General features: G+C 41.5%; 44 protein-coding genes and 4 pseudogenes (1 of these 48 running past the window's edge). 27 read left to right on the forward strand and 21 right to left on the reverse strand.

Going from position 1 to position 57,671, the window contains the following annotated elements:
• Positions 1 to 33: 33 nt before the first annotated feature.
• The 9 genes and pseudogenes from ACKTT2_RS32770 to purE form a co-directional block, all read right to left on the reverse strand.
• Positions 34 to 273: pseudogene (locus tag ACKTT2_RS32770) on the reverse strand (hypothetical protein).
• Between the two features lie 163 nt (positions 274 to 436).
• Positions 437 to 664 (reverse strand): annotated as a pseudogene (locus tag ACKTT2_RS32775) (hypothetical protein); the annotation flags it as partial.
• A 139-nt stretch (positions 665 to 803) separates the two neighbouring features.
• On the reverse strand, positions 804 to 6,224 hold the full coding sequence (locus ACKTT2_RS32780) for a trifunctional serine/threonine-protein kinase/ATP-binding protein/sensor histidine kinase (protein WP_407894645.1): 5,421 nt from the start codon (positions 6,222 to 6,224) through the stop codon (positions 804 to 806).
• A gap of 241 nt (positions 6,225 to 6,465) precedes the next feature.
• Positions 6,466 to 7,353 (reverse strand): SDR family oxidoreductase, encoded by an 888-nt coding sequence (locus ACKTT2_RS32785; RefSeq protein WP_407894647.1) that lies wholly within the window; start codon positions 7,351 to 7,353, stop codon positions 6,466 to 6,468.
• A 499-nt stretch (positions 7,354 to 7,852) separates the two neighbouring features.
• Positions 7,853 to 9,061 carry a 4-hydroxy-3-methylbut-2-enyl diphosphate reductase gene (locus tag ACKTT2_RS32790; protein WP_407894649.1) on the reverse strand — a complete coding sequence of 403 codons (1,209 nt, stop codon included), beginning with the start codon at positions 9,059 to 9,061 and terminating at the stop codon, positions 7,853 to 7,855.
• A 200-nt stretch (positions 9,062 to 9,261) separates the two neighbouring features.
• Positions 9,262 to 10,119 carry an SGNH/GDSL hydrolase family protein gene (locus ACKTT2_RS32795; RefSeq protein WP_407894795.1) on the reverse strand — a complete coding sequence of 286 codons (858 nt, stop codon included), beginning with the start codon at positions 10,117 to 10,119 and terminating at the stop codon, positions 9,262 to 9,264.
• Positions 10,120 to 10,251: 132 nt separating this feature from the next.
• On the reverse strand, positions 10,252 to 11,610 hold the full coding sequence (locus ACKTT2_RS32800; RefSeq protein ID WP_407894797.1) for an ammonium transporter: 1,359 nt from the start codon (positions 11,608 to 11,610) through the stop codon (positions 10,252 to 10,254).
• A 418-nt stretch (positions 11,611 to 12,028) separates the two neighbouring features.
• A complete protein-coding gene (locus tag ACKTT2_RS32805) occupies positions 12,029 to 13,639 on the reverse strand; it encodes an ammonium transporter (protein ID WP_407894799.1) in 1,611 nt (536 codons plus the stop codon).
• A gap of 607 nt (positions 13,640 to 14,246) precedes the next feature.
• Positions 14,247 to 14,810 (reverse strand): 5-(carboxyamino)imidazole ribonucleotide mutase, encoded by a 564-nt coding sequence (gene purE, locus ACKTT2_RS32810; RefSeq protein ID WP_407894651.1) that lies wholly within the window; start codon positions 14,808 to 14,810, stop codon positions 14,247 to 14,249.
• Between the two features lie 234 nt (positions 14,811 to 15,044).
• Between purE and nagA the strand changes: the two genes are divergently transcribed.
• The 3 genes from nagA to ACKTT2_RS32825 all read left to right on the forward strand — a co-directional run bounded on the left by nagA (position 15,045) and on the right by ACKTT2_RS32825 (position 17,618).
• Entirely contained in the window at positions 15,045 to 16,274 is a 1,230-nt protein-coding gene (nagA, locus tag ACKTT2_RS32815; RefSeq protein ID WP_407894653.1) for an N-acetylglucosamine-6-phosphate deacetylase, read from the forward strand.
• Between the two features lie 46 nt (positions 16,275 to 16,320).
• Positions 16,321 to 17,007 (forward strand): magnesium protoporphyrin IX methyltransferase, encoded by a 687-nt coding sequence (gene bchM, locus ACKTT2_RS32820; protein WP_407894655.1) that lies wholly within the window; start codon positions 16,321 to 16,323, stop codon positions 17,005 to 17,007.
• A gap of 125 nt (positions 17,008 to 17,132) precedes the next feature.
• Entirely contained in the window at positions 17,133 to 17,618 is a 486-nt protein-coding gene (locus ACKTT2_RS32825; RefSeq protein ID WP_407894657.1) for a hypothetical protein, read from the forward strand.
• Positions 17,619 to 17,769: 151 nt separating this feature from the next.
• Here ACKTT2_RS32825 and ACKTT2_RS32830 read toward each other — a convergent pair whose 3' ends face one another.
• The 3 genes from ACKTT2_RS32830 to ACKTT2_RS32840 form a co-directional block, all read right to left on the reverse strand.
• Positions 17,770 to 18,210, reverse strand: a complete 441-nt coding sequence (locus ACKTT2_RS32830; protein WP_407894659.1) for a universal stress protein — start codon at positions 18,208 to 18,210, stop codon at positions 17,770 to 17,772.
• A gap of 140 nt (positions 18,211 to 18,350) precedes the next feature.
• Positions 18,351 to 19,667, reverse strand: a complete 1,317-nt coding sequence (gene hisD / locus ACKTT2_RS32835; RefSeq protein ID WP_407894661.1) for a histidinol dehydrogenase — start codon at positions 19,665 to 19,667, stop codon at positions 18,351 to 18,353.
• A gap of 100 nt (positions 19,668 to 19,767) precedes the next feature.
• Entirely contained in the window at positions 19,768 to 19,938 is a 171-nt protein-coding gene (locus tag ACKTT2_RS32840) for a hypothetical protein (protein ID WP_407894663.1), read from the reverse strand.
• Positions 19,939 to 20,601: 663 nt separating this feature from the next.
• On the opposite strand from ACKTT2_RS32840, the gene ACKTT2_RS32845 reads away from it, so the two are divergent.
• The 6 genes from ACKTT2_RS32845 to ACKTT2_RS32870 all read left to right on the forward strand — a co-directional run bounded on the left by ACKTT2_RS32845 (position 20,602) and on the right by ACKTT2_RS32870 (position 27,946).
• On the forward strand, positions 20,602 to 21,465 hold the full coding sequence (locus ACKTT2_RS32845) for an STAS domain-containing protein (protein WP_407894665.1): 864 nt from the start codon (positions 20,602 to 20,604) through the stop codon (positions 21,463 to 21,465).
• 12 nt (positions 21,466 to 21,477) lie between these two features.
• Positions 21,478 to 21,873 (forward strand): STAS domain-containing protein, encoded by a 396-nt coding sequence (locus ACKTT2_RS32850; RefSeq protein ID WP_407894667.1) that lies wholly within the window; start codon positions 21,478 to 21,480, stop codon positions 21,871 to 21,873.
• Positions 21,860 to 22,258 (forward strand): anti-sigma regulatory factor, encoded by a 399-nt coding sequence (locus ACKTT2_RS32855; RefSeq protein WP_407894669.1) that lies wholly within the window; start codon positions 21,860 to 21,862, stop codon positions 22,256 to 22,258. The genes ACKTT2_RS32850 and ACKTT2_RS32855 overlap by 14 nt, the downstream gene beginning before the upstream one ends.
• A gap of 7 nt (positions 22,259 to 22,265) precedes the next feature.
• Positions 22,266 to 23,270: a SpoIIE family protein phosphatase gene (locus ACKTT2_RS32860; RefSeq protein WP_407894671.1), complete on the forward strand. Its 1,005-nt coding sequence runs from the start codon at positions 22,266 to 22,268 to the stop codon at positions 23,268 to 23,270.
• A gap of 181 nt (positions 23,271 to 23,451) precedes the next feature.
• A complete protein-coding gene (locus tag ACKTT2_RS32865; RefSeq protein ID WP_407894673.1) occupies positions 23,452 to 25,629 on the forward strand; it encodes an ATP-binding protein in 2,178 nt (725 codons plus the stop codon).
• A complete protein-coding gene (locus ACKTT2_RS32870) occupies positions 25,622 to 27,946 on the forward strand; it encodes a hybrid sensor histidine kinase/response regulator (protein ID WP_407894675.1) in 2,325 nt (774 codons plus the stop codon). The genes ACKTT2_RS32865 and ACKTT2_RS32870 overlap by 8 nt, the downstream gene beginning before the upstream one ends.
• A gap of 274 nt (positions 27,947 to 28,220) precedes the next feature.
• On the opposite strand, the gene ACKTT2_RS32875 is transcribed toward ACKTT2_RS32870, so the two are convergent.
• The 3 genes from ACKTT2_RS32875 to cysS all read right to left on the reverse strand — a co-directional run bounded on the left by ACKTT2_RS32875 (position 28,221) and on the right by cysS (position 32,766).
• Positions 28,221 to 29,567 (reverse strand): TldD/PmbA family protein, encoded by a 1,347-nt coding sequence (locus ACKTT2_RS32875; RefSeq protein WP_407894801.1) that lies wholly within the window; start codon positions 29,565 to 29,567, stop codon positions 28,221 to 28,223.
• Between the two features lie 71 nt (positions 29,568 to 29,638).
• A complete protein-coding gene (locus ACKTT2_RS32880) occupies positions 29,639 to 31,081 on the reverse strand; it encodes a TldD/PmbA family protein (protein WP_407894677.1) in 1,443 nt (480 codons plus the stop codon).
• Positions 31,082 to 31,254: 173 nt separating this feature from the next.
• On the reverse strand, positions 31,255 to 32,766 hold the full coding sequence (gene cysS / locus ACKTT2_RS32885; protein WP_407894680.1) for a cysteine--tRNA ligase: 1,512 nt from the start codon (positions 32,764 to 32,766) through the stop codon (positions 31,255 to 31,257).
• 127 nt (positions 32,767 to 32,893) lie between these two features.
• Here cysS and ACKTT2_RS32890 point away from each other — a divergent pair, with 127 nt between their 5' ends.
• Positions 32,894 to 34,042, forward strand: coding sequence for a CobW family GTP-binding protein (locus tag ACKTT2_RS32890; RefSeq protein WP_407894682.1), 1,149 nt, complete (start codon positions 32,894 to 32,896; stop codon positions 34,040 to 34,042).
• A 96-nt stretch (positions 34,043 to 34,138) separates the two neighbouring features.
• On the opposite strand, the gene ACKTT2_RS32895 is transcribed toward ACKTT2_RS32890, so the two are convergent.
• Positions 34,139 to 34,921, reverse strand: a complete 783-nt coding sequence (locus ACKTT2_RS32895) for an Rpn family recombination-promoting nuclease/putative transposase (RefSeq protein WP_407894684.1) — start codon at positions 34,919 to 34,921, stop codon at positions 34,139 to 34,141.
• Positions 34,922 to 35,018: 97 nt separating this feature from the next.
• Between ACKTT2_RS32895 and dtd the strand changes: the two genes are divergently transcribed.
• From dtd to ACKTT2_RS32910, 3 genes are all read left to right on the forward strand, one after another.
• The gene (gene dtd, locus ACKTT2_RS32900) at positions 35,019 to 35,480 is read left to right on the forward strand and encodes a D-aminoacyl-tRNA deacylase (RefSeq protein WP_407894686.1); all 462 of its coding nucleotides are present in this window, start codon (positions 35,019 to 35,021) and stop codon (positions 35,478 to 35,480) included.
• Positions 35,481 to 35,569: 89 nt separating this feature from the next.
• The gene (gene psb28 / locus ACKTT2_RS32905) at positions 35,570 to 35,905 is read left to right on the forward strand and encodes a photosystem II reaction center protein Psb28 (protein WP_407894688.1); all 336 of its coding nucleotides are present in this window, start codon (positions 35,570 to 35,572) and stop codon (positions 35,903 to 35,905) included.
• A gap of 107 nt (positions 35,906 to 36,012) precedes the next feature.
• Positions 36,013 to 36,519, forward strand: a complete 507-nt coding sequence (locus ACKTT2_RS32910) for a MogA/MoaB family molybdenum cofactor biosynthesis protein (RefSeq protein ID WP_407894690.1) — start codon at positions 36,013 to 36,015, stop codon at positions 36,517 to 36,519.
• A 275-nt stretch (positions 36,520 to 36,794) separates the two neighbouring features.
• Here the strand turns inward: ACKTT2_RS32910 and mraY are convergent, their stop codons facing one another.
• Together mraY and ACKTT2_RS32920 are read right to left on the reverse strand one after the other, a co-directional pair.
• Positions 36,795 to 37,898 carry a phospho-N-acetylmuramoyl-pentapeptide-transferase gene (gene mraY, locus ACKTT2_RS32915; protein WP_407894692.1) on the reverse strand — a complete coding sequence of 368 codons (1,104 nt, stop codon included), beginning with the start codon at positions 37,896 to 37,898 and terminating at the stop codon, positions 36,795 to 36,797.
• An 80-nt stretch (positions 37,899 to 37,978) separates the two neighbouring features.
• Positions 37,979 to 38,218 carry a DUF3134 domain-containing protein gene (locus ACKTT2_RS32920; RefSeq protein ID WP_407894694.1) on the reverse strand — a complete coding sequence of 80 codons (240 nt, stop codon included), beginning with the start codon at positions 38,216 to 38,218 and terminating at the stop codon, positions 37,979 to 37,981.
• A gap of 216 nt (positions 38,219 to 38,434) precedes the next feature.
• Between ACKTT2_RS32920 and ACKTT2_RS32925 the strand changes: the two genes are divergently transcribed.
• The 6 genes and pseudogenes from ACKTT2_RS32925 to ACKTT2_RS32950 form a co-directional block, all read left to right on the forward strand.
• Positions 38,435 to 39,019 (forward strand): PAP/fibrillin family protein, encoded by a 585-nt coding sequence (locus ACKTT2_RS32925; RefSeq protein ID WP_407894696.1) that lies wholly within the window; start codon positions 38,435 to 38,437, stop codon positions 39,017 to 39,019.
• Positions 39,020 to 39,745: 726 nt separating this feature from the next.
• Positions 39,746 to 39,958, forward strand: coding sequence for a photosystem I reaction center subunit IV (locus ACKTT2_RS32930; RefSeq protein WP_407894698.1), 213 nt, complete (start codon positions 39,746 to 39,748; stop codon positions 39,956 to 39,958).
• A gap of 186 nt (positions 39,959 to 40,144) precedes the next feature.
• Positions 40,145 to 41,032 (forward strand): DNA-formamidopyrimidine glycosylase, encoded by an 888-nt coding sequence (locus ACKTT2_RS32935; RefSeq protein WP_407894700.1) that lies wholly within the window; start codon positions 40,145 to 40,147, stop codon positions 41,030 to 41,032.
• A 411-nt stretch (positions 41,033 to 41,443) separates the two neighbouring features.
• On the forward strand, positions 41,444 to 41,659 hold the full coding sequence (locus ACKTT2_RS32940) for an NAD(P)H-quinone oxidoreductase subunit O (RefSeq protein WP_407894702.1): 216 nt from the start codon (positions 41,444 to 41,446) through the stop codon (positions 41,657 to 41,659).
• A 91-nt stretch (positions 41,660 to 41,750) separates the two neighbouring features.
• Positions 41,751 to 42,731, forward strand: a complete 981-nt coding sequence (gene mdh / locus ACKTT2_RS32945) for a malate dehydrogenase (RefSeq protein ID WP_407894804.1) — start codon at positions 41,751 to 41,753, stop codon at positions 42,729 to 42,731.
• Positions 42,732 to 42,898: 167 nt separating this feature from the next.
• Positions 42,899 to 45,477, forward strand: a pseudogene (locus tag ACKTT2_RS32950) (ATP-binding protein); the annotation flags it as partial.
• A gap of 2 nt (positions 45,478 to 45,479) precedes the next feature.
• On the opposite strand, the gene ACKTT2_RS32955 reads toward ACKTT2_RS32950, so the two are convergent.
• Complete coding sequence (locus ACKTT2_RS32955) at positions 45,480 to 45,959, reverse strand: transposase (RefSeq protein ID WP_407894704.1); 480 nt, start codon at positions 45,957 to 45,959, stop codon at positions 45,480 to 45,482.
• Between the two features lie 95 nt (positions 45,960 to 46,054).
• The gene (locus ACKTT2_RS32960; protein ID WP_407894706.1) at positions 46,055 to 46,435 is read right to left on the reverse strand and encodes a helix-turn-helix domain-containing protein; all 381 of its coding nucleotides are present in this window, start codon (positions 46,433 to 46,435) and stop codon (positions 46,055 to 46,057) included.
• Positions 46,436 to 46,550: 115 nt separating this feature from the next.
• On the opposite strand from ACKTT2_RS32960, the gene ACKTT2_RS32965 reads away from it, so the two are divergent.
• The 3 genes from ACKTT2_RS32965 (at position 46,551) to ACKTT2_RS32975 (ending at position 51,833) form a co-directional block, all read left to right on the forward strand.
• Complete coding sequence (locus tag ACKTT2_RS32965) at positions 46,551 to 49,466, forward strand: ATP-binding protein (RefSeq protein WP_407894708.1); 2,916 nt, start codon at positions 46,551 to 46,553, stop codon at positions 49,464 to 49,466.
• A gap of 110 nt (positions 49,467 to 49,576) precedes the next feature.
• On the forward strand, positions 49,577 to 51,106 hold the full coding sequence (locus tag ACKTT2_RS32970) for an ABC transporter permease subunit (RefSeq protein WP_500691409.1): 1,530 nt from the start codon (positions 49,577 to 49,579) through the stop codon (positions 51,104 to 51,106).
• Positions 51,099 to 51,833, forward strand: coding sequence for an amino acid ABC transporter ATP-binding protein (locus tag ACKTT2_RS32975; RefSeq protein WP_407894711.1), 735 nt, complete (start codon positions 51,099 to 51,101; stop codon positions 51,831 to 51,833). The genes ACKTT2_RS32970 and ACKTT2_RS32975 overlap by 8 nt, the downstream gene beginning before the upstream one ends.
• A gap of 667 nt (positions 51,834 to 52,500) precedes the next feature.
• Here the strand turns inward: ACKTT2_RS32975 and ACKTT2_RS32980 are convergent.
• Positions 52,501 to 53,409, reverse strand: a complete 909-nt coding sequence (locus ACKTT2_RS32980; protein WP_407894713.1) for a LysR substrate-binding domain-containing protein — start codon at positions 53,407 to 53,409, stop codon at positions 52,501 to 52,503.
• Between the two features lie 261 nt (positions 53,410 to 53,670).
• Between ACKTT2_RS32980 and trpB the strand changes: the two genes are divergently transcribed.
• The 5 genes and pseudogenes from trpB to ACKTT2_RS33005 form a co-directional block, all read left to right on the forward strand.
• Complete coding sequence (gene trpB / locus ACKTT2_RS32985) at positions 53,671 to 54,936, forward strand: tryptophan synthase subunit beta (RefSeq protein ID WP_407894715.1); 1,266 nt, start codon at positions 53,671 to 53,673, stop codon at positions 54,934 to 54,936.
• Positions 54,937 to 54,973: 37 nt separating this feature from the next.
• Positions 54,974 to 55,801, forward strand: coding sequence for a tryptophan synthase subunit alpha (trpA, locus tag ACKTT2_RS32990; protein ID WP_407894717.1), 828 nt, complete (start codon positions 54,974 to 54,976; stop codon positions 55,799 to 55,801).
• A 282-nt stretch (positions 55,802 to 56,083) separates the two neighbouring features.
• Positions 56,084 to 57,250 (forward strand): cysteine desulfurase family protein, encoded by a 1,167-nt coding sequence (locus ACKTT2_RS32995; RefSeq protein WP_407894719.1) that lies wholly within the window; start codon positions 56,084 to 56,086, stop codon positions 57,248 to 57,250.
• A 74-nt stretch (positions 57,251 to 57,324) separates the two neighbouring features.
• Complete coding sequence (locus tag ACKTT2_RS33000) at positions 57,325 to 57,639, forward strand: nucleotidyltransferase family protein (RefSeq protein WP_407894721.1); 315 nt, start codon at positions 57,325 to 57,327, stop codon at positions 57,637 to 57,639.
• Positions 57,626 to 57,671, forward strand: a pseudogene (locus ACKTT2_RS33005) (HepT-like ribonuclease domain-containing protein); it runs 308 nt beyond the window's last position. Before ACKTT2_RS33000 ends, ACKTT2_RS33005 begins: the two are co-directional and overlap by 14 nt.

A 57,671-nucleotide genomic window follows, 5' to 3' on the forward strand; every position in this document is an offset into this window, starting at 1 on the left:
CCCACCAAACCCAAATATGTGTATCAAGTACAATCATTGCAAAACTTCCCAATCTTCCAAAGCGACAGGTTCTGTTGGGTCATCATAACGGACTACTTTCCCACGCATTGGATAAAGATTTGTTTCTGGTTGACTAGATGGTGTCACATTCTGCTGTGGGGTTTTAGCTTCAAGAATAATTACCTCTACAGCATCCCCTGCATGAAAAGGTAAACCCTACAGCATCAAAGTTCCATTTTCAGTTAAAACTACTTCTACTTTATGAGCATTCATCTTGCAACTCAATCCTTTTTAAACAAGCACAACATTTTCCAAAATTAAATAGGATTGGCATATAGATATTCGTATGGTAAACTTCAATAACACTTTGTGAGAAGATCTGCACCCAAAGAAATGTATTACTGTTGGATAAACCACTGTATAAGCTTGATAGCATGAAATAATCTTTTAAGGAAATTCCTCCAAAATCTTCCATCACCAAAGCATAACCATTTTGATATGATTCCAAGCTATAAACTTGGACAATCAAGGGTGAGTTGAGATTTTTGGCAATGGTGTACTGATTGCGAAATTGTACTAGTTTCGAGAAACTGGGATAAGGATTTTTCAATAGTTTAATGACTACAGGTTTGTCGTCCATCTCTCGATATCCACGATAAACCATAGTTTTAGAACCGTTCTAGAGTTCTTCGCTTACTTTGTATCCAGGAATCCTAAACATATCACTAAATCCTTGAGACTTTCTGATTAGTTTTCCCATTTTTATGAGTTCTCAATCATCAAAAGGCACTGTTCGGCAAAATTTACAGAGGAATTTCCATAATAAATTCTGTTCCTTCACCTAAAACAGATTTGCAACTCAATTTTCCGCTATGGGTTTCTTCAACTATTTGCCGTGCGATCGCCAAACCCAAACCCGTCCCTTTTCCCACAGCTTTCGTAGTAAATAAATGAGCGAAGATTTTTTGTTGAATTTCTGCACTCATTCCCTTACCATTATCAGTAATAGCAATTTTAACTCGATGATTTTCCATTGAAGTTTTAATGATAATTCGGTTGGAATTGGCTTGGACTTCTTCAAAACGGCGTCCATGATTTGCTTCTTCTAAAGCATCAATAGCGTTGGCGAGAATATTCATAAATACCTGATTTAATTGTCCTAAAAAACATTCGATTTGAGGTAAATTACCGTAGTTACTCACTACTTCAATCGCCGGATGTTGTTCATTGGCTTTGAGACGATGTTTGAGAATTAAAACTGTACTGTCAATTCCTTCATGAATATTACAAGGTACTTTGTAATCTTTATCGGCACGGGAGAAGGTGCGTAAACTGGTACTAATATTTTTGAGCCTGTCGCACGCCATCGTCATAGAATCAAGCATTTTTGGTAAATCTTCTAAACTATATTCCAAGTCGATTGCTGCTGCATGGTCAAGAATTGCTGTACTCTGATTTGGGAAAGTTTCTTGATATAATTTCAGGTGTTCGGTAAGAGCGGCAAAAGTTGGTTTAGCTTGTTTGAGACTGGCTGCAATAAAGCCGAGGGGATTATTCATTTCGTGAGCAACACCAGCAACTAAATTACCTAATGCCGACATTTTCTCACTTTGAACAATTTGTAACTGTGCGTTTTGTAAGTTGTGTAATGCTTGCTCTAACTGTTGGGCATATTGTTGCGAAAGCGAGTACAAGAGAGCATTTTCTAAGGAAATTGCGGCTTGAGCGCAGAGTAAATTGAGGAGTTCAACGCGATCGCTCGTAAACACCTCCGTTACTAAATTATTTTCCAGATATAAAATGCCCATCAATTTACCTTGATGCAAAATGGGACTACACAATAGACTTTTTGGCTGCTGACTTATAATGTATGGGTCGTTGGCTAAGGTGAGATCGCCTGTCGCATCCCGCAGGACAACAGTCTGTCTGTTGTGCTTGACTTTATAAATTAGCTTCAGGGGAATATCCTGACTCTCCTCAACGGGAAGACTCTGCAACAAAACTGGTTCTGTCCCCAGGGTCATTGAGCCTTTAATGAGCAGGCGACTATCTTGCAACAGCATTAGCACGCATTTATCAGCTCCGGCATTTTCGATAACAATTTTCAGCAAGGATGAAAGCAATTTTTCCAGTTCGATTTCACTTGAGATAGTTTGGGAGGCTTTGAAAATGGCAGCTAAATCTAAAGCTACAGAAACACTACTACTGGAAGTCCGGGAACTGGTGGAGGTGACAGTCCCTAAGGCAAAGACAGTTTCGTCAGTGGAAATCGAACGAGTTTGCTGTAATATGGGGGCAAGTAGTTGGGGATAGCGGGTTGTCAAATCTTCAACTTTGGCTTTGGCTCCCCATTTGGCGTAACAATAGTAGGCTTCTTGCATATAGCTGGCGGCAACTTTTTCTTTACCCCAGTTGAGGTAGAATTTAGCTGCCAGCTCATTGCTAAGTGCTTCTTCGTTGAGATATTCGTTTTCTTTGGCTCCAGAGATGGCGCGATCGTACCAATCGCCAGCTTCATAATTCTTGCCTAAAACGCGGCATTTTTCCGCTTCTACTAAGTCAACTTTATGTTGGTGATTCATGGGAGCATGGTACGCCCACTGAGCCAGAGTATTTTGATGGGTTTCCACCAGGGCGAGTAGAGACGTTGTATGTAACGTCTCTACTCGCTCGATTTCTGATTGCGTCGAGCATAATGCCAAGTGGGTTAATGCGGCATAGAAATGGAAAACTGGAGTATGAATTATGCCTGTTGCTGCCATTAAATATCGGTTAGCTTGGGCAATGTAATTTAGGGCATTGATGTAGCTGCCAAAAAGATAGGCAAGCAGCAGCTTGTAGATATAAACGAAAGCCAGCGCACTCAACTCATTATCTTGATGATGCTTGGGAAACATTACTGTTTCATCATAGGCAGATCCAATTAATAAATCCGGTTGATTAACAATTTCTTTCAATTGATGCACCATTTGTTGTTGCATCCTCACGTAAGCCAGAGGAGAATCTTGCTTTAAATTTACTAAAACAATACAGTAATTTTTAAATTCTGTTTCCCAATCCTCCAGGCACACTCCAGCAAAAAAATTTTCATATAAATAATTATTTATATGGTAGCCAGCATATAGGAAGCTACCTGTTTCCATTCCATTTCGATAACCCTCTTTACTCGTTAGAATTGTTGCTCTCAGTGCTTCTTTACAATGCTGAAGAAAACCAGCAAACAAAATTAAAGTTAAAGGCTTAAATTCTCGCACATTCAACTGATTGAGTAAGTTTAGTGCCAGTTGCCCAAAACAATAACCTTTTTCTACCTCTCCCAAAAAGGAAGACAGCACCATGCCATAACTTGCATACCCAATGGTTGATGCGGGTGCATTACCAAATTGAAGTGATAGACTTACCATTGTGGAGCAAAGCAGAGGCAGCAAAGCAGGATTTCCTAGAAAAATGGGCGGAAACAACATGGCTAACAGTCGCATCGCTGCAATGGTAAGACGATCGCTCATCACAGGAAGGTTAATGAGTTCCTCAATCTGTTTGCCCTGGAGTTGACTGGCAAGGCTTTGCAGTGCCATGCTTGTCAACACTTCGTCAGGTTCAGATGAAAACTCAACTCCCAATTGTGTTAGGGCATTTTGCCCTACAGCGATCGCGTCTAACATCCGACTTTGGGCTGTCAGTGCATTGATTTGAATCTCGTAAATTTTTACTTTGTCTAGTATGGTTTGGGCTGATTGCAAAACTTCTGTTGCCATTGCTTCCATGCCTGCAAAATCGGCATTTAAGTAAGCAGTTTCAGCCGCATTTACATATAGATTGAGGGTTAATTCATACTGAGTTTGCCAACAGTTTGCGGTGAGCAAATCAATCCCGGTTTGAACAAAACTTCTGGCAGCTGCATAGGCTGTAGAATTTTTGGCTTTCTGTGCGGCTGCTAAGTTAAGTTGAGCTAAGGCTTCCCGGTTTTCCGATTGAGTAATTAAATCCTGACCTAAATTCAAATGCCCGACAATATCAAACAGCTTTTCTTCTTTTTCTATTTCTGATAAGTTTTGTTGGAGCAATCGTCCGATTTTGAGATGAGTTGCCTGTTTTTGCTCTTCTGCAATGAGGGAATAGGCAGCTTGTTGAACGCGATCGTGCAAAAACCGATACGGTACTGAAATTTCCCCAGTCGAAACGGCATCACCAGACTGGAAGAATTTGTAAGTTTCACTAATCGGCAGAATCAACCCTTCTTGCAACGCTTTCCACAAATCCGCAGCCGCATCAACAAGCGATTTTTCCGACACGATCGCCAACGTTGTCAAATCGAAAGAGTTGCCAATGCAAGCGGCTAACTTTAGCATTTTCTGAGTTTGGTCAGGCAATTTTTGCAACTGCGCTGCCATAAATTCTACTACATCATCGGTGAGCGCGGCGGCTTTCACCTGCGCTAGATCGCATTCCCAGTGTTGTTGTTGCTGGTTGAAGGTAATCATGCGATCGCTATACAACGCCTTCAAAAACTGCGTGGCAAAAAACGGGTTACCTTTGGTTTTCTGATAAATTAAATCGGTTAATGGTTGCGCTAATTCTTGTGAGCAAAAGAGCGTATCTGCTACCAACTGATTAATATCTACCTGAGAAAGTGGTGTTAAGGTAATTGTGTTAATCGTTGCTTTTTCTTTTTTGATTTCCTCCAGCGTCAGCATCAGCGGATGTGCTGGAAACACTTCATTATCTCGATAAGCACCCAGGACTAGCAAATATCCAGTTTCCGTTTCCCTCAACAACAGTGAGAGCAAAGAAAGCGATGCCGAATCTGCCCACTGCAAGTCATCCAAAAACATCACTAAGGGATGTTCAATGCTAGTAAAAACTTGCACGAATTTCTGCATCAGCAGATTAAAGCGATTTTGAGCCGCCGTTCCTGATAGTTCTGTAGCTCTTGGTTGAGTACCAATAATCCATTCTAATTCGGGAATTACATCAATCAAAACTTGTCCGCTGTCGCCAACTGCTGCCATAATCTTGATTTTCCAGTTTTGCAGTTGAGCATCGGATTCTGATAGTAATTGTCCCATTAAATCTCGTCCGGCTTGGACAAAAGCGCTGAAGGGAATATTACGTTGAAATTGGTCGTATTTGCCTTTAATAAAATAGCCGCGTTGCCGTACAATTGGCTTGTGGACTTCGTTGACAACGGCGGTTTTACCGATGCCTGAGAAACCCGCTACTAACATCATCTCTGCTGTTCCAGCACTCACGCGCTCGAAGGCTTTCACTAAGGTTTGAACCTCGGTTTCTCGTCCGTAGAGTTTTTCTCTAATCATGAAGCGCTCGCACACATCTCTAGTTGCAATCTCAAATCTCTCAATTGAACCATTTACTTGGAGTTGAGCTAAACAATTCTCTAGATCGGATTTCAATCCCCAGACACTTTGATATCTGTCTTCAGCATTTTTTGCCATCAATTTCATTACAATATCTGACAGCACCTGTGGAATCTCTTCCCCATTCCCGATTCCCCATTCCCGATTCCCCAATACCGCAGGCATTTTAGCAAGGTGACAATGCACTAATTCCATGGGGTCATTTGACGCAAAAGGTAATTCTCCTGTCAGTAATTCATAGAAAGTTACACCAGTTGAATAAAAATCCGTGCGATAGTCTATCCCCCGATTCATTCTCCCCGTTTGTTCTGGGGAGATATAAGCTAGTGTGCCTTCTAATACATTGGGATTCACTAGGGTTGGGGTTTCTCTTGGGAGTAATGATGCAATACTAAAGTCAATTAATTTCACTTGTTTGGTTTGGGGATTAATTAATATATTGCTGGGTTTAATATCTTTATGAATGATGCGTTCTCGATACAATATATCTAAGGTGTTGCACAGAGCGAGCGCTATTTGTAAAAATTCCTGACCAGACGTTACATGTAATGTCTCTGGTGAGGTGAAATAATCTTTGAGGGAAATTCCCCCAAAATCTTCCATCACCAACGCATAGCCATTTTGATAGGGTTCTAGGCTATAAGTTTGAACAATTAGGGGTGAGTTGAGATTTTTCGCAATGGTGTATTGATTGCGAAACTGCACCAATTCACTGAAACTGGGATAAGGATTTTTCAGTAGTTTAATTACCACTGGTAATGAGTCAGTTTCTCGAACTGCTCGATAAACTAGGGTTCTCGAACCATTGTAGAGTTGTTCATGGATACGATATCCGGGAAGATTCAACATTGCACTAAATCCTCAAGACTTCAGGTTTAGTGTTCCCAGATAGAGCAATCCTCAATCATGAAAAAACAGCAAGCTCTCCGACTTCGTAGAAGTTGCCCTTGGAGCTGAGAGCATCAAATTTAGGGAATTGCGATCGTGAATTGCGTACCTGCACCTAGAACCGAGTGACAACTCAATTTTCCGCCGTGGGTTTCTTCCACAATTTTACGGGCTTAACGGCTTTAGCCGTCAAGCCTCCGGCTTATCGCCAACCCCAAACCCGTCGTGTTGCTATAGCTAATTCTTCTCGTAAACATAAAGGTTCATACCCCAATGCAAAAGCTTTAGAACTATCCAAAGAAACATCAGAAGGTCTTGGGGCTGCCATTTTCACATCTTGCTGTCGGCTAGCTTTAATCTGACTGCTTGAAAGTTGAAACACCTCCGCCATCAATAGACCAAAATCATATCGCGAAATCCGCTCTTTCCCTCCTAAATGAATATATCCCTGCACTTTATCTAATGCCAATAACAACCCTTTCGCCGCAGTTTTTGCACTCACTGGAGTCCGAAATTCATCTATAAATAAATTTAAATCTTTTCCTTCTTTGAGAGTTTGAATAAAGGGCTGTATAAAACTTATGGCTGTGGGTGTTGCCATCCCAAACATCAATGGCATTCGGCAAACAGCTGTCATTGGATAACGCTCTAACATACCTTTTTCTGCCATAACTTTATGTTCTCCATAAATGTTGACAGGAGAAACTGAGTCGGTTTCTCGATAAGGAGCATTTAACCCATCAAAAACTAGGTCTGTTGAGGTAAAAACACAAGGAATAGAAGCATCTGCACAAAGCCCGGAAATATTGCATGAGGCTTCTACATTAATTGCATGGGATTCATGAGGATGCATTTGGCAAAAATTTGGTTGGGATAGTGCTGCAGTATGAATCACTGCGGTTGGTTTGATATCGCTCAAAACTTGTTTCAGATCCTGAAAATCTGTCAAGTTAGCTTTTATGGTGGTTGTACCTGGGATTTGTACAGAGTGGGAGAAGTAGGTTCCGTATACATCATATTCTTGTTTAGCTAACTGGCAAAGATGCCAACCTAAAAAGCCACTCGCCCCTGTAATTAACAGTTTTTTCATATTTTATAAAATTTTCCTCAACATGGCTTTTTTAAGAAGAATTGTAGGTTGGGTTGAGCGGTAGCGAAACCCAACACAATCGTGTATTTGTTGGGTTTCGTTCCTCAACCCAACCTACGTTGTTTTATGATAAACCACGAAGGTAATACCAATTTGACCAAAAATTAGACAGATATTTGGGGGAAATTAAGTACAGACAAGGCTTTCTCAATCCAAAATCCACGTATCTAAAATCCCAAATAATATAAATTTGAATGAACCTTAGTTAAATTTTTAGCAAAGTTCTTTGAGAAAAATTCCAAAAGACTAATTTCCGATATACCTTATGTTAAGTAGGTCAACCAAAACAAGTTCAACAACCATTAAACCCGGTATTTGTACACCACCGGGTTTTTTATTAATTAAAGGGGACTGGTGATTGGCGACTGGGGATTGGGAAAGAGATATTTTTGTGTTTTGTTGTGTGATTTTCTCGTGAAGCCCAATTCCCAATACCCAATTACACAACAACGGCTGTCGCTTTAAATTCAAAAATCTTTTCAATTACGTCTTCTACAACTTTATCCGGTGTAGATGCACCAGAGGTGATTCCTACTACTATTTTCCCATCAGGTAACCAATTTTCCGCGATCGCTAATTCCCCACTAAGTTCTCTATGTTCTATTTTGTTACCCGATAAAAGCCGCGCCACACTATCAATATGATAAGAGACGATTCCTCTTTGAACAGCTATTTGTTGTAATTGTGTGGTGTTAGATGAATTAAACCCACCAATCACTATCATTAAATCCAGTTTTTGCTCAACTAACTCCAACATGGCATCTTGACGTTCTTGAGTAGCATCACAAATGGTGTTGAAGCTTTGGTAGTGATTATCTAACTCAATAGGTCCATATTTTTTCATCATGGTATGCTCAAACAGTTTTCCAATTTGCTCGGTTTCACTTTTGAGCATGGTAGTTTGATTAGCAATACCCACCCGTTCTAAGTCTGTATCGGGGTCAAAACCAGGAGAACACGCTTTACTAAATTTGGCTAGAAATTCCTCGCGATTGCCACCATGAAGAATGTAGTTAGCCACATACTCCGCTTCCCCCATGTTCAGCACTATCAGATACTTACCAGCAAAAGAACTGGTTGCAACTGTTTCTTCGTGCTTGTATTTACCGTGAATAATTGAAGTGTGCTCGCCTTTTTTATGCTTTTCAACAGTATTCCAAACTTTTGATACCCAAGGACACGTAGTATCTACTATTTTACAACCCTTGTCGTTAAGTATCTGCATCTCTTGAACACTTGCCCCAAAAGCTGGAAGAATGACGACATCCCCAGACCCGATAACAGAAAAATCTTTTTTGCTTCCTTCTACAGGAATAAAATTGACATCCATTTCCAGCATACGTTGATTCACCGAGGGATTGTGAATAATCTCATTCGTGATCCAAATACGTTCTGTGGGAAAATGGGTGCGAGTTTCATAAGCCATTGCTACAGCACGTTCTACACCCCAACAAAAACCAAAAGCTTGTGCTAGGTAGATGGTGACATCTCCACGTGTGAGGGTATAGTTACTGTTGCGAATCTCCTGAATCAACTGGCTTTGATACTCTGACTGTAACTGCGTGGCGACTTCTGCTTGGTGACCAAATCCTTTACGATGGTAGTTTTCTGAATGTTGTAGAGAACGTTTAAAAGCTTTGGTATCCATTGTTTTTCTTTTAAATTGTCATTTTTTATTTTCCCTTGCAAAGAGGTGAATTGAACGTACCGCGCTAAATCTTGAGATTTAAAGCAGTCCCAATAAAAATCCCTCTTCCCCAGGTTTTCACGTGTTGCAGATCCCCCCACCCCCCTTAAAAAGGGGGGCTATGCGTAATTCCTGTTCCCCTACTCCCTACCCCCTACCCTCTACCCCCTAACCCCTATCAATAATTCCATTTCACTATATAACCGTATAGCAGAACTCCAAACCAAATATCCTTGCTGACTCAGGTGTAACCCATCAGTACTGAGTTCGGGACGCAAATTGCCTTGGCTGTTAGCAAATAAGGGGTATAAATCTAAATACTTTACGCCTTCTGTTTTGGCTATGTCTTCTAGTTGTTGATTTAATTGGCGAATGCGACTGTTAGGAATCGCTAGCAGTTTTTCTTTGCCTTCCCATGTGACTCGTTCGACTTCATGGGGTAAAATTGACTGGACTACAATTTGCGCTGTTGGATGGTTCTTCCGCAAGTAACGAACAATTTGCTGCTGATTGTCTAAAATTGTCTCATCGCTGACCCCTCGAATGAGGTCATTAATACCAATCATGACAAAAATTGTCTCTGGGTTGGTAGAGTTAAATAAATCTAATCTATTTAATAATCCTGTGGTTTTTTCTCCGGAAATTCCCTGATTTAGCCAATTTCTGTCTTTGGGTAATAACTCGGAAGGAAACCACAGACTTAGAGAATCCCCTGCTAGTATTGTCAAACGAGGTGGGTTCTTTTGGGCAACAACTTTGGCTTCTTGTTTGAGAATATCTACCCATTGCCAGTAACTCAGTTTGTGACGTTGCCCTAATTTAGGCACTACAGGTAGGGCGGCGGCTTGAGCTTTGGATTGACTGTTCGGGTGAATTGTACTGGGATTGGGAATTAGTCCGAAAAATGCTGTCAAGTTCTGCTGTCGGGCAATCAACAGAGCGATCGCGAAGATTAAAATGAAGTTGGTTGCCAGGGATAGACGCGCCCAGATAGGAAAGGTTTTTGCAGGAGTGTTCACGACTAACTGAATACAGTAAATTTTTGACTCAGATTTTAACTGAATTCCAAAAATTAGCCTACCTCCTCTAAAAGGATAAAGTATGAAGGATAAAGGATAAAATTTCATACTTCATCCTTCATGCTTTATACTTCATCCTTTATGAGAGACGTTAATCTGGTCTCCAAACTCTTCGTTGTAACCTTCTTCGCCGTGTTCGTTAATATCCAAACCTTGGAATTCTTCTTCTTCTTTGACTCGCAAACCAACTGTGGCATCTAAAATTTTCAAAATAATCCAAGTACCAACACCAGCCACAACATACGCAACTATAATTGCTACTATTTCTATCAGTAATTCTCCGGGATTACCATATAATAGACCGTTTTTTCCTCCCGCGTTGACGGTTGTGGTTGCAAATACACCTGTCAAAAGTGCTCCCACTGTCCCACCGACTCCATGCACGGGATAGGTATCCAAAGCATCATCAACTTGAGCTTTGTGTTTGAAGCTAATAGCATAAAAGCAGACAAAGGCGGTAATGCTACCAATTAAGATTGATGCTAGAGGTGTGACAAATCCAGCGGCTGGTGTGATGCCTACTAATCCTGCAACTGCTCCTGAGGCTGCTCCGACTGCTGTTGGTTTACCACGCAATGATTTTTCTAAAATCAACCAAGTTAAAGTGGCAGCAGCGGCGCTTGTATTGGTGTTGACAAATGCTGCTACTGCTAAATTATTTGCCTCTAAAGCACTACCTGCATTAAAGCCAAACCAGCCAAACCACAACAAACCAGCCCCTAACAAGATAAAGGGAACGTTGTGAGGGGGGCTGAGGCGATCTGGATAAGTTTTCCGAGGTTTGAGGACAATCGCTGCAACGAGGGCAGAAACTCCAGAACTGATATGCACAACAGTTCCACCAGCAAAGTCAAGAGCACCTATACCACCTAATAACCCCAAAAATCCTCCTTTACCCCATACCATGTGGGCAAGCGGACTGTAAATAAATGTTGACCACAACAAGACGAACAAAGAGTATGCTGTGAAGTTCATTCGCTCGGCGATCGCGCCTGAAATCAATGCTGGGGTAATAATGGCAAACATGGCTTGGTAAATCATGAATGCTTGATGGGGTATTTTTGCTGCATAGTCGGTTGTCTCAAAACCAACCCCATTTAAACCCAGCCACTGAAATCCACCAATAAATTTTCCTAGGAATGATTCATTAGGTGCAAATGAGAGGCTATACCCCCACAAGATCCACGTCACACCTACAATTGCCATGAGCACAAAGCTCATCATCAGAGTGTTGAGGACGTTACGCGATCGCACAAACCCCCCATAGAAAAAAGCTAGCCCTGGTGTCATCAATAACACCAATGCTGCCGAAATTAGCATAAAAGCTGTAGACCCTGTATCGGCAGGAGGTGGAGTTGTGGTTCCTTGAGCAACTGCATCAGCCATCAACGGTCCACCCAGAAACAGTAGGGACATAGCCCCAATCGTCATCATTTTTTTCAACACTTATTTTTGTTCCCGCGCACCAACATTTTTTGTGTGAGCCATCTTTATTTCAGTAACTTTTGATACATAAAACAGTAGCAAGAGTTACAAATTCCTGATATTTTAGCAAGATTTATAGATCTAATACTTCTTATTGCAGTTGTCAAGCTCTCATAAATTGTGAGATTATATAAAGTTATCCCATTTTAGCTAGTTTCTCGGCGTTACTTACGCGATTTCTCATTTTACATCTAGTTTTCTTCTACACAACAAACTAGAAGCCTATTCCATAAAACAGGTAAGAGTTCTTACCCACTTAAAATTCTCCAATAATCCCTAAGTATACGCAAAATTGATAGGCTGTAGGGTGGGCATTGCTTTAGTGTTTACTCAAAAACCCAATGCCCAATGCCTGATGCCCATCTTACAGAATATTAGGTATATCCCCCGAACGAGAGACTCCAGATGAATGGATACCTGCTTCTGTAAATCCAGTTGCACCAGCTTCTTTGACGAAGCCGTTATAAGCTTCCATACCGTGTTCGCCAATATCCAAGCCTTCGATTTCTTCTTCTCTAGAAACTCTAATCCCCAAAGTGGCTTTCAGTGCAAGCCAGAAGATTGTGCTCAGAAGAACGGTTATACCACCAACAGTCAGGACACCTAGTAACTGAACGCCGAATTGTCCCAAGCCACCACCAGCAAACAAACCTTTAGCAGGACCGAGACCATCTGTGTACCAGGGGAAGGCTGGATTACCAGTACCTACAGCAAATAAACCTACTGCTAGAGTTCCCCATACACCACATACAAGGTGAACGGAGGTTGCTCCTACAGGGTCATCAATACCGATTTTGTCAAAGAAGGTAACGGCAAAAACAACTAAAACTCCCGCTATAAGACCAATGATAATCGAACTTGGAATGGTGATGAAAGCACAAGATGCTGTCACAGCAACCAAACCAGCCAAAATACCATTAATAATCATAGACAGATCTGGTTTGCCTAAGTACAGCCAAGCTGTGATTGTTGCCGCAATTCCACCAACAGCACCTGCCATGTTGGTTGTCAAAGCAATGTGAGTGATGGCATTGGGATCTGCAGCCATTACGGAACCAGGGTTAAAACCAAACCAGCCCAACCACAGAATTAAACAGCCCAAGGTAGCGATACTCATATTGTGACCGGGTAAGGCAACAATTTGCCCATCTTGATATTTGCCAATACGCGGTCCGAGTAATGCAGCCCCCATCAATGCTGCCCATCCACCAACAGAGTGAACGACCGTGGAACCTGCAAAATCGAAGAAACCTTTTTTGTAAAGCCAGCCACCGCCCCAAATCCAATGTCCAGTGATTGCGTAGGCAATCCCTACAAGTAAAAGGCTAAAAATTAGGAAGTCGATAAATTTAATCCGTTCGGCAACAGCACCTGAGACAATCGTTGCTGCTGTTCCTGCAAACACGAGTTGGAATAAAAATTTGGCTGCTAAAGGCACTCCAGCCCAGTTAAGAGCGCTAAATACTCCCTTGTAAGCATCTCCTGTTGCAGGGCTGTTATCCGCGCCTTGTAGGAAGAAACCATTTAATCCGATAAAGTCATTGCCATTGCCAAACATCAAGCCAAAACCAATCGCCCAAAAAGCAACAGTGGCAAGGGCAAAGACAATCAGGTTTTTGGCAAGTACGTTAACTGCATTTTTCTGACGGCAGAATCCAGTTTCTAACATACAGAAACCAGCATTCATGAAGAATACCAGAAATGCCGCGATCGCTACCCATAGTGTATCGAGGGCTACTTTCAAATCTGCCGTAGTTGGTCCTGCTGGTGCAGGGGTTTGGGCAACTGCTGCACAACCCCAAGCCAGGACAATCATGCAAGCCACTGGAATACAAGCTTGCCAGCTTGGCGACAACCGTTTGATGGCTGTACTCAATTGCTTGACAAATAAATTACTTTGTGCGCTGCTACCCTGATGTAACAACCGCCGCCTGTTTCTTGTTCTCGATTTGTTTTTGTATGTGCTCTTTATCATCATACGCTCAACCAATCCTTGAAATATCGGAAAAATACGTTGAGTGAAAGTTGGATAATGTCTGAAGCGTTGTAGAAGTTGTTTTTGGTATTTGACTATTTGGGCAAGTCGGTTGCTAACGCTAGCTGATTTTCATTAACTTAAGCGGTTAAATGAAAACCAGTATATCAATAAATGAGTTTGCCGTTAATCAACTAATGTTGCTACCTCTACAGATGTTACTAAATCTTCTTAAAAAATTATTATGTATTTTGTAAAACAGTCAAGACCTATTTATAGACTCTTTACTAAAGATTTTTTACGACTACTAAAAATGCTTCAGATTCCCGACTTCTTAAAGAAGTCGGGAATCTATATATCTGGTTACAACTAAATACTTTATAGACTTACTGACCATTTGCATAACACCATTTCAAATTATCGCTCGCTTCTCTTCATTCTGTAAATTTCAATACAGTTTTTTTTTAAACATTCAAATTTAGCTTTGAGATTCTTATTGATATAGCAATTGTATTGAATTTTTGAAATATACGTAGTAGGGTGGGTATTCCCCACCGTTTAGCGCAAGCTATACCCAGCAGATGGCGAAGCGCAAGCCTTAGCCGGCTTATCTCATTTCGCTGAGATATTCTTGATACCCAAGATTTTCTAACTTTGCTTGCTTTGCCATAACTGTTTCCAGTAGCTTTTGGCGGTATTGCTGCACTTGTTCTTGTAATTCTGGTTGATGGGTAGCAAGAATCTGTACAGCCAAAAGACCAGCATTTTGAGCATTTCCTATAGCAACCGTTGCAACTGGTATACCTGCAGGCATTTGTACTATAGAGTACAGCGAATCCACCCCTTGCAAGTGACGACTGGGAACAGGAACGCCGATGACGGGAAGCGGAGTTAAAGACGCAACCATTCCTGGAAGATGAGCAGCACCGCCAGCACCAGCAATAATGACTTTCAGACCGCGCTGGTGTGCGGATTTGGCATATTCCACCATACGTTCTGGAGTTCGGTGGGCGCTTATGATTGCGACTTCACAGACAATACCAAATTCTTCACAAATTGCGATCGCTCCTTGCATGGTTGGTAGATCTGAATCGCTACCCATGATTATGCCGATAAGGGGGGATTGGGGATTGGGCATTGGGTATTGGGCATTGGGAACTGGAAATTGCATAAGCTGTGTTCAGATTATCTCATCTATTGACGTACATGATGCACACTGTATTTGTAAGATGAATGATCGTTATGTAGAAATAAGGGGTCAGGGGTCAGAAGTTAGGGACGAGAGAAACAACAAGAACCATACTCTATCCCCATTGCCCCTCAACAAGGAGGGGACCCCGAGTTCCCCATTGCCCCTCAACAAGGAGGGGAAGAGCGAGTTCCCCAATCCCCAATCCCCAATCCTATGACGCATCGCCCTCTTGCTACTCCGATAGATATTATCAACGCTAGGATACCTGGATACAAAGAGTTACAGATGCTCTTGGTAAACGACCGGGGTATAGTTGAGCACGTTTTATCAATGTCTCAAGTTCTCGAACGTGTCCCGCCAGAAAATTTGCAAGTTTTAGATGTTGGTGGTGACTGGATTTCCTTGGGTGGTGTCGATCTACAAATTAACGGCGCATTAGGATTAGCTTTTACCGACCTCTCAACAGAAAATGTTGGTCAATTGACAGAAATTTGTAAATTTTTATGGAGTTTGGGAATAGATGCTTTTCTACTAACTCTTGTCACAACTTCAGTAGAAAACGTTCAGCGATCGCTTGCTGTCTTTGCTCAGTATATGGCGAACCAAGAAGTGGGTGCAAAAATTCTTGGCATCCATTTAGAAGGGCCATTTTTGAACTACGGTAAGCGTGGCGCACACCCAGCCGAGTATCTTTTACCGCTAAGTGTAGAAGAAGTCAAACGAGTGTTGGGCGATTACTCGCGCTATGTGAAAGTTATTACCTTAGCACCAGAGTTAGATCTTAAAGGTGAAGTCATTCCATTTATACGTTCTTTGGGTATTACCGTTAGTCTCGGTCATTCTCAAGCAACAGCAGCCCAAGCACAAAATGCTTTTGAGTTAGGCGCAACAATGGTGACTCATGCTTTTAATGTCATGCCTCCATTACACCATCGCGAACCTGGATTATTAGGTGCAGCCATTATGAACCCTAATGTCATGTGTGGTTTTATTGCCGATGGTCAGCATGTCTCGCCAATTATGTTACAAATATTACTACGTACTAGCGTTTCTCGTACCGATGGGAATATGTACGAAAACCTGGGGGATGGGCTTTTTCTTGTTAGCGATGCCCTTGCTCCTCTAGGGTTACCCGAAGGAGTGTATCCTTGGGATAATCGCCAAATAGAAGTGAAACAGGGAACAGCACGTCTTTTTGATGGAACTTTATCAGGAACAACTCTTCCTCTACTTGCAGGTGTGCAAAACTTAGTAAAGTGGGAAATATGTGACGTGGATAAAGCGATCGCACTTGCCACTGTAGCACCAAGAAGCGCGATCGGTTTATCTACTATCATCTCCAATGTTCCGGCGACTCAACTCTTGCGCTGGCACTTAAAAGAATCCACAAAAGAACTGTCCTGGCAAAGGATGTTGCCATATACGCTGCCAACCTTGGCATGAGATCATTATCTCATTATCTATTGAGAAACCTTGAAAATCGAATTTCATGAACGTAACTGACGATAAAACCATTGTTAAAGACTATTTCAACTCCACAGGCTTTGACCGTTGGAGACGCATTTATGGTGATGGCGAAGTCAACAAAGTTCAGCTAGATATCCGTAACGGGCATCAACAAACTGTTGATACAGTCATATCCTGGTTGACAGCAGACAATAACTTAGCAGGAATGACCATTTGCGATGCTGGATGTGGTGTAGGTAGTCTCAGCATTCCTCTTGCACAAGCAGGAGCCTCGGTCTACGCCAGTGACATTTCTGACAAAATGGTAGAAGAAGCCAAGGAACGAGCTTTAAATACCTTGGGACAGGGTGAAAACCCCACTTTTGCAGTGCAGGATTTAGAAACCATTAGCGGTAGCTACCATACAGTTATCTGCCTAGACGTTCTGATCCACTATCCCCAAGATAAAGCAGCAGAGATGATTTCTCACCTTTGTTCTTTATCACAATCGCGACTTATTCTCAGTTTTGCACCAAAAACTTTTGCCCTCAGTATCTTAAAGAAGATCGGCAGTTTCTTTCCCGGTCCTAGCAAAGCAACTCGTGCTTATTTGCACCGAGAGGCAGATGTAGTGAAGATTTTGGAGAATAACGGATTTTCAGTACAACGTCAATCCATGACCAAAACGAGCTTCTACTTCTCCCGCCTACTAGAAGCGAAGCGTAGTTAATAGTTAGTAGTTAGTAGTTAGTGGTCACTGGTCAGGTGGTCACTGGTCAGGTGGTCACTGATTACTAACCATTAACAAAAAAGTGAGGTTAAAATCGCAAGCAAGGTTTAAATTAGAGATATATTATGAAGACGGCTGAAAAATTGGCGGCAGGTTGGCTACTCTCACTGGGCTTTATGTTTTTAACGCTATCAGCGTCTGCAGCAATCCAAAAGAATTCCATGCAAAAGCCATTTCCTCCAAACCCGTATGGACCACCGCAAGAAATTCTTAATGAAGATGCTATATATGTATTGGATAATACTGTCTTGCACGGTCTAGTTTTTGGCGTTCCTACCTCTATCTTGGGAGTATGGCTGGCAATGGGACTGTTCCGTCAAAGTCAGCAGGATAAAAAAATCCTCCAGCAACAGGCTAGTGAGGAAATGCAATCTACTTTTTACCGGATGCTGCAAGACAATGGTGGACGCATTACACTTCTAAGCTTTGCCATGCAGTCACAACTGCCGCCCGCTACTGCTAGAAAATATTTAGACGAGCGAGCAAAAATATTTAATGCTAGTTTTAAGGTGAGTGACGATGGGGGAATTTCTTACTACTTTGACCTTTAGATAATGAAGGCTAAAGGATGAATGATGTTATGCGTCGGCTCTTGACTTCATCCTTTATATTCTACACTTTATCCTTGGTATGACAAGACTTTTTTTAGCTTGACTGCTGCATTGAAGCACCACAAGAAATTGTGGGATAGTGATTTCTAACTTAAGTACCTTTAACCACCAATACAGAACAAGGGGCATCTTCCACAACTTGACTGCTGACAGAACCTCGAACAATTCGATCTACACCTGTTAACCCACGACTACCGGTAACAATTAAGTCAGCTTTGTAAATGTTAGCAAGACGAACAATTTCTTGGGCTGGATCGCCCGCCACAAGTTCTATCTCACTTTCAACTGCCAATTGATTTTGATAACCTTTGAGTTGTTTTTCAATTTGTGAGTAAGAAAATGTTGAAGACTCTGGGTGAGGGCGATCTGCGGGAAGTTCCATATTTGATTCAGATGTGGCGAATACGTGACACAGAACGACTTTACTATTTTTTGGCAACATAAATTGCTGCACCGTTTGCATAATTTGGTCACTCATTTCTGAATCGTCTAAAGCTACCAATATCGTTTTTATCGCTACTGTCGTATCCACAACAGAACCTCACACAGATTATTAAGTAATTATAGTTAATGGCTATACTCACCATCCCCAAACTTTGGACAGAGTTTGCATAGCCTTAGATTTTAAGTTTGCCAATCGCAAACTCTTTTTGCAAAAAGTCTAGGGAAAAATTAATAATTCATATCGTCATTTTCCTTATCAATTCGGCGTTGTACCGAGTTAACGTGCGAAGGTAAGTCCTCAGAGGATGCTAGGACATCGATCGCATTAGCGACTTTCTCTAGTGCAGTTTGCGAGTATTGAATAATACTAGAGTGTTTCATAAAGGTTTCAACCCCTAACGGAGAAGCATAGCGAGCAGCGCCAGAAGTGGGTAAGGTATGGTTGGGACCTGCTACATAATTTCCTACAGCTTCTGGTGTAAAATGCCCTAAGAAAATTGCACCGGCATTGCGAATAAGTGGTAAGATTTCCCAGGGTTCTTGCACTTCCACGGCTAAGTGTTCGGGTGCAAATTCATTTGAGAGTTCTGCTGCTGCCTGAAGTGATTCCACAATCACAATCAAGCCGTAGTGGGCAATGGCTTTCTCTGTCAGCGTTCTTCTAGCACGATCTATGAGCTGTCTTTCCACTGCTACTTGTACGTTTTTCGCTAGACCCGGATCTGTGGTTAGTAAAACTGCTGCTGCCATTGGATCTTGTTCTGCCTTGGCTAACATATCAGCCGCAACGCGAACGGGATTTGCCGTGTCGTCTGCAATAATTAATACTTCCCCTGGTCCTGCAAGGAGATCGATTCCAACTGAGCCGTATACTAGTTTTTTCGCTAAAGTGACATATATATTACCTATACCTGTAATAAGATTAACTTTGGGAATGGTTTCTGTACCGTAAGTTAAAGCGGCGATCGCTTGTGCGCCTCCAACGCGATATATTTCTTGCACTCCAGCTTCTTGGGCGGCGACTAACACCGATGGGTGAATCGCTTTTGAAGGTCCCGGTGGCGTCACCATCACTATGTGGGGTACACCTGCCACTTTTGCTGGAATAGCATTCATTAATACCGCGCTTGGATAGGCGGTACGACCTCCCGGTACGTATAACCCTGCCCTATCTACAGGTGTGTAGCGTTTGCCAAGCACTACATCATCATCGTCAAAGTGAACCCAATTTTTTGGCATTCGCTGGCGGTGAAACGCTTCTATTTTGCGGCACGCCAACTGAATTGCCTCAAGTAGCTCTTGCGATACCTGTTGGTAGGCTGCATCCAGTTCTGAGCCTGTCACGCGCAGTTCTTCTGGCTTCAGGGTTTGATTGTCAAATTCGGCTGTGTATTGCAGTACAGCTTTATCGCCTTGGCGCTTCACTGACTGCAACACTTCCCGCACGGTTGCTTCTTTGTGAAGTACCTGTTCGTCTTGGATGCGATCGCAGATCCGTTGTAGTTCTGCTCTAACATCTGCCTGCTGAGTAATGATTCGCAGCATGGAGTAAGGACATTGCCAACTTGAGAAAAATCTTGCAATTGAGTTTGAGTTTTGCTCCTTACCCAAATGAGAGGTGCAAAGCTAACCCCAACTCTCTTCTCTAGCTTAACCTGGATTTTTTTGATACTTCCATAGCTTCCAACATATCCTTTGCTAAACGCCGATAATTTACCACTGGTGGCTCGAAACAGATAAAATCGTCAAAGGTCAGTAGAATTGGCGGTTTTTCACAAAGAGCGCGTTGTATCTCTCGAAGTATGTGAGAAGTCATTAGTCTGTTGTTTCCATCAGTTCCTCTTTTCAAGCATAAGTAGAAACTGAGTATAATTTTTATGTATCGTTTACTTCATAAGCCAACATTTTTACAGAGGGGATGGACTTAGTATCTCTATGTAACCCCTGAACTTAACATTTGACTAGCGATCGCCTTACGCACGACATCTCAGACGAAGAGAGAATGCAAGCAATTTTTGCCACCACTTGTGCGACAAGTAGTTATGCTAAGTTACATTAAGCGAGGCAGTATCTTATTCTATCGTATTTTTAGACTTGACAGCAAACACTCTATCCCCTTCATCATCCTAAAAAAAAATGAACTGGCAAACTTCACAGCATAATTTTTGCACTCACCTTTTTCATATAATTAAGAAAAACTATTAGCCTTCAAAAAAAACTACTGTAAACTGCTCAATTAGTTATTATCACCTATTGACACTAACAAGTGTTATGGTAATCCTATTCAATTGATAAAACATACGTAGGGTGGGCATTGCCCACCACTAGGACGTTTGGCGGGCAATGCCCTACCTACGGTACTAGAAATTTTGACAAATGATTTAGGAGTGCTATAGAAAGAGAGTCAGCTAGTTTATTTTGCAGCCTAAAAATTATTTTGTACTTTTGCTTAATAGAGAATTGGAAAAGGAGCCAATGTATGGGCTTGAATGGCAAAAGCCATATTCCAGAAATTTTAGAAAAATATGAAGCAGAACTGCTAGCGGACTGGTTGCAAGAGCTAAAGTCTGTGAGTAACCGTAGAGGGTTGCTTAAAGATGTGGAATTGCGCGAGGAATGCAGGGAGTTTCTTGAGGTGCTGAAAAATGCCGTAAAGCAAGAGAACCTGAATGACATTTTATCTCCAGAATGGAATCCTGTCCGAGAGACACTAACCAGTATTTCCCGCAACCGCAGCCAAAAAGGTTTTACCTCAACAGAAACGGCAAGTTTTGTTTTCTCTTTTAAACAACCCCTGTTCTCCCGCTTGCGTTCTGAACTGCAACAGGATGGCATCGTCTTGAGTGAGGAAGTTTGGTTAGCAACAACTCTTCTGGATAAGTTAGGGCTTTTGACAACTGAGATCTATCAAAAAGCACGCGAGGAAGTCATTATTCGTCAACAAGAGGAGTTGCTAGCGCTGTCAACACCCGTTGTCAAACTGTGGGGTAGCATCTTAGTATTACCTCTCATCGGTACTCTTGATAGCTCTCGCACGCAAGTCATCACGGAATCTTTGTTACAAAAAATTGTAGACACGAGTTCCCAAGTCGCAATTATTGATATCACAGGCGTCCCAACGGTAGATACTTTAACGGCTCAACACCTACTGAAAACGATAACGGCTGCTCGTTTAATGGGTGCGGAGTGCATTATTAGTGGAATTCGTCCCCAGATTGCTCAAACTATCGTGTACCTGGGAGTTGATTTGTCTGATGTAGTCACAAAGGCAACCCTTGCTGATGCCTTTGCTCTAGCCTTATCCCAAATTGGCTGTAAGATTATTTGTTCTTCAGATCGCTAGAGAGGCAGTCGTATGGAGCGCATTCCAATACTCCAAATGGGCGAATTTCTGCTTGTTACCATTCAAGTCGATATGCACGATCGCTTGGCGATGGCTTTGCACAACGATTTAACAACCCAGATTACTGAGAAAAATGCTCGCGGTGTACTGATAGATATATCATGTTTAGATATAGTAGATTCTTTTATTGGTCGCATCTTAGGAAATATTGCTAAAATGTCGCGCGTGCTAGATGCGGAAACAGTTGTCGTTGGAATGCAACCAGCAGTAGCGATTACGTTGGTAGAACTCGGAGTGTGCCTCACGGGTATTCGCACAGCCTTAAATGTGGAAAAGGGAATGGCACTCCTGCGAGCTTCATTAAGCACGGCATCTGAAAGTTGTATGACTCGTTATGCAAAAGATTGAAACAATGAGCATTCAGTCTGGAGCGGATATTGTTTTGGTTCGGCAAGCAGTACGTCAGTTGTCTATTGAGCTGGGTTTTAGCTTAATAGATCAAACCAAAATTGTCACAGCAGCAAGCGAACTTGCCCGAAACACGTTAGATTATGGAGGTAGCGGAACAGTAAAACTAGAAACCCTTGAGAATAATAACCGACGGGGTTTACGGTTGATATTTGAAGACCAAGGACCGGGGATCTCGGATATTGAACTCGCGCTTAAAGATGGTTACACCACTGGTAAAGGGTTGGGTATGGGACTCGGCGGAACCAAACGGTTAGTCAACGAATTTAATATTGTTTCCCATGTAGGAGAGGGAACCTGCGTCACTATTACTAAATGGAGGTGACACGCCTGTGGCAAACCCTATTGCTTTATCCATCCTGGAAACCAGTCAGGCTGGGGAAGCGCGAAGGAAAGCGCTCTCACTTGCCACTCATCTCGGTTTCAATGAAACTGAACGGGGTAAGGTTGGCATTGTGGTAACTGAAATGGCCAATAATCTGGTTCGTCATGCCAGAAATGGTCAGATTGTTATGCAAGTCAAGACCAAAAATGAGACTCTAGGTATAGAAATTCTCGCCTTAGATTCCGGTCCGGGAATGCATAATATTGATGAGTGCTTGCGTGACGGATTTTCCACAGCGGGAACATCAGGAATTGGTTTGGGTGCGATCGCTCGCCTTTCAAATTTTTTTGATATTTACTCTGTTTCCGAGATGGGAACGGCTTTGGTAGCACACCTTTGGTCTGATGGAACGCAACACAAGCAACAAAAGAATAAATTAGAATTAGGTGTCGTTTGTTTGCCTAAAATAGGCGAAGAAGTTTCAGGAGATGCTTGGACAAGCCATCAAGAAACTCACAGATGTTTGTTGCTTGTTGCTGATGGATTAGGTCACGGACCAGAAGCAGCTAAAGCATCTTTGGCAGCCGTAAAAGTTTTCCACGAAAAAGCATACATGAGTCCGCAAGCGATCGTAGAAGCAACCCACAAAGTGCTACAAACTACAAGGGGAGCTGCTTTAGCGATCGCCGAACTAGACCTTGAACGACAGACTATTAACTATACTGGAATTGGCAATATTGTTGGCACTATTCTGACTTCAGAGGGCAACCAAAATATGGTTTCCCACAACGGTACTGTTGGGTATGAGATGCGTAGAATTCAGGAATTTACCTATACTTGGTCTAAAGGAGCACTCCTAATTATGCACACTGATGGGTTAAAAACCCAGTGGCACTTGGAACAGTATCCCGGACTATTTTACAAACATCCTAGCTTAATTGCTGGTATTCTGTATCGAGATTTCAGTCGGGGACGCGATGATGTTACTGTTCTTGTCGCTCGTGAAAATTAAGGAACTTCCAAATGAAAAAGCTCCCAAAATTTCTTGTAGTGCGGGCGAGGACGCCCGCCACAAGTATAGGACGGGCGAGGACGCCCATCCCAGAATATAGATAATTAGATTTCTTGGAAGTGCCTAACAACTAACCCCTAACAACTAACAACCAACAACTAACAACCAACAAGATTTAAAAGTGAGCATAACACTCCTAACTTTAGAAATTCATTTTGAACAAGACATTGTTATGACTCGTCAACGGACGCGACAACTAGCACAAATGCTAGGATTCGAGTCTCAAGATCAAACCCGCCTTGCCACAGCTGTTTCAGAAGTTGCTCGCAATGTCTTTCAATATAATAAAGTTGGGAAAGTCGAATTTCGAGTAGAAGGGACTTCTACTCAAATATTTCAGATTTGTATTCGTGACACTAATCCTACCATCCCAAATACAGAAACAATTTTAGACGGACAATATAAATCAGATCTTGATACAAGTTCGGGGATATTAGGCGCAAAAAGATTAATGGAGCAGTTTCAAATTGAATCAATTCCAGGTCAAGGTACGAATATCCTCATAGGAAAACCCTTGCCAAAACGCTCTTCAATACTAACAAAGCGGGACTTAGCAGAAATTGCCGACAAATTAATATTGCATTCTCCGCAAAATCCCTATGAAGAAATACAGCAACAAAACCAAGAACTACTTCGTACTTTAGAGGCATTACGCAAGCGTGAAGAAGAGTTAACTCAGCTCAACCAAGAACTAGAAGACACCAATCGCGGCGTTGTTGCTCTCTACGCTGAATTAGACGAGAAAGCGACTTCTTTAAAGCGAGCTAATGAACTGAAAACTCGCTTTCTCTCAAACATGAGTCATGAGTTTCGTACACCCCTCAATTCAATTATTTCTCTATCTAGATTGCTATTAGAGCGGACTGACGGGGAATTAACACTCGATCAAGAAAAGCAAGTCACTTTCATCCGCAAAAATGCCGAACAACTTTCTGAGTTAGTCAATGATTTATTAGACTTGGCAAAAGTTGAAGCAGGAAAAGTTGTTGTACATCCGACTCAATTTGAAGTCAGCGATTTATTTGCAACATTGAGAGGTATGTTGCGTCCTCTACTGATTCATAATTCTTCTATTTCTCTGACTTTTCAAGAAACCAAAAATTTCCCACCACTTTATACAGATGAAGCTAAAGTTGCCCAAATTTTAAGAAATTTTATTTCCAATGCTCTAAAGTATACCGAGCGCGGAGAAATAAAGGTTGAAGCTGCAATAGCAGATAACGCAATTTCCTTTTCTGTTACTGATACAGGTATTGGCATTGCACCAGAGGATAAGGAGCGGATTTTTGAAGAATTTGTTCAAATTGAGTCTTCTCTACAAAAACGGGTAAAAGGGACGGGTTTGGGTTTACCTCTTTCTCGCAAATTGGCTGAATTGTTGGGAGGAAGTGTTTGGGTTACGAGTCAGTTGGGAATTGGTTCGAAATTCTATACATCTATCCCCATCCGCTATCCCGGTGCTTTGGAAGAACAATTTTTTTCTTTACCTATTAACTTGCAAAAAGACCCTACTCGTGCTGCCGTACTAGCAGTTGAAGACGATCCTCAGACCATTTTCACCTATGAAAAGTATTTTGAGGATTCAATTTATCAACTTGTTACAGTTCAAACACTTTCACAAGCACAACAGGTATTGCAAGCGTTTAATCCAATCGTTATTATGCTAGACATTTTGCTGAAAGAGCAAAATACGTGGGCTTTTTTGACTGAATTAAAGGAAAACCAAAGGACACAAAATATTCCCATTGTTGTCGTCAGTGTAGTTAATAATGAAGCTAAAGCAAAAGCTCTAGGTGCTAATGCATTTTTTATTAAGCCTGTAGATAGATTGTTACTGCTCAATCAAATTAATATGCTTGTCAAGCAGGGCAAGCCGCAAAAGCTCCTGCTCATTGATGATGACCCCGCTTTTCGATATGTGCTAAAGCAAGTTTTAAGTGATTGTACGAGCCAAGAGACCCTAGCTTTACAAATTACTGAAGCCAATGATGGAAGCGAGGGGATTCGTTTGGCCCGAGTAGAAAGTCCCGATTGTATTATTATGGATATTTCTATACCAGTTGTGAATGGATTTGAAGTTTTATCTTTGCTGAAAAGCAATGTAGCAACTCAAGATATACAAGTAATTATTTATACATTAGATTTTCTAGACGAGGAAGATAGAAAAAACCTAGCTCAAAGCACTATTGCGATTCTTTCAAAAGAGGCAACATTTACAGAAGTGGAAATCCATTGCCTAAAGGAAACATTGGTGAAAGCTGGGCTTGCTCTTATGAATGTAGGGGAACGATATGTCTGAGCCGTCAGTCACTATCTTGCACATAGACGATAATGAATCCACCCGCTATGTTATTGGGCGAATGCTACGAACTGCGGGTTTTAAAGTTGTGGAAGCAGTGACTGGTGAAGCAGGGCTAGAATTGGTAGCTTCACAACCACCAGATCTCATTATATTGGATGTACAGTTACCCGATATAAGTGGATTTGAGGTTTGTCAGCGAATTAAATCTAACTCAAAAACGGCTTCTATTCCCGTGCTTCATTTATCTGCCAGTTTTGTTGAAAGCCGGGATAAGACACAGGGGCTAGATAGTGGTGCCGATGGCTACTTAGTGCAGCCAGTCGAACCAATGGAGTTAATTGCAACAATCAAATCTTTGCTCCGTATTCGACGGGCTGAAGAATCTGCTTTGTCTTTGGCAAAGGAGTGGCAAACCACCTTCAATTCTATCAGTGATGGTATTGGTCTGTTGGACGAGGAAGGTAGGTTTTTGCGCTGTAACAGTGCAATGGTATCGCTGTTAGAAAAACCATTGCCAGAAATTATTGGTAACTTGCATCAAGAAGTGACGCAAACGCTACTGAGTTCTACTGAGGCAACACCCTTTAGAAAAACTAGGGAAAATCGCCGTCGCGAGAACGTAGAAGTCAAATCTACTGGGAAGTGGTTTTCTGTTACCGCAGATCCTGTATTTAATGAAGGTGGCTCCTTCACTGGTGCTGTATATATTATCACTGACATTACAAGTAGAAAACAGGTAGAAGCAGCATTGCAGGTAAGTGAAGAGCGTTTCCGTTTGTTGTTGGAGAATGTGAAGGACTACGCAATTTTCTTCCTTGATAACCAAGGTATTATTACTAGTTGGAGTGCAGGAGCAGAAAGAATTTTGGGCTATCAGGAAGCAGAGATTCTGGGGCAACCTGGTTCCCGTATTTTCATACCCGAAGACTTGGAAAAAGGTGAGGACAAGAAAGAATTTAGCAAGGCACTGGCAGAAGGTCGGGCTGAGAATGAACGCTGGCATATCCGTAAAGACAACTCCCGCTTCTGGGGAAGTGGCATTGTCACCCCTTTACGAAATGAGACGGGTCAGCTACGAGGCTTCTGTAAAATTATGCGCGATTTTACCGCTCGCAAGCAAGCTGAAGATGAACGCAACCAACTGCTTGCTCGCGAACAGGAAACACGCACCACAGCTGAGGCGGCAAACCGTCTTAAGGATGAGTTTTTAACAACACTTTCTCACGAACTGCGATCGCCCTTAAATTCCATGCTTGGTTGGATTCGGTTACTTAATACCCGGAAGTTTGATGAAGTGACGACAGCACGAGCAATGGAGACGATTGAGCGCAATGCTAAGGCACAAGTACAGTTGGTTGAGGATTTGCTAGATGTCTCTCGCATTATTCGAGGTAAGCTTCAACTAAATCTCATACCTCTTCAACTCGTTCCTGTCATAGAAGCAGCAATAGAAACAGTTCGTCCGGTAGCTGAGGTCAAGCAAATTCAAATCGAAACTGTGTTTGACTCTCAAGTTGGTTTAGTTGCAGGAGATCGAGACCGATTGCAGCAAGTGGTTTGGAATTTATTGTCAAATGCTATTAAATTTACACTCCAAGGTGGATATATAGTAGTACGCCTAGAAAGAGTAGATTCTTACGTAGAACTTACTGTAACAGATACAGGTCAAGGCATTAGCCCAGAGTTTGTTCCTTATGTTTTCGATCGCTTTCGGCAAGCAGATAGTTCCACAACAAGAAGATACTCTGGGTTGGGACTAGGTTTAGCCATTGTGCGTCAATTAGTAGAACTACACGGTGGAACGGTTGATGCTTTTAGCGAAGGTTTGGAGAAAGGAGCGACCTTTAAAGTGAAATTACCGCTTGTTCCAGACAGCATTGGAGTTTCTGCTGTAGAGAACGAGGAAGAAAATGTTGGACTTTTACCCATGCTTCAAGGAGTACGCGCCCTAATTGTCGATGATGAAACGGATTCACGCGAGTTTCTCGTTGCAGCTTTAGAAGCGTTTGGGGTGCAAACCATCGCCGTAGCTTCAGCAGGTGAAGCTTTGAAAGCATTATTAGAGTTGAAACCAGACGTGCTAATTAGCGATATTGGAATGCCGCTTGAGGATGGATATAGCTTGATTGGTAAGGTACGACAACTCACAGCAGAACAGGGAGGACAAATTCCCGCAATTGCCCTGACAGCTTATGCAAGAGATGAAGATAGGGTACAAGCAGTATCAGCAGGTTTTCAGATACACCTTTCCAAACCAGTTGAGCCAGATGAACTGGCAATGGCAGTGGCAAATTTGCTCTTAGAGGATGTTTGAAAAGTCATAATTGATGTATCAAATATTTTTTACCCCACCCTAGCCCTCCGTTTGGAAAGGGGAGGGAACCGGAAATAGCCCTCGCTTTGGAAAGGGGAGGGAACCGGAAATAGCCCTCGCTTTGGAAAGGGGAGGGAACCGGAAATTCAATTTCCCCCCTTTATAAGGGGGGATTAAGGGGGGTAATGCGATTAAAATCACAACTAACCACTTTTCAAACAACCTCTTACAGTGACCAATGACAAATGACCAATGACAAATGACACATGACCAGTTACAAAGTATAGGTAAAATCCTCGACCAACATACCGGGAACCATGTTACCTCCTAGTTGGCGAGCTTCGTAAGTACCTACTTCAGCAATAAACTCTTGAAAATTAGTCATATCTATAAGATTGTCTCCCCAAAAGCGGTAGAGACTGTCATCAAATCTCAAATTTTCAATGGGTGCAACAATTTCGCCATTTTCTACCCAAAAACAAGCATATCTAGTCATTCCCGTGATTCTTCCTGTAGGGCGATCGCTCCAATTTAAGTAATGTAAATTCGAGACATATAACCCTGTGTGCAAACTAGGAATAATCTCTTCAAATTTTAAATTTCCTGGAGTAACTTCTGGTGCTCGTAAAGCTTCATAAGTATTAGCACCATTGCCAACTTTTCCGTACTCTTTAGCAGTACGAGAATTGACCAAAGTATTAACCAAAATTCCTTTTTCAATAATCTGTACTTCGAGGGCTGACATTTCCCCCCATTCATTGAAACGCGGTACTAAACCTCTTTGAAAATTTTCTTTTAAATGAAATGCAGGAGATAACTGCTTCTCTTTACGCCAAAGAAAAGCTAAAGCACTACCTCCCTGTTGTAAATCCGCTTCGCTCACACCTCCCCAAGAGAGCATATGTAATAGATCGGAAACAGCAGCTGGTGCAAAATATGTTTTATATCGTCCTCTGGGTAATTCTTTCACCGGACGAGAAAGTAATTCTAACTGTGTTTTTGCATCGCTAATTTTTGCACTGTAAGCTTCTGGATTCCAATCACTACCAGCAAAAGTTCCTTTAACAGCTTGTCCAGTACTCGTGAATATAGAATAGTCTAATGTGAAAGTATCAGTACTGAACCAGTGTTTTTGACCATTGGAATCGGCATAAGCTCTAACGATCGCTCCCCCAGCATATATCCCAGCAAAATCAAATTCTGCGACTGGTTCTAGTACTGTTGGTACGACTAATTCATCAGCTAATAAATTCCCAACATGAACCTCTCGACTAGTATTAGTACCTGATGGTAATACTAAATAGGGGTCTAGGGGTAATTGGGGAAGTTCTTCGCGTAATTCCCGCAAAGCTGTGTATGCCACTTGCCAATCGACTTCCCAACTCCCTGTGAAGGGAAACTGACGAAAACTACTGCGCCCATCTTGCATCAAAGTTAGTTCTATCCAACCATCAGTAACACAACCTGTTTGTCGCACTTTGGCATGATTAAAACGTGTAAACTGACTGCTTTCGCTATTAAGTTTTATCGTAAATTGTTCGCTTTCTGCCTTTTTTACAAGGAGAGTGTCTAGCAATTGGTTAAAGCTAACTTCTAAAGCAGATAATTTTTCGTGTTTCATGAATTGGGGATTGGTCACTGGTCACTGGTCACTGGTCACTGGTCACTGGTCACTGGTTATTTCTCACTGGCTTAAGAGCCTCCACCAAAAACTTCAACGTTGGCAAATACGCAAATGGGCGATCCATGACCAACCCAAATAGCTTGGTTTGGTTCTCCTTTACCACAAAAAGGAGTACCGTACATCTGCCAAGTGGAGTAGTTACCTATTTTAACCAAACTTTGCCAAAATTCTGGAGTTGTGGCTCGGTAATTTGGATTGCGAAGTGTTTTTGTGAGTTTGCCGTTTTCAATCAACTTTGCGTACTCGCAACCAAATTGAAATTTATATCGGCGATCGTCTATAGACCAAGAGCGATTTGATTCCATGTAAACACCGTGTTCTACTTCGGCGATCGTGTCCTCAAAAGAAACTTCCCCTGGTTCAAGATTTAGATTTGCCATGCGATCGATTGCCGGTCGATTCCAAGAACAAGCACGCGCACAGGCTACTCCGGGTACTTCTGCTCTTGCTTGGCTTTCTAAACTGCCTAAACCTCGAAGAAGAATGCCTTCTTTAATTAAGTACTCCCGTGTTGCTACAGCACCTGTATCATCAAATCCGTAGCTAGCAAATTCATTTGGTACGGTGGGGTCAAAGGTGATATTCATTAAGGGAGAGCCGTACACCAAATTACCGAAATCTTTCTTGTTAATAAAACTACCTCCAGCGTAGTTCCGTTCATCTCCCAAAATTCGGTCAATTTCTAAGGGATGTCCGACGCTTTCATGAATTTGTAGCATCATTTGATCTGGAGCTAACACCAGATTTGTACGTGTTGTCGGACATTCTTCTGCTGTGAGAAGTTCTACTGCTTGTTCGCCAATCTGTTGGACTTGATACCACAATTGGGCTTCTTTAAAATGTTCTAGTCCACCTTGGTAGCAGTTCGCTTGCCAACCATTTTGAGAACGTTGCTGAACGATCGCTCCATCTTGAGCGGTTACTCCGTAATGAGTACTAAAAAACATGAATTTTTGATATACCTCGGAGCCATTGCTACTGACAAACCAAGTTTCTTTTTCACTTGTTGAAGCAATAGCGGTGGTTTGGACTATGCGATCGCAAACCTTTAATGTTTGGCAGATACGGATGAGTAAATCGTTGATTTCGCCTGCACTTAGAGCATCAAGAGGCTTCAGAAATGGCGAAATGTATTGACCTACAACTTTAGGACGCTCTTTGGCTGCATCAAATGGATATACCCACCATTCGCTAGCTGCAAGCGCTTGATGGTATGCTTTCTCAGCAGCAGCTTGTAGATCGGTTACTTGTAGGGAATTAATTGCTGCATAGCCGATACAACCATTGACCATCACCTCCAGCATCGACCCTTTAGTGAATGATTTACCGTTACTTTGAGGTATACCATCACGGACATGACGGCTATAAGTTGTATCTTTTACAACTCTAATTCCTAACCAATCAGCAGGAATATCTATTTGAGCAATAGCTTTTTTTAATTCTGAGAGCATAACTTAGTACTAGGGATTAGGGATTATGGATTGGGGATTAGGGATTGAGATTACTCATACCAAACCTCATCCAATTATCTATAGTCTTCGTTTTTAAAACTTGTATCAGAAAAAAGATGAATGATGAAGTATTAATTTTCTATCCTTCATAATTCATCATTCATCATTCATAATTAATTGCGATGCCATCGAGTTCCATCTCGACTGTCAATAAGGGTAATACCTTGTGCTTGTAGTTCATCACGAATGCGGTCGCTTTCCGCAAAATTTTTCGCTTTGCGTGCTTCTTGTCTCTTCTGAATCAACTTCTCAATTTTTGCATCATTCAAACGATCGTTGTCAGAAGTTTCTTCCTCTAGCTCCGCCTCAAAACCTAAAACTTCCGCCAATGTTACAAGAGTTTGCCAGATGCTGAGTAATTCATCTGATGTTTTTTCCGTTTTTCCTTCATGAGTTAGAATGTTTCCTTCTCTCTGTAGTTCTTTGGCTAATTCAAAAAGAACTGGTAATCCTCCGGAAAAATTAAAGTCATCATCGATCGCTTCTTGGAATCTGTGGATATAGGGATTGGCGATTGGTGATTGGCGATTAGGTACTGAGTTTTTCCCAGTCCCCAGTTCCCAGTCCCCATTGCCCCTTATCCCCAGAGGGGGCCCCGAGTTCCCCAGTCTTCTACCATACTTATGACCAAAAAGCAAACCATCTTTGAGAGTTTCGTAACCCTTTGTTGCAGAAGCGATCGCTTCATCCGTAAAATCAATTGGTTTACGGTAGTGGGCTTGTAGAACAAACAACCGAACCGCCATTGGGTGGACTCCTTTATCTAGCAAATCCCGAATTGTGATAAAGTTCCCCAAGGATTTGGACATTTTTTCACCATCCACCTTTACCATGCCGTTGTGTAACCAGTATTTCGCTAGCGGTTTTTCTGTCACAGCTTCTGACTGAGCAATTTCATTTTCATGATGCGGGAAAATGAGATCGGCACCACCCGTGTGGATGTCAATGGTATCGCCCAAGCGATCGCGCACCATAGCCGAACATTCAATATGCCAGCCCGGACGACCTTTACCCCAAGGTGAATCCCAAGCTGGTTCGCCTTGTTTTGCTGCTTTCCATAAGGCAAAGTCCAACGGGTCTTTCTTCTTCTGATACTCTGGATCTTCCAGATTCACCCGTTCGCTAGCTCCCGGTTGCATATCTTCCAACTTGCGACCGGAGAGTTTCCCATACCCAGAAAACTGACGGACTGGGTAGTAAACATCACCATCAGAAGGGTAAGCATAACCCTTATTTTCCAACTCGTGAATCAGTCGCTGAATGCCATTCATCGTGTGAGTTGCACGGGGATATTCATCAGCATCCTTAATGCCGAGACGCCTCATATCCTCAAAATATGCTTCAATAAACCGTTCCGCAACAGCTTCCATGGATGAATGTTCTTGTCGCGCTCGATTCAAAATTTTGTCATCAATATCTGTAAAATTTTGTACATAGCGGACATTGTAACCAAGGAATTGCAGGTAACGACGCACTACATCCCAGACAATACAAGCTCTGGCATGACCCAAGTGGCAGTAGTCGTACACCGTCACACCACAGTAATACATCTTAACTTTTCCAGCTTCTACTGTTTCAAACGGTTCTTGACGACGGGTGAGGGTATTGTAAACAGATAGGGTCATATCCAACTTAGAGAAATACGTAATAATGGGAGTAGGCAACACCGGATGAATACCAGCATCCCTATGCTAGTCTCTTCCTAAGATTTTGCGCTACAATTAGCTATTTTGACTTCTTGAAAGCAGCGCCATGCAAGCAGTTACTTCCGAGTCACAATCAATAGATGCACCCAAACAAGGGTTACCAGTCACAATCATTACTGGATTCCTTGGTAGTGGTAAGACAACTCTACTCAATCATATCTTGAGTAATCAGCAAGGATTAAAAACCGCAGTACTAGTTAATGAGTTTGGCGAAATTGGCATCGATAACGAGTTAATTATCTCCACTGATGATAATAACAACATGGTGGAGTTAAGCAATGGTTGTATCTGCTGCACTATTAATAACGATCTCGTAGATGCCGTTTACAAAGTTTTAGAACGGCAAGACAAGATAGATTATTTGGTGGTAGAAACAACAGGGCTTGCCGATCCTCTACCAGTCGCTCTCACATTTCTTGGCACTGACTTACGCGACCTAACCCGTCTTGATTCAATTGTCACGGTTGTAGACGCGGCAAATTATAGCTTAGATTTATTTAACTCTCAAGCTGCTTACAGTCAAATTGCCTATGGTGACGTTATTCTCATCAATAAGACAGATTTAGTGTCTGAAGAAGAAGTAAAAGCACTAGAGGCAAAAATTAACCAAGTTAAAGAAGGTGCAAGAATTCTTTACACTAAGCAAGCGCAAGTTCCGCTTCCCTTAATTCTGAGTATTGGTCTGTTTGAAACAGATAAATATTTTAATGAAGCGAAACAACATAGTCACGACCATCACGACCATGACCATCATGACCATGACCACCACCACCATACTCATGACCACGAACACGATCGCTCAGAATGTTCCGAATGCGGTCACGACCACGACCACGACCACGACCATCACCACCATCATTCCCACCATTTAGAAAATGATGGTTTTACCTCCATATCATTCCAAAGCGATAAACCTTTTTCAATTAGGAAATTCCAATATTTCCTGGATAACCAGCTTCCCACAAACGTTTTCCGCGCAAAAGGGATTATGTGGTTTGATGAAAGCCCCAAACGTCACATTTTCCACTTGTGTGGCAAACGCTTCACTTTAGATGATGATGAGTGGACTAAGCGGGAGAAGAAAAACCAGTTGGTGTTAATTGGTCAAAATCTCGACCGCGAGGCTTTGCTAAAACAGTTGGAAAATTGTTTGTGTTTACCTTCTACCTCTCGTGGTAAGGGTTTTGGAGCATAGCTCGGCAAGTCAATAGTTAGAAGTGAGGCGTGGAGAATAAAAATTTTTAATCTTCACTTCCCACTTCTAGCAGTAATTGTGTTAGTTCTCAGATTCTCAAGGTTCCAATTGTTCTACTTGTTCTACTGATAACCCAGTTATTCTTGCGACGACTTCAATTGACAATCCCTCTCTTAACATATTGAGAGCCATTAATTGAATTCCCTCTTGAAGACCTTCAGCACGACCTTCGGTGCGACCTTCGGTACGACCTTCGGCTTGAATTGATTGATAAACGACTGATTCTTTCATTAAATCCCTCCGCAGTAATTGCTGAATCACCTTTTCTTCTAATACTAACCCAGCTAAAATTGCCGTTGAAGCAGTTACATTGTTCTGTGTTTGTAAGTCTCCTATATTATCTATCTCCATGGCAACTTGCCTTTTGGTTTCAACGCGATCTTCACTCTGACAGAGGACTGCAAATGGTAACAACCCAGGGGATTGCAAAAATGCGCTTGAGGGTTGCTCCCAAAGACGAATTACCTGAAAGCGATGAAAAGTTTCCTCAAGTGTAAATGTTGTTTGATACACCCGTCTTGAATTAGTTCTTTTTAAGTAAATCACTACTTGTTTCATCCGCTTTTTTGGAAAGCGGCGGTAACCTCGCAGTCGGTAATCAGCCATCCGGAATGGAACTCTCAGTTTTGGTCGAGTTTGAAATTCCAGATGCAGAATAAATTCCTTGGATTGCAGTAGTATCAGAGCGTCAGCACGAATTGGTTCAAGAGACAAATCTTGTGGACTTAATTCCGTAAGAGCGATTGGTTCTCCCAATAACCAAGTCGCAAAGTCAGTCGAAAAGCTCTCAACGAGAAACTTGCAAATATTGTCAAACATTATGGGATTGTACCAGTAAAAAGGATAATTTTTTACTTTTATCCATCTAACTTGTCTTGTTATACCCTTACTTTTAATTCCTTCATCAGAGTTATTTATGCGCGTTATTATTCAGCGAGTCAAATCTTCTCAAGTTACCGTTAATGGTGAAATAATTGGCAAAATTGGGCGTGGACTGAACTTACTTGTAGGGATTGCTGATACTGACACCGATCGCGAACTTGATTGGATGGTGCGAAAGTGTTTGGAATTGCGGTTGTTTCCTAATGAGGGCGAAGTTGGAGAGCGGTGGCAAAAATCAGTGCAAGAGATTAATGGCGAGTTATTGGTGGTCAGTCAGTTTACGCTTTATGGAGATTGTCGCAAAGGTCGTCGCCCTTCCTTTGACCGTTCAGCTGCTCCTCAAATTGCAGAAGAGTTATATAACCGTTTTATAGCTAAGTTACGCTTAAGCGGGCTGCGGGTAGAAACAGGTAAATTCGGAGCCATGATGCAAGTTTCAATTGAAAACGATGGTCCCGTCACTCTATTACTAGAACAAGAAGCTCTTTCAAGCTAGACGCCCAATGCCCCATTTTCTCGCTAGTAAAGTGCTAAATGATGAGAAAATATTAAACTAACCATAACAAAACTTTAAATTGACTCATCATGGCTCAAATCCAGTTTTCTCGAGGAATTATCGAAGATGTCATTCCAGAAATACGGTTGACACGATCGCGCACTGGAGGTAGTGGGACTGCAACATTTGTTTTCACAAATCCCAAAGCATTAGAAAGTGGCAACACTGAAGAAATCACTGGTATGTACCTCATTGACGAAGAGGGAGAACTTGTGACTCGTGAAGTCAAAGGGACATTTGTCAACGGTAAACCAGAGGCATTAGAAGCAGTGTATCTGATGAAATCTCCAGAACAATGGGATCGCTTTATGCGGTTTATGGAGCGATATGCTAAAGAGCACGGTCTGGAATTTAGTCAATCATAAAGGGATAGTGGTTAGTAGTTAGTGGTTGGTAGTTAGTAGTTAGTAGCTAATAACCACTATCAACTATCAACTATCAACTATCAACTAACCACTAACAAAATTTATTTATGACTCACCTTCCGCATCCAGATACCTCAAACATGAGAGTTGCTTGTGCAGTGATTACCGCGAGCGATACCCGTACCCCAGAAACAGATAAGAGCGGTCAACTCATTCAAGAATTACTTCGCAATGCCAACCACACTATAGAAGCTTATACGATTGTCAAAGATGAACCAGAACAAATTCAAGAGCAAATAAAATTGTTGGGTCAGTCCCATAATTTAGATGTTCTCCTGATTAATGGTGGTACGGGTATCGCACCAAGAGACACTACATATGATGCTATTGAAAAGCTGCTGGAAAAAACTTTGCCCGGATTTGGAGAAATATTCCGCTTTTTAAGTTATCAAGAAATTGGTTCGCGTGCGATCGCATCTCGCGCTGTTGCGGGTACATACCAACAAAAACTGATTTTCTCTTTGCCCGGTTCCACTAATGCTGTGAGATTAGCTATGGAGAAGCTAATCTTACCAGAACTTGTGCATTTGGTAAAGTTAATTACCGAGCGTTAGTCATTTAGGGACTTCCAAATAAAAAAATAACCAACTTTCTCTTGTGGTACGGGCTTCTAGCCCGTACCATAAGATGGATAATTTATTTCTTGGACATCCCTTATAAAGTGAATTTTTAATTGCCAAATGTATTGAACGAAGGTTTCGTTCTTCTCAATGTTGGGTTTCGTTCCTCAACCCAACCTACTGAATCTAAAATGGGATAAAACAAATAACCCCCTCAAGTTCAGGTTGAGGAGGTTATTTAACTCGTATTTAAGTTGTTGTTCAACACATCAAAATTGACCTATCGTAAGAGCGATGACAGCCAAAATTGCACTGATGATGTAGAACACAGCAACAACTTGTAACTCCGACCAACCAGTAAGTTCTAGGTGATGGTGTAGTGGAGCCATTTTTAAAAGACGCTTGCCTTTACCATCTGGACCTTTCGTAGCTTTGTAGTAGCTAACTTGCGCCATTACAGAAAGGGTTTCTACGAAGAAGATGCCACTGAGAATGAACAGTGCTACCAAGCTGTTTGCCAACAAAGCGACTGCTGCTAAAGCACCTCCTAAAGCCAAGGAACCGGTGTCTCCCATAAAAACTCGGGCTGGGTTGCGGTTGTGGACTAAGAAACCTACACAACCACCGCTTAGAGAAGCACAGAAAACCATCAATCCGGGCGAAGTTGGTGCGACTAAAGCACCTAACGCTAATAATGCGACCGCTACTGTTCCTCCTGCCAAGCCATCAATACCATCAGTGAGGTTAGTAGCATTGCTTTCCGCTACGAGTACAAAACCAGCTAAAGGCCAGAAGAGAAGCCCTAGAGGAATGTACAAACCAAAAGGTAAAGCTATATTCGTAATATGAGCGGGATGAGAAACTAAAAGCCACAGACAAAACAGAAATGCAAATGTCACTTGCAAAATCAGTTTCATGCGGGGGGACATACCTTTGTTTGACTTGCGGCGGAGAATTTGCCAATCGTCAATCCAACCAATCAACCCGTAGCTGAGTGTCAAAGCAGCAACAGCCAGTACTTCTGTTGCAAAGTTAGACCAGATGCAAGCAGAAATCACTGCTACGGGAACAAAGAATATGCCCCCCATTGTTGGAGTTCCTGCTTTTTTCAAATGAGCTTGAGGACCGTCCTCGCGGATAATTTGCCCCGTTTTCAGCGCTTGTAGCAATGGTACTGCCCAGAAACCAACTGCTGCTGATGCGACAGCACAGAATAGTAGAGGTAAAGTCAGTGACATACCTTGCCAAGGCATTCTATTTGCCATGCCGTCAAGAATTAGCGCTGATACACCCAGTCCTACACCGAGTAGGGAGACTAAACCTATGCCATTAATGATACTTAACCCTTGGTTAGGAGATAACTTAGCGTCCACGGATATTTCCCTTCACTCCACACTTGCAAAATTAAACAAATAGGATTTGGCTGTGCCAATACGTCTCAAGCTTGGATTAGCTATTCTTCATCTGGGACGACATCATCATCGTCATCATAGTCAAAATCGCTAATTCCGTCGTCAGTACTCAAAAACTCTGATATCTCTTCTTCTTCTTCCGAATAGTCGCTTTCATGAACATCTCGTGCTATAAGACGACCGTTTGCTTGCAGCCAATCTAACAAGGAAGACTCTTGCTTTAATGGAATTACAGGAGCTCGTCTGTTGCGGGGTTCCTCACGCAGTGGTGAATTTAGCATATTTACGAAGACACTATATGGAGATGATAACTAGACACTTAGAGTTTATCACTTGATAATGCACGATTTACTTGTTAATTCAACCCCTTTTTCAGAAATCAGACAAAATTATTTCTTAAAAGGGTAAAGAGTCACAGTAAATTAGCTTTTGGTGTGATGCTATACATTGTTCATCAATATATTTTCAATACTGACGTTTTTGAGGTGAAATTAATTATGTTAGGAAAAGCGACTCTTTTAGAAGCAATTGCAGGTAAAAATCGCGGTTTGATTGCAACTGAGCAAGAGAAACAAACCATTTTAATTGCAATTGCAAAATTAGAAGATATTAATCCTACACCCCGTCCAGTCGAAGCTTCCGATTTATTGGAAGGCGACTGGCGACTTGTATACACCACGAGTAGAGCTTTATTAAATATTGATAACGTACCTTTATACAAGCTCGGTCAAATTTATCAGTGTATACGCATACAAACTAACAGTGTTTACAACATAGCGGAAGTTTACGGCTTACCATTACTTGAAAGCATTGTTAGTGTTGCTGCCAAATTTGAGCCTGTTTCAGGTAGGAGAATCAATGTCAAATTTGAGCGTTCGATTATTGGATTACAACGGTTATTAGGTTATAGTTCCCCAGAAACTTTCATCCAACAGATAGAGGCTCGTAAAAAATTTACCGCTATTGATTTTACGCTCAATAGCAACGAACAACAAGGTTGGTTGGATATTACCTATCTAGATAACAATTTACGGATTGGCAGGGGCAACGAGGGTAGCGTGTTCGTCTTGGTAAAAGCATAAGAATTTCCCAAAAAAAAGTGTTTGCGACCATTGAAAATACGCGATCCCACAGCCGTTGTCAAGGAGGGTTTCACCCATTTCAGCCTTGGGACGCAGAGATTCACCAGTAAAATTACGGTAATCAGTGACCAGTAACCAGTGACCAGTGACTAGTGAGCAGTGATGCGATTTTACCTAAATCCCTCTGTCACTGTTCAGTATCAAAAGAAATCATTTCACTACTTTCCTTAAGTGCGATTATCCCTGATGCTTTCGTTCAAACGTCTTGGATGACAGATGGATGTATGGATAGATGACTTTAAGTTAACCCTGTGGACGAAAACCAGTCAAAATAAGTTTCTGGAGCGTTGCGGCTTTCTATCAAGCAGTCCGCAACTACTTATAGACATCCACACCCAACTTCTGCCAATCTGGATAAAAATTTTTTTGGTTAGGGATTGGGAATTGGGTACAAGGGACTGGGGACTTTGTTAGGGATTGGGAATTGGGTACAAGGGACTGGGGACAAGGAGGACAAGAAAGTATTAATAACCATCCCCAATCCTCAATTCCCAATCCCCATTGCCCCTTATCCCCAGAGGGGGCCCCGAGTTCCCCAATTCCCAATCCCCAATCCCCAATAGACAAATAACTTAACAAAACACCTGTAAACGACCTTAAACCTGTAGAGTGAAATCAATTAGCCTAATTTAGATTGGCGATTGATAACTAAAAGGGAAGAAACTCATGGTTCAACGTGGTTCTAAAGTCCGTATTCTCCGCCCCGAATCCTACTGGTATCAAGATACAGGAACTGTGGCATCCATTGACCAAAGTGGTATCAAGTACCCAGTCATCGTCCGTTTTAATAACGTAAATTACGCTGGCATCAACACCAACAATTTCGCAGAAAGCGAATTAGTCGAGGTCGAAGCTCCTAAAGCTAAGGCGAAAAAGTAACAGCTAGTTGCTAGCTATGATGAGGTAAAGGGAGGTAGGTGGACAAGGTGGACAAGGTGGCAAGGGGGACAAGATGGACAAGGGGGACAAGAAAGAATTTCCTCCTTTTCTACCTTGTCTACCCCCTCTACCTTGTCTTCCCATCTCTCTCCCCTTTCTCCTCTCTTATCACGGCTGACAAAACAAATGCCAGAACTGCCTGAAGTTGAAACAGTCCGACGAGGCTTAAATCAATTAACCCTGAACCAAAAAATCATTGGTGGAGATGTACTCCTCCATCGCACCATTGCTTACCCGTTATCACCAGAAGAATTTTTAACGGCTATTCAAGATAATGCGATCGCAACTTGGCATCGTCGCGGCAAATACTTACTAGCTGAACTCAGCTGCTCCACAAAAGACAAGGGGGACAAGGAAAACGATGTATCTTCATCTACCCCCTGTTCTGGCTTCCTAGGAGTCCATCTACGAATGACAGGTCAACTTTTGTGGCTGCATCGAGAGGAACCATTACACAAGCATACGAGAGTTAGATTATTTTTTCAGAGCGATCGCGAACTCCGTTTTGTAGATCAGCGTACCTTTGGTCAAATGTGGTGGGTACCGCCAGGTAAAGCGCCAGAAAGCATCATCACTGGTTTAGCAAAACTAGCAATAGACCCATTCTCTCATGAATTTACTGTAGATTACCTAGCAAACAAACTCAAAAATCGTCGCCGCCCCATCAAAACAGCACTCCTCGATCAGTCAGTAGTAGCAGGGTTAGGGAACATCTACGCGGATGAAGCATTATTTTCCAGTCAAATACTTCCAGAAATCTTATGTACAGATTTGCAGCGAGAGCAAATCGAACGCTTGCGCTCGTGCATCATAAAAGTCTTAGAAACCAGTATTACGCACGGAGGTACAACTTTTAGTAACTTCCTAAACGTCAAAGGCATTAACGGTAACTACGGTGGTGTTGCCTGGGTATACAACCGTACCGGAGAACCTTGCCGAGTTTGCGGCACTGCAATTCTACGTACAAGATTAGCAGGGCGTTCAAGTCACTATTGTTCCCACTGCCAAAGATAAATAAGGTTTTCCCAATCGCCCTTCGGGTATCTCCTCAGGAGACGCTTCGCGAACGCAGTCCCCTAGGTCGGGAAACCCTCCTTCAGGGCTGTCTCACCAATTGTCAATCCCAATGCCTAATCCCTAATCACCAATCCCCAATGCTATAAGTTATTCAAAATTCAAAATTTCAGATATTGCAATCCAATTGCAAACAACTTACTGTATAAAAATTAAGAGTACATTTAATCAACACCATGTAATCAAAAACCACTAACCATCGATACACGCTGGTGCAGACAGATAATTTTCCAAATTTTATCTGCGTACATCCGCGTTCATCTGCGGTTTAAATTTTGTCTTAACAGAATAAAAACTAAGCACGAGTTAAGATCCTTAATACAACAGTGTACAAACTCAAGAGGATTCCTCATGGCTGTCAAAAAAGGAGATATGGTTCGTGCTGTCCGCGAGAAATTAGAAAACAGTGTAGAAGCACAAGCCAGCGATACCCGATTTCCTTCCTACTTGTTTGAAACCAAGGGTGAAGTCGTCGAACTCAAAGGTGACTACGCCCTAGTGAAATTCGGGAAAGTTCCAACACCAAACATTTGGCTGCGTTTGGATCAACTTGAGGAGTTCAAATAAAGCTGTCAGCATCAGCTATCACCAGAGGTACTGATAGCTGGTAACTGGTGGCTGTACATCAACCACTAGCAAAAATACTCTAACTTTTATGATTAGCAATTCCCCTTCCTTCTCAAAGATAAGTTGTTTGCCCCGCGTCACCGTTATTGGTGCAGGTAAAGTTGGGAGTACCCTAGCCCAACGGATTGTCGAAAAAAATTTGGCAGACGTTGTCTTGCTAGATATTGTTCCAGGAATGCCTCAAGGATTAGCACTAGATTTGATGGAGGCAAGGGGAATTGAACTGCACAACCGCCAGATTATCGGCACAAATGACTATGCCGATACTGCTGAGTCTGATATTGTTGTCATCACGGCAGGTTTTCCCCGTAAACCAGGTATGACTCGAGATGACTTGTTACTGACAAACGCGAAGATAGTTGTGGAAGCAGCTAAAAAAGCACTCGTTCACTCTCCCCATGCAATATATATAGTTGTCACAAATCCCTTAGATGTGATGACTTATTTGGTATGGCAAGCAACTGGATTGCCACGCGATCGCATTCTAGGTATGGCTGGTGTCCTAGATTCATCTCGCTTTGAAGCCTTTATTGCCATGGAGTTAGGTGTTTGTCACCAAGATGTCAAAGCCATGGTGTTGGGAAGTCACGGGGATTTAATGGTACCCTTCCCCCGTTACTCCACCGTCAACGGCATTCCAATTACAGAATTGTTAGATACAGATACAATTAGACGGTTGGTAGAACGAACCCGTAACGGTGGTGCAGAAATTGTCGAACTGATGCAAACAGGTGGAGCTTTTTTTGCACCCGCTTCTTCCACCTGCATTATGGTGGAATCAATACTCCTCAATCAATCTCGCTTATTACCAGCCGCCGCATATCTTGAGGGCGAATACGGTTTAAAAGATATTTTTATTGGAGTTCCCTGTCGCTTAGGGTGGAATGGACTTGAAAGCATTGTAGAGCTAAGCTTGACAGATGAAGAAATAAGTGCTTTACACGCTTCCGCACAAGCTGTACGCAAACAAATTGATAGAGCACAGGAAATTTTTGCTGGTATGAGGAGATAACAGCTAATTGTCATAGTATCTAAGTGTTTTTCTTGCCAGTCGGGAACAGCCTTAAGTTGCTCATGATTGTCCCGGCTTGCCTTTATATAACGGAGAATTTCTAATTGTTAGAAACAGAAAATTGTAGGGAATGTTAAACATAGCAGTACTAGTCTACACTTTTTGCAATGCTTACATCCCTTGTAGTTCCAGGTTATGAATTAACCGAACTCATTCACTTAGGAGTCAACACCATTCTTTATCGGGGTATGTCGCAACTAGATCGACGAAGCGTCATCCTCAAAATTCTCAAAGCAGACTATCCCACCTTGGGTGAAATTACTCGCCTCAAACACGAATATAAAATTACGCAAAATTTAGATATTGAAGGCATTGTCAAAGTTTTAAGATTGGAAACCTTTGAAAATCGACTGGTACTAGTATGTGAAGATTTTGGTGGACGATCGCTCGAACAACTACTTGACACTCAAAAATTAGAGCTAGTTACCTTTCTAGATATTGCTGTGCAACTAGCACAAGCACTGGCATCTTTGCATCAACAGCATATCATTCACAAAGATATTAAACCCGCTAACATTATTATCAATCCACTTTCCGGACAGGTAAAGCTTACTGATTTCAGTATCGCCTCACTTATAAGCAAAGAAACACCCCAACTGGCTAACCCCAACCAACTCGAAGGCACTGTTGCCTATATGTCCCCAGAACAAACTGGGAGAATGAATCGTACTCTCGACTACCGCACTGACTTTTATTCTCTTGGTGTCACCTTCTATAAAATGTTAACTCTTCAGTTACCCTTTCAAAGCGATGACCTGCTAGAGTTAGTCTACTGTCATATTGCAAAACTCCCCGTTGCAATTGAGGAATTGAACCCAGAGGTACCTTCCGCTATCTCCTCTATTGTTAAAAAACTGATGGCGAAAAATGCAGAAGACAAATATCAGAGTGCTAAGGGACTATTAGCTGACTTAGAGATTTGTCTGAACCAGTTTAAAACCACAGGTGAGATTACAGATTTTACACCAGGACGCTTAGATGTCCTCAGTCAATTGCTCATTCCCCAAAAACTTTATGGCAGAGAAAAAGAAGTTGAAACTCTGTTAAAAGCATTTGAACGAGTTGCCGCTGGGGGGTCTGAGGAGCAATCCAAAATCCAAAATCCAAAATCCAAAATTGAATTGGTGCTAGTCTCTGGTTATTCAGGCATTGGAAAATCCTCTGTAGTCAATGAAGTTAATAAACCGATTACCCGTCAACGCGGTTACTTCATTAGTGGCAAATTCGATCAATTCAAGCGGAATATTCCTTATGCACCATTGATTCAAGCTTTTAGCTCCTTGAGCCGACAGTTACTGACAGAAAGTGCTACCCAAGTCTATGAATGGCGCAATAAAATCTTAGCAGCAGTCGGAGCAAACGGGCAAGTCATTATCGATGTGATTCCTGAAGTGGAATTAATCATCGGACCTCAGCCAGAAGTTCCTCAACTCGGTCTAACAGAATCACAACACCGCTTCAATCACATCTTCCTTGAATTTATCAAAGTCTTCACCCTAAAAGAGCATCCCTTAGTCATTTTTTTGGATGACTTGCAATGGGCTGACTCAGCTACCTTAAAATTAATGCAATTGCTGATGACTGACTCAGATAGTAAATATCTGTTATTAATTGGGGCTTATCGGGATAATGAAGTCAGTCCTACTCATCCTTTAATACAAATTATTGAGGAACTTGAGAAGACTGGCACTATTGTTCGTAATATAGTCCTTCAACCCTTAAATTTAACCGATGTTAATCAGCTTGTTTCTGATATATTAAATGATAGCGATCGCATACAATCTCTAGCTGAATTAATTTATAATAAAACAGGTGAAAATCCATTTTTTTTAACACAATTACTCCAGGTACTTTATCAAGAAAATCTCTTATTATTTAACTTTAATACCCTCAAATCCCCCTTTAATAAAGAAGTCAAGGGAGATGGCAATGGAGTCTTGAAGAGATACAAGCTGTTGGGATCGCAGATAAAAGTGTGGTGGAACTGGTAGCCAGTCGAATTGAAAAGCTACCATCAGCCACTCAAGAGGTTTTGAAATTAGCTGCTTGTATAGGGGATAAATTTACCTTAGATGTGCTGTCAACTGTAAATGAACGCTCGCCCTCAGTCACAGCTAACGAACTTTATTCAGCCTTACAAGCCGGGTTAATTTTACCTTTAAGTGAAGCTTATAAAATTCCTTTAGTTTTTGATGAAGAAGAATTAATTAAAAACCGCAGATGGACGCAGATGGACGCAGATAAAACGGAAAATTATCTACGTTTATCCGCTATAGGGTGGGGTTCACAATCCAAAATCTCTGGAGTGGGTTATAAGTTTTTGCACGATCGCGTGCAGCAAGCGGCGTACTCCCTAATTCCCTCTTCAAAAAAGCAGGAAACTCACCTAAAAATAGGTCAGCTACTTCTAAAACAGACATTACCTGAAGTACTGACAGAAAATGTCTTAGATATTGTCAACCAGCTCAATGTTGGTGTGGACTTGCTTACAAACCAATCCGAAAAAGACGAGCTAGCAAAACTTAATCTGATCGCTGGTAAGAAAGCCAAAGTATCTACTGCTTATGACGCTGCTGTTAAGTATTTAAATGTGGGGTTGGAACTTCTAGCAGCAGATAATTGGTTGAGTCAGTATGAATTAACACTAAATTTATATATAGAGATAGCAGAAACAGAATATAGCGGTTTTCAGTTAGATGCAGTACAATAGCCACAATGTTTGAACCAACCAAGAATGTCACTTAAATTGATAGTTTCTAAAGCATCTGTAATAGCTTTATCTAAATCGTAATAAGTTCTTGTTTCTTGTGAACGTAAAAATTCTTTAACTTTTGACCAAAAGTTCTCTATTGGAGAAAAGTCTGGTGAATAGGGCAATAAATAAATTAAATGAGCACCTACAGATTCAATAGCTTCTTTGATACCTACAACTTTATGAGAGCTAAAATTATCCATAACTACACAAGCTCCTGACCATAAATTAGGTACTAAAACTTGGTTAATATAGGTTTCAAATGCATTTTTATCATTTCCACCTTTAAAACTCATTGCACCAACAATCCCACGGGTAGCGATCGCCCCAATGATAGTTACATTTTTACCGCGCTTGTCTGGACGAGAACCGTGTGCTCTTTTTCCTTTCAGTGCCCTAGCATAGAGTCTAGTCATAGCTATATTTACCCCAGACTCATCAACAAAAACTAAATTGTTCAAGTCAAATGTACGGATAATTTCCCAAAACAATGAGTCTCAATTTTTTGACTCTATCCGTGTCTTGCTCTGCTGCGTGTCAGGTTTTTTTTTCGGGTCAATTCAAGCTTTTGTAACGTTTTACTCATTCCTGATGGACTAATTTTTATCTGAGCTTGTAACTCCATTTGTTCGCATAATTCTTCTAAGGTTGCATCGTTATTCTCTTCTACCAATTTTTGTAAAATTGGATAATGTTCCTCTTGTATTTTAGGTGGATTACCACTTTTCTGTGGTAATGGTTCGATACTTCCTGTGTCTAAATAGCGCCCTAGTAACGTCTGTATAAAACTGAGACTTACATGAAAACGTTTTGCCAGCTTTCGATATGAACCTTCTCGATTCCGAAAAGCCTCAATAATTTTTTGGCGCAAGTCCTGGTCGTAAGCCTTCATAAAAATTTGATTAATACACTCTATTCAAATTTTACCAGACTGTGTTGGACTCAACTGAAAACCGCTATATTTAAACGGTAATTTTGAGACTTTAAAATCACGAGCGAATATAGCTTTGCTAAAAGCTAATACTATCCTACAAAAGGTCAGGGTATATGAAATTCAAATTCAATCTTATACCGCTCAAAATTGCCAGCAAGAAGCCTTGGATATTGGAGTGCAAGTTCTGAAAACCCTTGGTGTGGTAATGCCAAATAAACCTACAATGTTACATATACTGGCAGCGGTCGTAGAGACCAAATTAACTTTATTTAGAAAACGAATAGAAGACTTAGCTGCTTTGCCAACCATGACCGTTTCTTATAAACTGGCGGCTATGCAAATCTTAATGCTTATTGTTCCTGCTGCCGCTCAGGCAGGCTCTTTGCTTTTCCCACTAATCATACTGGCAATGGTAAGGTTATCGGTTAAATATGGCAACTCAGCCGTTGCTGCTTTTGGCTACACTGTTTATGGTGGAATGCTATGTGACAAGTTTGGAGACATTGAAGCAGGCTATCGCTTTGGAAAATTGGGGTTGGCGCTGTTGAACAATATAAACTCTAAATCACTCAAATGTAAAGTTTATTTTGTGTTCAATGCTTTCATCCGCCACTTTAAAGAGCCTGTTAAAGAAACAATTGCACCTCTACAAGAGGCAATACATAGTGGGTTAGAAACTGGAGATATAGAACATACTAGTTATAATGTTTGGACATTAATTTATAATTTGTTTTGGAGTGGACAGAATCTGGAATTAGTTGAGCAGAAACTAGTGAACTATATTCAGCTACTTCAGAATTTAAAGCTAGAAGTAGTTGCTTTATCTATAAGTGTTCTTAGACAAACTATTTTAAATTTAAAAGGACAGTCTTTAGACAAATACGCTTTAATTGGTGAAGCTTTTCATGAAGTGGAAATGATATCTTGTTTTAGAGGTAATCCTGCTTGGTTAGGCGCGTTGTCTGTTAGCAAGACTTTTATTAATTATTTATTTAAAAATTATAAAGAAACTATTAAAAATGCTCGCTCCACAGAAAAATACCAAGCAAGTAGTTCGAGTTTTCTCATGTACTCTGTCAGCAACTTCTACTATTCACTAGCACTTCTAGCCGAGTTTAATAATGCCCCGCTCTTTGAGCAGAAGCTATACCTGAAACAAGTGGCAGTTAATCAGAAGAAAATGAGGCAATGGGCGTATCATGCTCCGTCAAACTATCAACATAAGTATGAGCTAGTAGAGGCAGAAAAAGCACGAATTTTAGGGAAAAAAGTTCGAGTAATGGATTTGTATGACAGTGCGATCGCCCTTGCAAAAGAAAATGGTTACATCCAAGAACAAGCCCTAGCTAATGAACTCGCAGCAGAGTTTTACTTAGCGCTCGACAAAACAAATATTGCCAAAACTTACATGACTGAAGCTTACTATGGCTATATCAATTGGGGAGCTATTGCGAAGGTAACAGACTTAGATGAGCGCTATCCTAACTCGATAATCCGTAGCTACAGCCTTACAACTGCAACAGATATAACCAGAAACATTACCACACATACAACTAAAACAACCTCAACCACAACCAGCAGCAGTCAAATTTTGGATCTGGCTACAGTGATGAAAGCATCTGTTGCCATTAGCAGCGAAATTATCTTAAATGACCTGCTTGTTAAATTACTAAACATAATTCTACAAAATGTTGGTGCCCAAAAAGGTTGCTTGATTTTGGTAAAAGACAATCAACTGTTCATTGAAGCGATCGCCACAAGAGAACATTCCTCTGTTGTCCTACAATCAATCTTAATGGAAACAAGCGAAGAGATTCCAAAGTCGGTAATCAACTACGTTGCTAGAACTCAGCAACCCTTGATTCTAAATAACAAAACGAGTAAAGATCTCTTCCCAAATGACTCTTACATCCTGCGTTATCAACCTCAATCAGTTCTGTGTACTCCCATCTCTTACCAAGGCAAATTAATTGGCATTTTCTACCTGGAAAATAACCTCGCAACTGAAGCATTCACGAGCGAGCGTCTGGAACTTTTGAAGCTACTGACGAATCAAGCTGCCATTGCCATAGAAAACGCCCGTCTCTATACCCGCGAACAGGAAAAGTCCCAGCAGTTACAACAATCTTTGCAAAAACTTTACTCTACCCAAGCACAACTGGTGCAGACTGAAAAGATTTCTTCTTTGGGACAACTAGTTGCTGGAATCGCCCATGAAGTTAATAATCCTGTAAGCTTCATCGCTGGCAATTTATCCCACGCCAACCAGTATGTTGAGGACTTCATTCATCTGTTGCATCTTTACCAAAAGTATTTGCCCGATCCACCTGTAGAAATTGCAGAGGAAATTGAGGCAATTGACTTAGAGTACCTGCTGTCAGATTTGCCCAAAATGATTTCTTCGATGAAACTGGGAACCAATCGCATTCGCGATATCATGCAGTCTCTACGTAACTTCTCACGGGCGGATGGAGATGATAAAAAGATGGTTGATATTCATGAGGGATTGGAAACAACTTTGATGATTTTGCAGCATCGCTTGAAAGCTAGTTCTAGTCGGGCTGCTATTGAGGTCATCAAAGAGTATAGTGATTTACCACTAGTGGAGTGCTATTCCGGTCAGCTCAATCAGGTGTTTATGAATTTGTTGGCAAATGCGATTGATGCACTAGATGAGGGAATAGGAGATGGGGCATGGGGCATGGCAATAACCGAGCGTACCCATTGTCCGACAATTCGCATCCGCACTATAGCACACAACAGTGATGCGATCGTTCGCATTGCTGATAAGGGACTTGGGATGACAGAGCCCGTGCAACAACGACTGTTTGATGCTTTCTTTACCACTAAACCAGAGGGGAAGGGAACTGGGTTAGGATTGTCAATAAGTTATCAAATTATTACTGAGAAACATGGCGGGGTACTCAAGTGCATTTCTTCCCCCGGTAAAGGTGCAGAGTTTATCATTCACCTTCCCTTACACTATTAGTAAAACTAATTACGATTATTAATACCGACTTACTTAATTCAAAAGTTACATTTATACAAATAAGCAAAAACTAGCTGCTTTATCAGCCGCATCTTTTTATCAATATGTCAATAAAGAAACGTAAAGTATTGCTATTGACGCTGTTACTCGCAGTCGCGATCGCCCTTGGCGCAAGCCGTACCCGGCTTATCGCAGTTACCACCACAATCAGTCACAGCAATTTTCTATATGCAGCCCCGTCAGTTGGTAAAGACACGTTAACAATGATTACTTCCCCTGATTACCCCCCTTATGAATATTACGATACCAAAGGTGGTGAAAGGAAAATTGTTGGCTTTGATATTGACGTTGCTAACACAATTGCCAAAGAACTTGGGTTTAAGCTGCGGGTAATGGAGTCAGATTTTAATGGTTTGATTCCCGCCGTTCAAGCAAAACGGGCTGATTTTGTCATGGCTGGAATGACGCCTACTCCAGAACGTCGAAAAAATGTTGATTTTTCTATCATCTATTACGAAGCCAAAGATACCATTATTGCTCCTAAAGGGAGTAATTTAACCAAACCAAAAGATTTATCTGGGAAAACAGTTGGCGTTCAACTTGGAACAATCCAAGAGCAAAATGCTAAGAAAATTTCTCAGAAAGTTCCTAATATAAAGTTAAAGCAACTCAACAAAGTCCCTGAAGCTATTCAGGAAATCAAATCAAAACGAATTGATGCGGCAATTGTTGAAGATACTGTTGCCAAAGGATTTGCTCGAGCTAACCCAGATTTACAGTTTAATGTTATTCCCTCAGCAGTAGAGGAAACAGGTTCCGCTATTGCCTTCCCAAAAGGTTCGACCCTCGTAGAACCTTTTAACAAAGTTCTTCAACAGATGAAGGACAGAGGCGAATTGGAAAAACTGGCAAAGAAGTGGTTTTCCCTAAACACAACTACAGAAGCAGCTTCGTCTTCAACACCAGCAACTTCAAAGGGTCTAAATCTAGACTTTCGTAGAATTGCTCCAGATCTTCCCTTTATTTTTCAAGGCATACCCATCACTTTATTATTTACTGTATTATCTGTATTCCTGGGTTTAATTTGGGGAACAGTACTCTCTTTGTTTAAGATTTCTGGCATAGAACCACTCGGCTGGTTTGCTAACGCTTATACCTCTATATTTAGAGGTACGCCACTGCTGTTACAGCTAGCATTGGTTTATTACGCCACACCCCAGTTGACTGGTTATGATATACCAGCATTGCAAGCAGGAGTGCTGACTTTTACCCTCAACTCTGGGGCTTATATGTCAGAAACCATTCGAGGTGGAATTCAAGCAGTGGATAAGGGACAGCGTGAAGCAGCAATGTCAATGGGGGTTCCTTACTGGTTGATGATGTGGGATGTTATCTTACCTCAAGCTTTGAAAAACATTCTCCCTGCTTTGGTTAATGAAACTATAGGATTGCTGAAAGATTCTGCTTTGGTGTCAACTATTGGTGTTGTGGAAATCTTACGCAGTGCTCAAATTATTGGTGCAAATAAGTATATTTACTTTGAACCCTTACTATGCGCCGGGTTAATTTACTATGTTTTGGTTATGGGTTTAACTTTTGGCGCATCAGCACTTGAAAGGAGGTTGAGACGAAGTGAGTGAAGCTGTTATTCGGACTGAATTTTTGTGTAAATCCTTTGGTAAACTTGACGTACTAAAAGATATTTCTACTAAAATTTCTCAAGGTGAAGTGGTTGCTATCCTGGGACCTTCGGGTTCGGGTAAGTCAACTTTTTTGCGCTGCTTGAATTTGTTAGAACGCCCTACTAGAGGCAGAGTTTACTTTAACGAGTATGAAATTACTATGCCAAAGGCGAATATTGCCAAAATTCGCCAACGCTTGGTAATGGTGTTTCAACACTTTAATCTTTTTCCTCACATGACGGTGCTGCAAAATGTCACTTATGCCCCAATTAAGGTTAAGAGGATGGACAAACAGGAGGCAAGAACTAAGGGGTTAGAATTACTTACTAAAGTGGGTTTGGCTGAAAAGGCAGATGTTTATCCTGCAAAACTTTCGGGGGGACAAAAACAGCGCGTTGCGATCGCTCGTGCGCTAGCTATGGAGCCAGAGATGATTTTGTTTGACGAACCAACTTCTGCTTTAGACCCGGAAATGGTGAAAGATGTTCTAGATGTGATGAAAGGTTTGGCACAAACGGGGATAACTATGGCAATTGTGACTCATGAAATGGGTTTTGCTAGGGAAGTTGCTAACCGGATTTTGTTCCTCGATCGGGGATGCTTGGCCGAAGATGCTACTCCTAGTGAATTTTTCAGGAATCCTCAGTGCGATCGCGCTAAACAATTTTTGGAAAAAATGCTTTGACAGTGACCACCTGACCAGTAACCAGTTATAATTTCCTACTTTTTCTCCTCTTCTTTGCTATTCGCTGTTTTCTGAATCCTCCATGACTTTTTGCATATTTTTTAGATAACGATCGCCATAACTTCATGGTCAATTGCTACACTATTAGAAGCAAACATTCAGTTTGCTCCTCACACCACACCGTGGCTCTCTTGTTTGTCAATGGCAAGAGGGCTTTTTTCTATGATTGGGGACTGGCGATTGGGAATTGGGTGAGGATTGGAAAGATATTTCAATGGTGGTAGGCAATACCCACTCTACAAAAAATAATATTTCAAAATTTAACATCTATCAAAAGTCAGATAAATTAGTGGTAAACTTGATAACTAAGGATAAGGAAAGTTCCCAATCATCAGAAAGATACGATGATAGGGAAGTTAATGTATGTTGTTGTCCAACATTAGTGTTGGCACGTACCGATGAAAGGTTCTACTGTCTGTAGGTAGATCTTGTATAAAATAGTTTTGCGATCGCTGCGATATTAAATCTTTAATGGAGCATTTAAGTCAATGATAAGAACAAACCGAACTGTGTAAAGGCATATAAACACACAAAAATCTTTACAAAGGACAAATGACTAATGACCGATGACAATCTTGACTAGTTAGCTTTATTCGGAACGACTTACTCAAACAGGTAATGGGACACTGCAAGAATTCTGTACGAGAGAAGCTAAATGTAGGAATTCGTGCAGTACTGGAGAGAGATCGTCTTTTCTCCACGCCACCACCATTTCTATTTCAAATGTCTCTTCTTGTAGCATTTTATAAACGACTCCTTTGCGCTGGAGGTTCTGCATGGAAGCAGGAACGATCGCAACGCCTACCCCACTAGCGACTAAGCCTAAAACTGTTTGTAACCAGACAGCCTCTTGGACGATTTTGGGAGTAAAACCAGCAACCTGACAAAGATTGATAACCTGATTGTAAAAACCTTGTCCGGTATGATGTACTGGCAAAATAAAAGACTCTCCTGCTAGTTTATTTAACGGAACTAAATGCTCCTTTGCTAAAGGATGGGTGATGGGCAAAGCTACAATAACTTGCTCTTTTAATACGGATTTATAGTTCAGATTGTCGCGGTCAAAATTTTGTAAGTGTAGAAAACCACAATCGATTTGGTTATCAAGAAGACTTTGAATTTGATTGTAAGAATCCATTTCGCGTAACAAAAGTTCTACGTTGGGAAAGCGATCGCGAAATTGGGTAAGGATTTCGGGTAGAACGCATTGTGTTGCAGAACTGTTGAATCCGACAATTAAACGCCCCACTTCACCCCGACTGACTCGTTGTGCAAGTCGGGTTGCTTGTTCTACATGAGACAGAATTAAGCGTGCTTCTTTTAAGAATTCTTGTCCTGCACTTGTTAATCGGAGGGGGCGCTTGCTACGCTCAAATAGTTTAACCCCCAATTCTGCTTCTAGATCGCCAATTTGTTGGCTGAGGGGTGGTTGGGCAATGTGAAGGCGATCGGCGGCGCGAGTAAAATTCAGTTCTTCTGCGACAGTAATGAAATATCTTAGGTGTCGAAGTTCCATGACCGAAACTAGTAAACGGTGATTAGCGAACGGAGATCGCCGATCCCCATACAGTATGAACCCTGTAAACGCTATATTTATAAAGTATAATCTACCAACTAATTAAATATTGGACATATAGTTTTTTTTCTTTTATGGTAAGTAACAAAGAGGTCTAACTTCTCTACTGTTTATAAGTAAAACTTTATGTATAGAGATATCGTAGGTAACAGAGGGGTTCCACCTTCTCTGCTATTTATAAATAAAAATCCCTGTTTAGAAATGATGTATTTTCATTCAGAATTCTCATCACCCGATTTGTTAAGCCATAATGGCTACTATGGGGAATTTGGAGGCAGGTTCATTCCCGAAATTTTGCATGAAACCTTTGAAGATCTAATTGAAGTATACAAAGCTGCACGTGCAGACCCTAAGTTCTGGCAAGAATTTACATTTTTGTTATCCAATTACTCTTGCCGTCCTACACCTCTGACTTTTGCAGAAAATTTAACAAAATATTTTGGTGGAGCAAAGATTTTTATTAAACGAGAAGATTTAAATCATACAGGAGCACATAAATTAAACAATGTTTTAGGACAAGCTTTACTTGCTAAAAGAATGGGAAAAACAAGAGTTATTGCCGAAACAAGTGCGGGTCAGCACGGAGTAGCAACGGCAACTGTTGCGGCAAAATTTGGATTGGAATGCACAATATACATGGGGGCTATAGATGTTAAACGTCAATATCCTAACGTTTTCTGGATGCAAAGACTTGGGGCTGAAGTTGTCCCGGTATCTACAGGAAGCCAAACTTACAAAGATGCCATTAATGAGGCGTTGCGAGATTGGTCTACTTTTATGGATTCCACCTATTACATATTTGGCACAGCCTGCGGACCTCATCCATATCCAGAAATGGTGTCTTGGTTTCAGTCCGTCATAGGGGTGGAAGCACGGCAACAAATTTCACAACAAACAGGAAAATTACCTTCTGCTGTCTATGCTTGTGTTGGTGGAGGTTCTAATGCTATTGGGATTTTTAGTGGGTTTCTTGATGACAAAAACGTTCAGTTAATTGGTGTAGAAGCAGGTGGTAGCGGGTTGAATTCTCACAAGCACGCAGCACGTCTTGCTTCAAAAGACGCAACAGTTGGTGTGGTACAGGGGTATAAAACTTATTTCTTGCAAAATAATGATGGACAAATGCAAGAAACCCATTCCATTGCTGCGGGTTTAGACTATGTTGGTGTATCGCCCGTGCTAGCACATTTGTTAGAACTCGGTCGGATTCAAGTCAGTACTGCAACAGATCAAGAAGTTTTAGATACTCTGAAACTTTGTCTCACTAAAGAAGGTCTTATTCCATCTTTAGAATCTACTCATGCTTTCGTCCAAGCATTTAAGGACGCACCCCGGCTTCCTCCGGAAGATTCTATTGTTGTTAACCTGTCAGGACGTGGAGATAAAGATATTTTCACTCTAGCAAATGCTTTTGGCGATCGCGCCTGGAAAGAATTCTTAAGCAACAAAATTGAGCAATTAAGTTAATCGCGGAAAATCACACGATTGAAAGAGGAAATGATTCATGAAAACACTATCACTTACTACTAATGTCACCACAACTTTAGAGAAACGTATTGTTGAAACTCGGCGGCAAAAAGACCTATTGTTAATGTCTCATGTCGTTCTTGGCTATCCTTCCTTTGATAGCAATAGAGTTGCCATCAATTCACTAGTGAATGCAGGTGTTGAACTGATCGAATTACAATTTCCTTTTTCAGAACCCATAGCAGATGGACTTGTTTTGATTAAGGCAAATCAAGAAGCTGTGGCAAATGGAGCAACAGTCAACGAGTGTTTTCAATTTGCCAGAGAAATAACAAAAAAACATTCTCGGACTTTGTTTTTAATTACTACCTACTACAATATTTTGTTCAAGTATGGAGTCAAGAAGTTTATTAAGTCAGCATCCAAGATTGGTATTGCTGGAGTAATTATACCAGATTTGCCTCCAGAAGAAGCTACTGAATATGTAGAGATTTGTAAAAACAATGATATCGCTGCTATTTTTCTATTAACACCTAAAACACGTTATTCGCGGATTCAACAAATTGCAGGAATGGCAAGCGGAATGGTTTATTGTGTTGCGCGTGCGGGAGTAACAGGCGATCGCACTAACTTCTCTGAAGATTTTGACAGTTACATACAGCGAGTTAGAGAAGCGACCAGTTTACCAATAGGAGTTGGTTTTGGAATTCAAACCAAGGAAGATATCGAATATCTAAAAGGGCGAGTTGATATTGCAGTTATTGGTACACAAGCAGTGAAATTACTAGTTGAGAAAGGAGCGCAATCACTCGGCGAGTATATGAGAGGCTTGCGAACTGAGACCATGAATTTTACGAAATTGTAAATTGTACTGATTAGTTCGGGTCGCTCAAAATTTTTTACCCTTCGACCTATTCTCATTCCCAGGATTTGTTCTCGTTTCTCGTTCCCAGGATTTGTTCTCGTTTCTCGTTCCCAGGCTCCGCCTGGGAATGCCTTTTTTAAGGCTCCGCCTTCCGTTCATAGTTATACTGTAAATGGCTAACAACTGTTCTTTTTTGGAATGGTTTTAGACTTTTTCTTACTGAATGTCCCTAGCCGAAGGATAACATCGTTGTAAAATCTTTATTTTATAGATTGAACAACTATGTCCACCCGTCCTATCTACTTAGATTGCCATGCTACTACACCTGTTGACGAACGGGTATTAGCAGCAATGATACCTTACTTTACAGAACACTTTGGTAACCCTTCTAGCATCAGTCATGTTTATGGATGGGAAGCAGAGGCTGCTGTTAAACAAGCCAGGGAAATTTTGGCGACAGCCATCAACGCCACACCAGAGGAAATTATCTTTACCAGTGGTGCAACAGAAGCAAACAACTTAGCGATCAAAGGTGTTGCAGAAGCCTATTTCCAGAAAGGACAGCATATCATCACCTTAGCAACAGAGCATAGCGCTGTCCTAGATCCTTGTAAGTATTTGAAAACTTTGGGTTTTGAAATTACAATCCTTCCCGTTCAAAAGGATGGACTAATTGATTTAACTCTGTTAAATCAAGCTTTCCGTTCTGACACAATTCTTGTATCAGTGATGGCTGCTAATAACGAAATTGGTGTGTTGCAGCCATTGGCAGAAATTGGTGCAATGTGTCGCGATCGCAATATCCTGTTCCATTCCGATGCAGCACAAGCAATTGGTAAAGTTCCTTTGGACGTGCAAGCAATGAAAATTGACCTGATGTCGCTGACAGCACATAAAGTATACGGACCAAAAGGTATCGGTGCGTTATACGTTCGCCGAAAAAATCCCAGAGTACAACTTGCAGCGCAACAACACGGGGGCGGTCACGAACGAGGAATGCGTTCTGGTACTTTATACACGCCGCAAATTGTGGGTTTTGGTAAAGCAGTAGAGATAGCTTTACAAGAGCAAGTCACAGAAACGGAACGCCCGATCCAACTCCGACAAAGATTATGGGAACAGCTTTCTCAGATAGAAGGAATTCATCTTAATGGGCATCTTACAAAGAGATTACCAGGAAACTTAAACATTAGTGTTGAAGGAGTAGATGGTGCTGCATTGCAATTAGGATTGCAACCTGTAATGGCAGTGTCTTCTGGTTCGGCTTGTTCTTCAACAACGACTGCGCCTTCTCATGTTCTAACAGCACTAGGGCATTCAGAACAGTTAGCGTATGCCTCAGTGCGATTTGGGATAGGAAGATTCAATACTACTGAAGAAATTGATAGAGTGGCACAATATGCGATTTCTACTATTCAAAGTTTGCGGAAACAGAAATTGTTGGTGTAATTATAATTTTATAATTTGGGCATGGCACAAGAACTGAAAATAATTACAATACCCTCTAACAACCCAGAATCAACATGACAGGAATAACTACTCAATTACCTATTGAAATTCCCAATGACCAGATTGCGGAAATCTGCCAGCGTTACCACATCCGCAAGCTTTCCCTCTTTGGTTCCATCCTACGGGATGATTTCCGCCCTGATAGTGACGTTGACATTTTAGTTGAGTTTGAACCCGGATACACCCCAGGTTTTGCCTTCATTAACATCCAGGATGAACTCTCCGTGCTGTTAGGGCGAAAAGTTGACCTTAACACTCCCCAAGATATCAGCTGTTACTTCCGAGATCGAGTACTAGCAGAAGCCAAAGTGCAGTATGTTAAAAACTGATGAGGTACGTTTGCGCCATATACTAGATGCAG

Origin of the sequence: Scytonema hankhaensis NUACC26 (assembly GCF_045865695.1) — a bacterium.
GTDB lineage: Bacteria > Cyanobacteriota > Cyanobacteriia > Cyanobacteriales > Nostocaceae > Scytonema.

Coding starts and splice junctions, on each gene's coding strand:
- ACKTT2_RS32780 (WP_407894645.1), bottom strand. CDS start 6,224: ATGTTGAATCTTCCCGGATATCGTATCCATGAACAACTCTACAATGGT.
- ACKTT2_RS32785 (WP_407894647.1), bottom strand. CDS start 7,353: ATGAAAAAACTGTTAATTACAGGGGCGAGTGGCTTTTTAGGTTGGCAT.
- ACKTT2_RS32790 (WP_407894649.1), bottom strand. CDS start 9,061: ATGGATACCAAAGCTTTTAAACGTTCTCTACAACATTCAGAAAACTAC.
- ACKTT2_RS32800 (WP_407894797.1), bottom strand. CDS start 11,610: ATGACGATTGGGGCTATGTCCCTACTGTTTCTGGGTGGACCGTTGATG.
- ACKTT2_RS32805 (WP_407894799.1), bottom strand. CDS start 13,639: ATGATAAAGAGCACATACAAAAACAAATCGAGAACAAGAAACAGGCGG.
- purE (WP_407894651.1), bottom strand. CDS start 14,810: ATGCAATTTCCAGTTCCCAATGCCCAATACCCAATGCCCAATCCCCAA.
- nagA (WP_407894653.1), top strand. CDS start 15,045: ATGACGCATCGCCCTCTTGCTACTCCGATAGATATTATCAACGCTAGG.
- bchM (WP_407894655.1), top strand. CDS start 16,321: ATGAACGTAACTGACGATAAAACCATTGTTAAAGACTATTTCAACTCC.
- ACKTT2_RS32825 (WP_407894657.1), top strand. CDS start 17,133: ATGAAGACGGCTGAAAAATTGGCGGCAGGTTGGCTACTCTCACTGGGC.
- hisD (WP_407894661.1), bottom strand. CDS start 19,667: ATGCTGCGAATCATTACTCAGCAGGCAGATGTTAGAGCAGAACTACAA.
- ACKTT2_RS32840 (WP_407894663.1), bottom strand. CDS start 19,938: ATGACTTCTCACATACTTCGAGAGATACAACGCGCTCTTTGTGAAAAA.
- ACKTT2_RS32845 (WP_407894665.1), top strand. CDS start 20,602: ATGGGCTTGAATGGCAAAAGCCATATTCCAGAAATTTTAGAAAAATAT.
- ACKTT2_RS32850 (WP_407894667.1), top strand. CDS start 21,478: ATGGAGCGCATTCCAATACTCCAAATGGGCGAATTTCTGCTTGTTACC.
- ACKTT2_RS32855 (WP_407894669.1), top strand. CDS start 21,860: ATGCAAAAGATTGAAACAATGAGCATTCAGTCTGGAGCGGATATTGTT.
- ACKTT2_RS32870 (WP_407894675.1), top strand. CDS start 25,622: ATGTCTGAGCCGTCAGTCACTATCTTGCACATAGACGATAATGAATCC.
- ACKTT2_RS32875 (WP_407894801.1), bottom strand. CDS start 29,567: ATGAAACACGAAAAATTATCTGCTTTAGAAGTTAGCTTTAACCAATTG.
- ACKTT2_RS32880 (WP_407894677.1), bottom strand. CDS start 31,081: ATGCTCTCAGAATTAAAAAAAGCTATTGCTCAAATAGATATTCCTGCT.
- cysS (WP_407894680.1), bottom strand. CDS start 32,766: ATGACCCTATCTGTTTACAATACCCTCACCCGTCGTCAAGAACCGTTT.
- ACKTT2_RS32890 (WP_407894682.1), top strand. CDS start 32,894: ATGCAAGCAGTTACTTCCGAGTCACAATCAATAGATGCACCCAAACAA.
- ACKTT2_RS32895 (WP_407894684.1), bottom strand. CDS start 34,921: ATGTTTGACAATATTTGCAAGTTTCTCGTTGAGAGCTTTTCGACTGAC.
- dtd (WP_407894686.1), top strand. CDS start 35,019: ATGCGCGTTATTATTCAGCGAGTCAAATCTTCTCAAGTTACCGTTAAT.
- psb28 (WP_407894688.1), top strand. CDS start 35,570: ATGGCTCAAATCCAGTTTTCTCGAGGAATTATCGAAGATGTCATTCCA.
- ACKTT2_RS32910 (WP_407894690.1), top strand. CDS start 36,013: ATGACTCACCTTCCGCATCCAGATACCTCAAACATGAGAGTTGCTTGT.
- ACKTT2_RS32920 (WP_407894694.1), bottom strand. CDS start 38,218: ATGCTAAATTCACCACTGCGTGAGGAACCCCGCAACAGACGAGCTCCT.
- ACKTT2_RS32925 (WP_407894696.1), top strand. CDS start 38,435: ATGTTAGGAAAAGCGACTCTTTTAGAAGCAATTGCAGGTAAAAATCGC.
- ACKTT2_RS32930 (WP_407894698.1), top strand. CDS start 39,746: ATGGTTCAACGTGGTTCTAAAGTCCGTATTCTCCGCCCCGAATCCTAC.
- ACKTT2_RS32935 (WP_407894700.1), top strand. CDS start 40,145: ATGCCAGAACTGCCTGAAGTTGAAACAGTCCGACGAGGCTTAAATCAA.
- ACKTT2_RS32940 (WP_407894702.1), top strand. CDS start 41,444: ATGGCTGTCAAAAAAGGAGATATGGTTCGTGCTGTCCGCGAGAAATTA.
- ACKTT2_RS32955 (WP_407894704.1), bottom strand. CDS start 45,959: ATGACTAGACTCTATGCTAGGGCACTGAAAGGAAAAAGAGCACACGGT.
- ACKTT2_RS32960 (WP_407894706.1), bottom strand. CDS start 46,435: ATGAAGGCTTACGACCAGGACTTGCGCCAAAAAATTATTGAGGCTTTT.
- ACKTT2_RS32980 (WP_407894713.1), bottom strand. CDS start 53,409: ATGGAACTTCGACACCTAAGATATTTCATTACTGTCGCAGAAGAACTG.
- trpB (WP_407894715.1), top strand. CDS start 53,671: ATGATGTATTTTCATTCAGAATTCTCATCACCCGATTTGTTAAGCCAT.
- trpA (WP_407894717.1), top strand. CDS start 54,974: ATGAAAACACTATCACTTACTACTAATGTCACCACAACTTTAGAGAAA.
- ACKTT2_RS32995 (WP_407894719.1), top strand. CDS start 56,084: ATGTCCACCCGTCCTATCTACTTAGATTGCCATGCTACTACACCTGTT.
- ACKTT2_RS33000 (WP_407894721.1), top strand. CDS start 57,325: ATGACAGGAATAACTACTCAATTACCTATTGAAATTCCCAATGACCAG.